The sequence below is a fragment of the Ruegeria sp. CDSC002 genome (assembly GCF_059610905.1).
On the sequence record NZ_JBXWOM010000012.1, the window covers coordinates 1 to 53,609 of the forward strand.

General features: G+C 55.1%; 65 protein-coding genes and 2 tRNA genes (1 of these 67 running past the window's edge). 37 read left to right on the forward strand and 30 right to left on the reverse strand.

What is annotated here, in order from left to right:
* Positions 1-141: 141 nt before the first annotated feature.
* Complete coding sequence (locus tag AC2FJE_RS19130; RefSeq protein WP_108862404.1) at positions 142-516, reverse strand: hypothetical protein; 375 nt, start codon at positions 514-516, stop codon at positions 142-144.
* A gap of 92 nt (positions 517-608) precedes the next feature.
* Between AC2FJE_RS19130 and AC2FJE_RS19135 the strand changes: the two genes are divergently transcribed.
* Positions 609-1,367: an alpha/beta fold hydrolase gene (locus tag AC2FJE_RS19135; RefSeq protein WP_282119955.1), complete on the forward strand. Its 759-nt coding sequence runs from the start codon at positions 609-611 to the stop codon at positions 1,365-1,367.
* Here AC2FJE_RS19135 and AC2FJE_RS19140 read toward each other — a convergent pair whose 3' ends face one another.
* The 6 genes from AC2FJE_RS19140 to AC2FJE_RS19165 form a co-directional block, all read right to left on the reverse strand.
* Positions 1,368-1,556, reverse strand: a complete 189-nt coding sequence (locus tag AC2FJE_RS19140; RefSeq protein ID WP_282119956.1) for a hypothetical protein — start codon at positions 1,554-1,556, stop codon at positions 1,368-1,370.
* Positions 1,557-1,656: 100 nt separating this feature from the next.
* Positions 1,657-2,028 carry a rhodanese-like domain-containing protein gene (locus AC2FJE_RS19145; protein WP_282119957.1) on the reverse strand — a complete coding sequence of 124 codons (372 nt, stop codon included), beginning with the start codon at positions 2,026-2,028 and terminating at the stop codon, positions 1,657-1,659.
* A 72-nt stretch (positions 2,029-2,100) separates the two neighbouring features.
* The gene (locus AC2FJE_RS19150) at positions 2,101-3,453 is read right to left on the reverse strand and encodes an HlyD family type I secretion periplasmic adaptor subunit (protein WP_496699759.1); all 1,353 of its coding nucleotides are present in this window, start codon (positions 3,451-3,453) and stop codon (positions 2,101-2,103) included.
* Positions 3,450-5,528, reverse strand: coding sequence for a type I secretion system permease/ATPase (locus tag AC2FJE_RS19155; protein ID WP_496761320.1), 2,079 nt, complete (start codon positions 5,526-5,528; stop codon positions 3,450-3,452). The genes AC2FJE_RS19150 and AC2FJE_RS19155 overlap by 4 nt, the downstream gene beginning before the upstream one ends.
* Positions 5,529-5,779: 251 nt before the next feature.
* On the reverse strand, positions 5,780-7,723 hold the full coding sequence (locus tag AC2FJE_RS19160; RefSeq protein ID WP_496761321.1) for a type I secretion protein: 1,944 nt from the start codon (positions 7,721-7,723) through the stop codon (positions 5,780-5,782).
* Positions 7,724-7,851: 128 nt separating this feature from the next.
* Positions 7,852-10,503 carry a hypothetical protein gene (locus AC2FJE_RS19165; protein WP_496699762.1) on the reverse strand — a complete coding sequence of 884 codons (2,652 nt, stop codon included), beginning with the start codon at positions 10,501-10,503 and terminating at the stop codon, positions 7,852-7,854.
* Between the two features lie 601 nt (positions 10,504-11,104).
* Between AC2FJE_RS19165 and AC2FJE_RS19170 the strand changes: the two genes are divergently transcribed.
* Both AC2FJE_RS19170 and AC2FJE_RS19175 read left to right on the forward strand, forming a co-directional pair.
* On the forward strand, positions 11,105-11,854 hold the full coding sequence (locus tag AC2FJE_RS19170) for a helix-turn-helix transcriptional regulator (protein ID WP_496707096.1): 750 nt from the start codon (positions 11,105-11,107) through the stop codon (positions 11,852-11,854).
* On the forward strand, positions 11,847-12,344 hold the full coding sequence (locus tag AC2FJE_RS19175) for a hypothetical protein (RefSeq protein WP_058272340.1): 498 nt from the start codon (positions 11,847-11,849) through the stop codon (positions 12,342-12,344). The genes AC2FJE_RS19170 and AC2FJE_RS19175 overlap by 8 nt, the downstream gene beginning before the upstream one ends.
* Positions 12,345-12,352: 8 nt before the next feature.
* Here AC2FJE_RS19175 and AC2FJE_RS19180 read toward each other — a convergent pair.
* A tRNA-Leu gene (locus tag AC2FJE_RS19180) sits at positions 12,353-12,438 on the reverse strand.
* A gap of 236 nt (positions 12,439-12,674) precedes the next feature.
* Between AC2FJE_RS19180 and AC2FJE_RS19185 the strand changes: the two genes are divergently transcribed.
* The 11 genes from AC2FJE_RS19185 (at position 12,675) to AC2FJE_RS19235 (ending at position 18,933) form a co-directional block, all read left to right on the forward strand.
* On the forward strand, positions 12,675-13,157 hold the full coding sequence (locus AC2FJE_RS19185) for a hypothetical protein (protein WP_282119964.1): 483 nt from the start codon (positions 12,675-12,677) through the stop codon (positions 13,155-13,157).
* 477 nt (positions 13,158-13,634) lie between these two features.
* Entirely contained in the window at positions 13,635-14,798 is a 1,164-nt protein-coding gene (locus AC2FJE_RS19190) for a tyrosine-type recombinase/integrase (RefSeq protein WP_496761323.1), read from the forward strand.
* 24 nt (positions 14,799-14,822) lie between these two features.
* Positions 14,823-15,428: a hypothetical protein gene (locus AC2FJE_RS19195; RefSeq protein WP_496761325.1), complete on the forward strand. Its 606-nt coding sequence runs from the start codon at positions 14,823-14,825 to the stop codon at positions 15,426-15,428.
* A 94-nt stretch (positions 15,429-15,522) separates the two neighbouring features.
* Entirely contained in the window at positions 15,523-15,693 is a 171-nt protein-coding gene (locus AC2FJE_RS19200; RefSeq protein ID WP_496761326.1) for an AlpA family phage regulatory protein, read from the forward strand.
* Positions 15,694-15,852: 159 nt separating this feature from the next.
* Positions 15,853-16,767 (forward strand): hypothetical protein, encoded by a 915-nt coding sequence (locus AC2FJE_RS19205; protein WP_496761327.1) that lies wholly within the window; start codon positions 15,853-15,855, stop codon positions 16,765-16,767.
* A 49-nt stretch (positions 16,768-16,816) separates the two neighbouring features.
* Positions 16,817-17,032 (forward strand): hypothetical protein, encoded by a 216-nt coding sequence (locus AC2FJE_RS19210; RefSeq protein ID WP_496761329.1) that lies wholly within the window; start codon positions 16,817-16,819, stop codon positions 17,030-17,032.
* Positions 17,032-17,670 (forward strand): AAA family ATPase, encoded by a 639-nt coding sequence (locus AC2FJE_RS19215; protein ID WP_496761330.1) that lies wholly within the window; start codon positions 17,032-17,034, stop codon positions 17,668-17,670. Before AC2FJE_RS19210 ends, AC2FJE_RS19215 begins: the two co-directional genes overlap by 1 nt.
* 29 nt (positions 17,671-17,699) lie before the next feature.
* Positions 17,700-17,999: a hypothetical protein gene (locus AC2FJE_RS19220; protein WP_496761332.1), complete on the forward strand. Its 300-nt coding sequence runs from the start codon at positions 17,700-17,702 to the stop codon at positions 17,997-17,999.
* On the forward strand, positions 17,996-18,193 hold the full coding sequence (locus tag AC2FJE_RS19225; RefSeq protein ID WP_496761333.1) for a hypothetical protein: 198 nt from the start codon (positions 17,996-17,998) through the stop codon (positions 18,191-18,193). Before AC2FJE_RS19220 ends, AC2FJE_RS19225 begins: the two co-directional genes overlap by 4 nt.
* A gap of 22 nt (positions 18,194-18,215) precedes the next feature.
* Positions 18,216-18,452: a hypothetical protein gene (locus AC2FJE_RS19230; protein WP_496761334.1), complete on the forward strand. Its 237-nt coding sequence runs from the start codon at positions 18,216-18,218 to the stop codon at positions 18,450-18,452.
* Between the two features lie 265 nt (positions 18,453-18,717).
* Entirely contained in the window at positions 18,718-18,933 is a 216-nt protein-coding gene (locus AC2FJE_RS19235; RefSeq protein ID WP_496761336.1) for a hypothetical protein, read from the forward strand.
* Here AC2FJE_RS19235 and AC2FJE_RS19240 read toward each other — a convergent pair whose 3' ends face one another.
* The 3 genes from AC2FJE_RS19240 to AC2FJE_RS19250 form a co-directional block, all read right to left on the reverse strand.
* Positions 18,934-19,149 carry a hypothetical protein gene (locus AC2FJE_RS19240; RefSeq protein ID WP_496761337.1) on the reverse strand — a complete coding sequence of 72 codons (216 nt, stop codon included), beginning with the start codon at positions 19,147-19,149 and terminating at the stop codon, positions 18,934-18,936.
* A complete protein-coding gene (locus tag AC2FJE_RS19245) occupies positions 19,146-19,328 on the reverse strand; it encodes a hypothetical protein (RefSeq protein ID WP_496761338.1) in 183 nt (60 codons plus the stop codon). The genes AC2FJE_RS19240 and AC2FJE_RS19245 overlap by 4 nt, the downstream gene beginning before the upstream one ends.
* Positions 19,329-19,410: 82 nt before the next feature.
* Positions 19,411-19,662, reverse strand: coding sequence for a hypothetical protein (locus AC2FJE_RS19250; protein ID WP_496761339.1), 252 nt, complete (start codon positions 19,660-19,662; stop codon positions 19,411-19,413).
* Positions 19,663-19,889: 227 nt separating this feature from the next.
* On the opposite strand from AC2FJE_RS19250, the gene AC2FJE_RS19255 reads away from it, so the two are divergent.
* From AC2FJE_RS19255 to AC2FJE_RS19280, 6 genes are all read left to right on the forward strand, one after another.
* Positions 19,890-20,279, forward strand: coding sequence for a plasmid mobilization protein (locus AC2FJE_RS19255; protein WP_496761341.1), 390 nt, complete (start codon positions 19,890-19,892; stop codon positions 20,277-20,279).
* A complete protein-coding gene (locus AC2FJE_RS19260) occupies positions 20,276-21,520 on the forward strand; it encodes a hypothetical protein (RefSeq protein WP_496761342.1) in 1,245 nt (414 codons plus the stop codon). The genes AC2FJE_RS19255 and AC2FJE_RS19260 overlap by 4 nt, the downstream gene beginning before the upstream one ends.
* Positions 21,521-22,101: 581 nt before the next feature.
* Positions 22,102-22,926 carry an SIR2 family protein gene (locus AC2FJE_RS19265; RefSeq protein WP_496761343.1) on the forward strand — a complete coding sequence of 275 codons (825 nt, stop codon included), beginning with the start codon at positions 22,102-22,104 and terminating at the stop codon, positions 22,924-22,926.
* Positions 22,919-23,944, forward strand: coding sequence for a GmrSD restriction endonuclease domain-containing protein (locus AC2FJE_RS19270; protein ID WP_496761345.1), 1,026 nt, complete (start codon positions 22,919-22,921; stop codon positions 23,942-23,944). Before AC2FJE_RS19265 ends, AC2FJE_RS19270 begins: the two co-directional genes overlap by 8 nt.
* Positions 23,945-24,189: 245 nt before the next feature.
* On the forward strand, positions 24,190-25,161 hold the full coding sequence (locus AC2FJE_RS19275; RefSeq protein ID WP_496761347.1) for a DNA cytosine methyltransferase: 972 nt from the start codon (positions 24,190-24,192) through the stop codon (positions 25,159-25,161).
* On the forward strand, positions 25,161-26,000 hold the full coding sequence (locus tag AC2FJE_RS19280) for an NgoMIV family type II restriction endonuclease (RefSeq protein WP_496761349.1): 840 nt from the start codon (positions 25,161-25,163) through the stop codon (positions 25,998-26,000). The genes AC2FJE_RS19275 and AC2FJE_RS19280 overlap by 1 nt, the downstream gene beginning before the upstream one ends.
* A 256-nt stretch (positions 26,001-26,256) precedes the next feature.
* On the opposite strand, the gene AC2FJE_RS19285 is transcribed toward AC2FJE_RS19280, so the two are convergent.
* A tRNA-Thr gene (locus AC2FJE_RS19285) sits at positions 26,257-26,332 on the reverse strand.
* 185 nt (positions 26,333-26,517) lie between these two features.
* Between AC2FJE_RS19285 and AC2FJE_RS19290 the strand changes: the two genes are divergently transcribed.
* Positions 26,518-27,393 (forward strand): hypothetical protein, encoded by an 876-nt coding sequence (locus AC2FJE_RS19290; protein WP_496761350.1) that lies wholly within the window; start codon positions 26,518-26,520, stop codon positions 27,391-27,393.
* Between the two features lie 13 nt (positions 27,394-27,406).
* On the opposite strand, the gene AC2FJE_RS19295 is transcribed toward AC2FJE_RS19290, so the two are convergent.
* Positions 27,407-27,673: a DUF2312 domain-containing protein gene (locus AC2FJE_RS19295; RefSeq protein WP_058272185.1), complete on the reverse strand. Its 267-nt coding sequence runs from the start codon at positions 27,671-27,673 to the stop codon at positions 27,407-27,409.
* Positions 27,674-27,834: 161 nt separating this feature from the next.
* Here AC2FJE_RS19295 and AC2FJE_RS19300 point away from each other — a divergent pair, with 161 nt between their 5' ends.
* Positions 27,835-28,053, forward strand: coding sequence for a hypothetical protein (locus AC2FJE_RS19300; RefSeq protein WP_109313464.1), 219 nt, complete (start codon positions 27,835-27,837; stop codon positions 28,051-28,053).
* 9 nt (positions 28,054-28,062) lie between these two features.
* Here the strand turns inward: AC2FJE_RS19300 and AC2FJE_RS19305 are convergent, their stop codons facing one another.
* The gene (locus AC2FJE_RS19305; protein ID WP_058277021.1) at positions 28,063-28,278 is read right to left on the reverse strand and encodes a hypothetical protein; all 216 of its coding nucleotides are present in this window, start codon (positions 28,276-28,278) and stop codon (positions 28,063-28,065) included.
* Positions 28,279-28,523: 245 nt separating this feature from the next.
* On the opposite strand from AC2FJE_RS19305, the gene AC2FJE_RS19310 reads away from it, so the two are divergent.
* The 4 genes from AC2FJE_RS19310 to AC2FJE_RS19325 are packed head-to-tail and all read left to right on the forward strand — an operon-like array spanning position 28,524 to position 30,714.
* On the forward strand, positions 28,524-29,387 hold the full coding sequence (locus AC2FJE_RS19310) for an MBL fold metallo-hydrolase (protein ID WP_108861820.1): 864 nt from the start codon (positions 28,524-28,526) through the stop codon (positions 29,385-29,387).
* 32 nt (positions 29,388-29,419) lie between these two features.
* Positions 29,420-29,842 (forward strand): YeeE/YedE family protein, encoded by a 423-nt coding sequence (locus AC2FJE_RS19315; RefSeq protein WP_496757881.1) that lies wholly within the window; start codon positions 29,420-29,422, stop codon positions 29,840-29,842.
* Positions 29,842-30,273, forward strand: coding sequence for a DUF6691 family protein (locus tag AC2FJE_RS19320; protein WP_496757879.1), 432 nt, complete (start codon positions 29,842-29,844; stop codon positions 30,271-30,273). The genes AC2FJE_RS19315 and AC2FJE_RS19320 overlap by 1 nt, the downstream gene beginning before the upstream one ends.
* A gap of 9 nt (positions 30,274-30,282) precedes the next feature.
* Positions 30,283-30,714, forward strand: a complete 432-nt coding sequence (locus AC2FJE_RS19325) for a protein tyrosine phosphatase family protein (protein ID WP_108861797.1) — start codon at positions 30,283-30,285, stop codon at positions 30,712-30,714.
* A gap of 18 nt (positions 30,715-30,732) precedes the next feature.
* Here the strand turns inward: AC2FJE_RS19325 and AC2FJE_RS19330 are convergent, their stop codons facing one another.
* From AC2FJE_RS19330 to AC2FJE_RS19350, 5 genes are all read right to left on the reverse strand, one after another.
* Positions 30,733-31,839 carry a FliM/FliN family flagellar motor C-terminal domain-containing protein gene (locus AC2FJE_RS19330; protein ID WP_496761351.1) on the reverse strand — a complete coding sequence of 369 codons (1,107 nt, stop codon included), beginning with the start codon at positions 31,837-31,839 and terminating at the stop codon, positions 30,733-30,735.
* Positions 31,840-31,916: 77 nt separating this feature from the next.
* On the reverse strand, positions 31,917-34,595 hold the full coding sequence (locus tag AC2FJE_RS19335; RefSeq protein WP_496757872.1) for an ATP-binding protein: 2,679 nt from the start codon (positions 34,593-34,595) through the stop codon (positions 31,917-31,919).
* The gene (locus AC2FJE_RS19340; protein WP_496757870.1) at positions 34,595-34,897 is read right to left on the reverse strand and encodes a hypothetical protein; all 303 of its coding nucleotides are present in this window, start codon (positions 34,895-34,897) and stop codon (positions 34,595-34,597) included. Before AC2FJE_RS19340 ends, AC2FJE_RS19335 begins: the two co-directional genes overlap by 1 nt.
* Positions 34,894-35,274, reverse strand: a complete 381-nt coding sequence (locus tag AC2FJE_RS19345; RefSeq protein ID WP_113788253.1) for a response regulator transcription factor — start codon at positions 35,272-35,274, stop codon at positions 34,894-34,896. Before AC2FJE_RS19345 ends, AC2FJE_RS19340 begins: the two co-directional genes overlap by 4 nt.
* A 76-nt stretch (positions 35,275-35,350) precedes the next feature.
* Positions 35,351-36,646 (reverse strand): short-chain fatty acyl-CoA regulator family protein, encoded by a 1,296-nt coding sequence (locus AC2FJE_RS19350; protein ID WP_496757867.1) that lies wholly within the window; start codon positions 36,644-36,646, stop codon positions 35,351-35,353.
* Between the two features lie 204 nt (positions 36,647-36,850).
* On the opposite strand from AC2FJE_RS19350, the gene AC2FJE_RS19355 reads away from it, so the two are divergent.
* The 4 genes from AC2FJE_RS19355 (at position 36,851) to aat (ending at position 40,068) form a co-directional block, all read left to right on the forward strand.
* Positions 36,851-37,387: a LuxR C-terminal-related transcriptional regulator gene (locus tag AC2FJE_RS19355; protein WP_058272193.1), complete on the forward strand. Its 537-nt coding sequence runs from the start codon at positions 36,851-36,853 to the stop codon at positions 37,385-37,387.
* A gap of 149 nt (positions 37,388-37,536) precedes the next feature.
* Entirely contained in the window at positions 37,537-38,028 is a 492-nt protein-coding gene (gene accB, locus AC2FJE_RS19360; protein WP_058272194.1) for an acetyl-CoA carboxylase biotin carboxyl carrier protein, read from the forward strand.
* A 9-nt stretch (positions 38,029-38,037) separates the two neighbouring features.
* Positions 38,038-39,387 carry an acetyl-CoA carboxylase biotin carboxylase subunit gene (gene accC, locus AC2FJE_RS19365; RefSeq protein WP_282153492.1) on the forward strand — a complete coding sequence of 450 codons (1,350 nt, stop codon included), beginning with the start codon at positions 38,038-38,040 and terminating at the stop codon, positions 39,385-39,387.
* A 48-nt stretch (positions 39,388-39,435) separates the two neighbouring features.
* Positions 39,436-40,068 carry a leucyl/phenylalanyl-tRNA--protein transferase gene (gene aat, locus AC2FJE_RS19370; RefSeq protein WP_058277012.1) on the forward strand — a complete coding sequence of 211 codons (633 nt, stop codon included), beginning with the start codon at positions 39,436-39,438 and terminating at the stop codon, positions 40,066-40,068.
* Here the strand turns inward: aat and AC2FJE_RS19375 are convergent.
* The 6 genes from AC2FJE_RS19375 to AC2FJE_RS19400 all read right to left on the reverse strand — a co-directional run bounded on the left by AC2FJE_RS19375 (position 40,023) and on the right by AC2FJE_RS19400 (position 43,787).
* Entirely contained in the window at positions 40,023-40,391 is a 369-nt protein-coding gene (locus tag AC2FJE_RS19375; RefSeq protein WP_282169164.1) for a DUF2155 domain-containing protein, read from the reverse strand. The genes aat and AC2FJE_RS19375 overlap by 46 nt on opposite strands.
* Positions 40,388-40,840 carry an outer membrane lipid asymmetry maintenance protein MlaD gene (mlaD, locus tag AC2FJE_RS19380; protein WP_058272198.1) on the reverse strand — a complete coding sequence of 151 codons (453 nt, stop codon included), beginning with the start codon at positions 40,838-40,840 and terminating at the stop codon, positions 40,388-40,390. The genes AC2FJE_RS19375 and mlaD overlap by 4 nt, the downstream gene beginning before the upstream one ends.
* A gap of 13 nt (positions 40,841-40,853) precedes the next feature.
* Entirely contained in the window at positions 40,854-41,237 is a 384-nt protein-coding gene (locus tag AC2FJE_RS19385) for an NADH:ubiquinone oxidoreductase subunit NDUFA12 (protein ID WP_058272199.1), read from the reverse strand.
* Positions 41,238-41,316: 79 nt separating this feature from the next.
* Positions 41,317-41,691 (reverse strand): RidA family protein, encoded by a 375-nt coding sequence (locus AC2FJE_RS19390; RefSeq protein WP_496757864.1) that lies wholly within the window; start codon positions 41,689-41,691, stop codon positions 41,317-41,319.
* 63 nt (positions 41,692-41,754) lie between these two features.
* On the reverse strand, positions 41,755-43,020 hold the full coding sequence (gene clpX / locus AC2FJE_RS19395; protein WP_058272201.1) for an ATP-dependent Clp protease ATP-binding subunit ClpX: 1,266 nt from the start codon (positions 43,018-43,020) through the stop codon (positions 41,755-41,757).
* Between the two features lie 134 nt (positions 43,021-43,154).
* Positions 43,155-43,787, reverse strand: coding sequence for an ATP-dependent Clp protease proteolytic subunit (locus AC2FJE_RS19400; RefSeq protein WP_108861785.1), 633 nt, complete (start codon positions 43,785-43,787; stop codon positions 43,155-43,157).
* A gap of 344 nt (positions 43,788-44,131) precedes the next feature.
* Between AC2FJE_RS19400 and AC2FJE_RS19405 the strand changes: the two genes are divergently transcribed.
* Complete coding sequence (locus AC2FJE_RS19405) at positions 44,132-44,473, forward strand: ArsR/SmtB family transcription factor (RefSeq protein ID WP_109313386.1); 342 nt, start codon at positions 44,132-44,134, stop codon at positions 44,471-44,473.
* A 214-nt stretch (positions 44,474-44,687) separates the two neighbouring features.
* Positions 44,688-44,825, forward strand: coding sequence for an entericidin A/B family lipoprotein (locus AC2FJE_RS19410; protein WP_186437378.1), 138 nt, complete (start codon positions 44,688-44,690; stop codon positions 44,823-44,825).
* Positions 44,826-45,914: 1,089 nt separating this feature from the next.
* Here AC2FJE_RS19410 and AC2FJE_RS19415 read toward each other — a convergent pair.
* The 3 genes from AC2FJE_RS19415 to AC2FJE_RS19425 form a co-directional block, all read right to left on the reverse strand.
* Positions 45,915-46,367, reverse strand: coding sequence for a hypothetical protein (locus AC2FJE_RS19415; RefSeq protein ID WP_261307800.1), 453 nt, complete (start codon positions 46,365-46,367; stop codon positions 45,915-45,917).
* 110 nt (positions 46,368-46,477) lie between these two features.
* Complete coding sequence (locus AC2FJE_RS19420; protein WP_058277004.1) at positions 46,478-46,798, reverse strand: hypothetical protein; 321 nt, start codon at positions 46,796-46,798, stop codon at positions 46,478-46,480.
* A 113-nt stretch (positions 46,799-46,911) separates the two neighbouring features.
* Positions 46,912-47,133 carry a hypothetical protein gene (locus AC2FJE_RS19425; RefSeq protein ID WP_282169160.1) on the reverse strand — a complete coding sequence of 74 codons (222 nt, stop codon included), beginning with the start codon at positions 47,131-47,133 and terminating at the stop codon, positions 46,912-46,914.
* 304 nt (positions 47,134-47,437) lie between these two features.
* Here AC2FJE_RS19425 and AC2FJE_RS19430 point away from each other — a divergent pair, with 304 nt between their 5' ends.
* Positions 47,438-48,151 (forward strand): class I SAM-dependent methyltransferase, encoded by a 714-nt coding sequence (locus AC2FJE_RS19430; protein WP_282169159.1) that lies wholly within the window; start codon positions 47,438-47,440, stop codon positions 48,149-48,151.
* 64 nt (positions 48,152-48,215) lie between these two features.
* Here the strand turns inward: AC2FJE_RS19430 and lepA are convergent, their stop codons facing one another.
* Entirely contained in the window at positions 48,216-50,015 is a 1,800-nt protein-coding gene (gene lepA / locus AC2FJE_RS19435; RefSeq protein ID WP_496699775.1) for a translation elongation factor 4, read from the reverse strand.
* Positions 50,016-50,178: 163 nt separating this feature from the next.
* On the opposite strand from lepA, the gene AC2FJE_RS19440 reads away from it, so the two are divergent.
* The 3 genes from AC2FJE_RS19440 (at position 50,179) to AC2FJE_RS19450 (ending at position 52,595) form a co-directional block, all read left to right on the forward strand.
* Positions 50,179-51,279, forward strand: coding sequence for a Hint domain-containing protein (locus tag AC2FJE_RS19440; RefSeq protein WP_496761353.1), 1,101 nt, complete (start codon positions 50,179-50,181; stop codon positions 51,277-51,279).
* A 2-nt stretch (positions 51,280-51,281) separates the two neighbouring features.
* Positions 51,282-51,590 carry a hypothetical protein gene (locus AC2FJE_RS19445; protein WP_496761354.1) on the forward strand — a complete coding sequence of 103 codons (309 nt, stop codon included), beginning with the start codon at positions 51,282-51,284 and terminating at the stop codon, positions 51,588-51,590.
* Positions 51,591-51,653: 63 nt separating this feature from the next.
* A complete protein-coding gene (locus tag AC2FJE_RS19450; RefSeq protein WP_496699777.1) occupies positions 51,654-52,595 on the forward strand; it encodes a LysR family transcriptional regulator in 942 nt (313 codons plus the stop codon).
* Here AC2FJE_RS19450 and AC2FJE_RS19455 read toward each other — a convergent pair.
* Positions 52,592-53,035: a low molecular weight protein-tyrosine-phosphatase gene (locus AC2FJE_RS19455; protein WP_496699778.1), complete on the reverse strand. Its 444-nt coding sequence runs from the start codon at positions 53,033-53,035 to the stop codon at positions 52,592-52,594. The two genes, AC2FJE_RS19450 and AC2FJE_RS19455, sit on opposite strands and share 4 nt — an antisense overlap.
* A gap of 28 nt (positions 53,036-53,063) precedes the next feature.
* Between AC2FJE_RS19455 and AC2FJE_RS19460 the strand changes: the two genes are divergently transcribed.
* A protein-coding gene (locus tag AC2FJE_RS19460) for an NAD-dependent deacylase (protein ID WP_282169155.1) crosses the window boundary here: on the forward strand, positions 53,064-53,609 show its 5' portion. It continues 150 nt past the right edge of the window; 546 of the gene's 696 nt are visible here — the first part of the coding sequence; its start codon is at positions 53,064-53,066; its stop codon lies beyond the right edge, outside the window.

The window sequence follows — 53,609 nt, forward strand, 5'->3', positions numbered from 1 at the left end:
ATGGCGCGGTTGAAGCCAAGGTCAAAGCCGAGGTTGCAGAGCTTTGCGCTAAATTCCCGATCTATCCAAACCTGTAATCCACACAGGGATCACAAATCAGAACGGCGTCCAATGGGCGCCGTTTTTTTGTTGGGAATGCAGTCAGATGTAACCGCGCCAGCGCAGAACAAACACGGCCAAAGCCGCCAGCGCCAGAAATCCCAAAGCAAGAGCCCCCAGAAAGTTCAGAAACCAGCCCCAGCGGCGATCGGCCAGGTTAATACCGCTCAGATGGGTCTGAACCTCTTCCGATGCCTTGGCCAGTTTCGGAGTATCCAAAACTAACCGCAACTTGGGGTGCGAGGCCATCTGCTCGGCCCCGGCCAACATCAAAGCCTGCTTGTATATGCGGCGCGGCAATCGGCGCTTGGCCTTGCGGACAGAAGCCGTCAGCGTCTGGTCCTTCACACCCAGCTTTTCACGCAGCAATTGCACCGTCTGCGCGATCTGGCTTTGGATATCTGTGGTTTGCGACATGACGTGGCCTCCTGCCTGCGCAATCTAACCTCACCCCACAGGGGCGACAATGGGGGCTGGTCGTTTCAAACGCACGCAGGTATCAAACCAGAATGCTGAACACGATCATTCACGGTGAACCGACCTCGAACCCTCCTCTGCTGATCGCGCATGGGCTGTATGGATCAGCCCGAAACTGGGGGGTTATTGCGCGCCGACTATGTGACGAAAGGCAGGTCGTTGCAGTCGATATGCGAAACCACGCCTACAGCGCATGGACCGATCAGCACGGTTATCCCGATTTGGCCGAAGATCTGGCCGAGGTGATCCTGCACCTTGGCGGCAAAGCGGATGTTGTCGGGCATTCGATGGGTGGTAAGGCCGCGATGATGCTGGCGCTGAGTCACGGAGATTTGGTGCGCAAGCTGATTGTGGCGGACATTGCGCCCGTTACTTATACGCACAGCCAAATCCAATTCATCGAAGCCATGCGCGCCGTGGATTTTTTAACGATTGAAAGACGCTCGGACGCCGAGGGACAGTTGGCCGCACAAGGCGTCGAAAAAGCACTGCAGAGCTTTTTCACGCAATCGCTGGACGTAAATGGGAAGCGTTGGCTTCTGAACCTCGACACGCTGGCGGCCGAGATGCCCAAAATCATGGGCTTTCCGGAAACTGATGCGTCCTGGGACGGCCCGGCCCTGTTTTTGTCCGGTGGCGATTCCGATTACGTCCTGCCCGAACATCGCAGCACCATCCGCGCGCATTTTCCCGCCGCACGATTTGCGAAAATCCCCGGCGCAGGCCATTGGCTGCACGCCGAGAAACCTCGTGAGTTTGAAGCCGCGGTCAGGACCTACCTGAACGCCTGATCAGGCTGCGTTCTGGTACAGTTTCTTCGCTACAAACCAAGACACTGGCAAGGCAGCCACACAGCCAGCCGCGGCTGCTGAAACGATTGCAACCGTAGACACCAATCCCGCGGACAGGACGGCAATAACGCCCGACCCGGCCAGAGCGGTTGCGATCAAAGTATAAAGGATAGAGGCAAGGCGTAGCATCGTCAGTTGTCCTTTTGTCAGAAGCCCGATTATCGCTTTAGACAACTGGTATGCTATACGCCTTGATCTGCGTCAGATTTCAACGGACAGAGGTCAGGAATCAGGTCACTTCGCCGCCACCGTTGACCCAGTCCGGCAACCCACCGATGTTGTAAACCTTTTCATACCCCATATCTTTCAACAGCTTGCCCGCCAGTGCCGCACGACCACCAGCCGCGCAATACAGCACGATTGCGCGGTCCTTGCGCAGCTCGGGGTCATGAGATTTCAGGGTGTCGTCAGCGCGGAATTCCAGCATACCGCGCGGGATATGATGTGCGCCTTGCGCACGGCCGGTTTGCTGCAGCTCTACCGCGTCTCGCACGTCCAGCAACAAAGCACCCTGCCCGATCAGTTCCTTTGCTTTGATTGTGTCAATCCGTTCGACGGCAGCGTTTGCTGCCTCCATCATCTGGCCTACGGTCAATGGCATAAAGCGTCCCCTCTGGTGAATCTCACCAGAGGCTAACATGGTAAACTGGGAAAGAGCAGGCCGATAAGGCGATCAATGTTCGCGGAAGGCGCGAGACATGCTGTCGGTCACAGGCTTTGCGATATAGGCCGCAAAGGTGCGTTCCTCCGTCTGAATCATGATCTCGGCGGGCATACCGGGTGTGGGAATGAACCCACGTACACGGTCGATCTCGTCCGGTTCCAGCGAGATACGTGCCAGATAGACCTCTTGTGGAACACCTGCAGAGTCTTCCATCAACGCGTCCGCCGAAACATAGTAAACCTCGCCGCTTAGCACAGGAGTGGTTCGCTGGTTAAGTCCGACCAGTCGGACCGTCGCCAGCTGCCCGGTCACGACACTGTCGATTTCCGTCCGGGGGATCTGCGCCTCAATAATCAGGGGCGCATCCGAAGGCAGGATTTCCGCAATGGGTTCACCCGTTTCGATAACGCCACCAGCCGTGTGATAATGCAATCGCACCACCGTACCCGTGACCGGAGCGCGAACAACCGCACGGTCCAGAATGCTACGGGCCTGCCGGGACTTTTCGCGGACGCTTTCCAGATCAGCGGCAATCACGCCCAATTCGTCCAGAGCAGCCTCGCGATAGGCGGAACGTGTGCGAGATATCTGTTCTTCGTATTTCAGAATCATCTGGTTGATTTCGGCCGTTTCAGCCGTCAACCGCGCCTGTTGGCCCTCGGCCTCGGCCTGCACGCGACGGATCGTGTTGATGTCGCCCTTGCGCACCAGCCCCTTTTCGAACAAGGCCTGTTTAGTTTCAAACTCTTCCTGCAGGATTTCAGAACGCCGGACCATGCTTTCCAACTGCGCCTCAAACCCGCTTGAACGAATTTTCAACGCTTCCATGTTGCGTTGCAGCAAAGCGATATCGTTCAGCAATGTCTTGCGAGAGACATCAAAGCTGATCTTTTGGCCGTCGAGGATAGCCATAACCTCGACATCGTCAGACGCCTCTATCAACTCCGGCGAAAACTCCAGCCGATCACGCTCATTATTTTCAGCCGACAAGCGTTCGGTCATAGCTTGCAGACGAGTCATGCGGATGAACAGTTCGCGTTCGTTTGACTCGGCCGAGGTCTGGTCAAGGGTCATAAGAACCTGCCCCTTGATAACGGACTGACCTTCGATGACCTTGATATCGTCGATAATCCCCCCTTCAAGGTGCTGTACGATCTTGTTCTGCCCTGTCGCCACAAAACTGCCTTGCGCGATCACCGCCGCAGCCAATGGCGCACGGAAAGACCAGATGCCAAACCCGCCAAAGCAGACAACCAGCAAAACGATACCGATTACAACAAAGCGGTGGATCGTGCGCGGAACCTCGGCATACCAAACGGTTGGGTCCTTGGGATCGTTGTTTACGGGTACAAGTTCGTTCATGCCGGTCCCCCCTGCTGCGACTGAATGCCGGGTCTGTTCCCACGCGAGGAGTTCAGCTGTTGCAGCACCTGCTCACGGTGACCAAACAGCGCCACGCGACCATCGGTCAGCAGCATGATCTTGTCGACAACACTAAGCAGCGTCGGTTTCTGCGTGATCACCACGACGGTGATCTTGCTTTCCTTGGCCTGCGCAATCGCCCGCGACAGCGCCTGGTCACCGGCAACATCCAGATTCGAGTTCGGTTCGTCCAGAACCACCATGCGCGGATTGCCAAAGAAAGCGCGCGCCAGTGCGATACGCTGCTTTTGCCCACCCGACAGCGGAGAGCCATCAGCCGCAACCACGGTTTCATATCCTTGCGGCAAAGTGGCGATCATGTTGTGCACATCAGCCAGAACAGCCGCGTCGTGGATTTGTTCATCTGTCGCATCGGCACGCATCCGGCCGATATTGTCCTTGATCGTACCGGGGAACAGTTGAACGTCCTGCGGCAGATACCCGATGCTCTCGCCAAACTGACGGGGGTCCCAGTTGCGGATGTCCATCAGATCCAGACGCACACTGCCGGATGTCGGCAGGATCGACCCAACCAGCGTTTTACCCAACGTGGTCTTGCCGGCGCCGGAATTGCCGATAACGGCCAGCGTTTCACCGGGGTTGAGCGAGAAGCTGATCCCATTCAGGACAACACGTTTGGTGCCGCCTGGGACGTAAAGCAAGCGTTCGACATCCATCCGCCCCTCGGGACGTGGCAGGCGCAGCTTTTCAAACTGAAGGGCTGAATTGGACAGAAGGTTTTTGATCCGACCAAACGCAGCCCGCGTCAGCAGGAATGAGTTCCAGCCTTCAATCGATCCTTCGATAGGCGCAAAGGCGCGCCCGGCGATGATCGAAGCGGCGATAACCATACCGCCTGTCATCTCGCCCTGCAGCGCCAGATAGGCGCCCCAGCCCAGAATGGCGATCTGCGTCAGCAGGCGCACCGCACGAGAGATGGCCGCGAAAATCACGTTCCGGTCCTGCGCCCGCACTTGCCACGTCAGGGACTGAGCCGTGTCGCGGCCCCAGATGCGTACCGCCTCGGGGATCATCGCCAGAGCGTTGATGATCTGGCTGTTACGCGCCATCGAGTCGAGGTGCAGGTTCGCCATCGACTGGGATCTGTTCGCCTCGGCAAATGGCTTGGCGGTCATTTTCTGGTTCACTACCGCGATAATCATCAGCAGTAACGCAGTTACGATAACGATTGATCCAAGCTGCGGATGCACCAGGAAAATCATCAGGATGAACAGCGGCGCAAAAGGTACATCAAGGAACGAAATCAACGTCCCTGACACCAGGAACCCGCGCACTTGCTGCAAATCGCCCAACGTCTGGTATTCGCGGCCGTTGCCGTGCAGCGACGCATGGGCCGCCGCACTCAAAACCGGCGCGCCCAGCCGCGCGGCCACCTCGACCGCAGTTCGCATCAGAATAAAGCGTCGCACCGCATCAAAGGCCGCCTGAAAGATCACTGCCCCCGCAACAATTGCGGTCAGCATGATCAGCGTATCCAAAGACCGGCTAGTCAGCACCCGGTCGCTGATTTGAAACAGGTAAATCGGGATGGCAAGGATCAGAATGTTGGTTGCGCAGGTCAGAACCAGAACAAATGCGAGATTGCGCCAGATCGCCTTTAAAGAGACGCGCAGCGTATTTTGGAAATCCTCTGGCGGCGTGCGTTTGTGAAATGTCTGGGGTGGCCCATTGCCGTCACCTCCGCCCGTTTTTCGGAGTTGCATCGGCTCGTTCGCCTTAGCCTCGATAGTGGCACCTATGTGTTCACCGCCCTTCGAGCGCGTTTGGGGGGTCACCCGCGCTGTCGTTTCCGTGGCGGTGTCAGGATCGGGGCTTTGGGCTTCTTCGGCCACCCCAGCGTCGCGGCCCTGGGCATTCTGATCTTTAGCGGGCTGCGACTGTTCGCGCCGGGGGGAAGCCGCGGCACGAATTGGTGGTTCCGATCTGGGTTTGGTCGCCTGCTTTTTGGGCTTCACAGCTTTAGCGGCGACCGCATCATCCTTTTTCGCAGTCATCTTTGGACTGTCCTTTGGATCTGGCACACGCATTTCTTTGTTCAGGCGCAAACTTTGCGCCTTAGCTGTTTTTGGTTGGGGTCCATCGCTGCCATTTGGCTGCGCGGGAGTACCAACGCCCTCAATATCAAGCGGGCTGGCATCAGGAGAACGACGCGACGAAAAAACAATCGACATTTTAAAACTTTCGGAGCACTCGCAAAAAATACAGTCTTTACGCTAACACGGTTTGACTTAAACGGGTAGAAAATTCACGCCAACATGGTTTGCATCGCATCATCGGTGCTGGCAATTTCAGAAGGCGTAAGGTTCGATTGTGCCTGTGCGATAGCGTTTTCGCCAATCGCTGCAGTCTCTTCCATAAGCACAGCAATGGCTTCATTGGCCAACTCAGAAGCGTCTGGCACTTCGGGTATGTCAAGCAACGAGGCCTGGTGCAACAGCAGTTCCGAATACTCGCCGCCCGCCGCCATAACCGTTGAGTCGACACCGACTTTGGTAACGTTGGCTGCATTTAACAGGGCATTTCCGGCCCCGTTGACTACCGCATCAACGGCAGCGGCAGCATCAACCGAAAGATCGTCCTGATCTTGCAACAATGTGACCTGTTCGACCGAATTGATCTGTACCAGATCGCCTTCGATCTTCAGTACGCGGATCAATTCCATTCCGGCATAATCGGGATTGGATGTCAGCGCGTCTTCAAACGCCTCGCGATCAACCTGCTGCAGCGGCATGGCTTCGGCATGGGCCATGTCCAGCTCTTCAACCGTGTCCTCGCCTGTCGTTGTCAGAGACGCCTGGTTCATGACCAGATTGTCGTCACCTTCTGCCGGCTTGCTACCGTTGCCATAGACGTCATCATCCAGCAACGCGATAGTCTGGTGCAGCATATCGACCGAAATCATGTTCCCGCCGATCATGATCAAGTCATAGAAGTTGCCCAACTGAACGATGTTTGTAACGTTGCTCAAAACGTTTTCGCCCAACGTGAACAAGCTGGTCGAAGCTGAGATTTCCGTGCTGATCTTGTCGATATCGGTGGCGTCAATCACCTGCTTGATAAAGTTCGTGACCCACAAGTCGCCTTGTATCCACGTGACCGAGACGATCGGATCCGCACCTGGTTCTGCAGCATCGTCGTCTTGCCACCACTGTTCGTTGGCTTCGGTCCCGATGTATGACGCCTGAACCACATTCGTGTCGCTTTGCACACCGGGTTCACCCTGGTCGATGTCGGACACGACTGCCACCTGGCTGACAACCGTTAAGCTAACGGACTTACCACCCACTGCGATGACCGGCGCGTCGACCCAGGCTACTGTGATGGCAACCTCGTTGACCGCAAGGTTTCCGCCCGCAATGACCGTATGGCCCTCGCCGAACTCGTCGTCATCCGAGCGGTCCCATTCGGCCGGCAACATGTCCGGCGCATCATTTTCGTCCTCGTCTTCTTCAGTCTGATGGTGTGCCGGAAGAAGATCGTTCCAATCCGGGATTTCCTCGACCACTTCGCCATTCACGATAACACCCAGCGCGTCTTCGCCGTGGAACTGATGGATGGTCACGCCTTCGATTTGCGAAATCATCGGCGACTGCATCTGCTCGGCCAAACTTTCCAGATATTCCAGTGACTTGTAGTCTTCAATATTCAGGGAAGGCGTAGCAATAGCGTGCATCGACAGAGCGACATCCAGCATCTGCTGGCCTTGTGCGATCTGGATTTCGACATCGCGGAAATCGCCATGTCCGACCACGTCGTTGTCGCTCATGACAATTGTCTGGAAGTTATAGGTCACGGCCGAGCCGATGATGAGCGGCGGGACCTGTGGGTCCAAAATCAATGTAGCTGTCTGTGCTTCACCAAACTGAGCATCAGGAATGTATGGGGCGGGTCCAAAAGCCGAACCGGAAAACACTTCGGACATCTCCACCGGCCCGTCGGGCATCGGCGGCAAAGGTAGGTCGGAAGGGGGCGGCAGAAGCATATAAGGGAGCGCATCATAGTCGCCCGGATCGAGTTTCAGATCTGCTTTGACCCGGATGGACATCGGGTCTTCGAGTTCGTCCAAGTCGTTCTTGCGCCGAAGCGCGGTAAATTCTTCGTACTGCTCCCGCAGGCGGGATTGTTCAATGGTAAGCTGAAAGGTTCCAACAAAATGCGCAATCGTTTCTGTAATACTGTCGAGAGACATATCGGTTTCCTTTTCCCCGCCCCGGCCTAAAATTTCCGCTTTGGGTTTGTTGTGCCGAGGCCACCTGTCGCGGCCTCGGCAGTTTCATCAGATGGTCGGGGCCCGATAATTCGGGCCCTGACTGCGACTTATACGTCGTTGTCGTCGCTGTTGTGGGTCGCGGTCATCGAACCACCAACCATGGTCGTATCGACTGAGTTGCCAAGAACGTTGGCACCCATGACGATCGACTGGTTGAACGCCGATGTGTCGACCACGGCAGCTGCCGAAGCGTAGGACTCGCCGTTGACGATTCCGTCGCCCTGGTTGCCCGTGCCCCAGGATCCAGCGTTGCCGCCGGTTCCGCCAGCACCCGAGTATGCACCCGAAGCAGCGCCACCATCGACGTCAGCACCGTAGGTTTCACCACCGTTAGCCGTGCCTGCTGCACTGCCAGAGGTTCCACCGTATCCGGCACCGGCACCGCCGCCGCCACCTACACCTGATTGTGCTGCACCAGTGGCGCTGCCCATTCCGGTCGAGGTTGCGTCGTTGTCGGACATCGCGTCGCCGCCATACCCGGCAATGGCCTCTGCCATGCTGTCAGCCGAACCATCAGTGTCAGCCTCCGAGAAGACGTCGGACATTCCACCGTCGCCGGCAGTGTTCACCGCATCTGCAGAACCGGCACCAGTGCCCGAGGACATCGCGTCCTGCTGGACAGCACCGCCGCCGCCACCGACACCGTCAGCGGTCGCAGTACCGGTACCATTGGACTGTGCCCAACCATCGACATCGTTGGTTCCACCGTCACCGGCATTGTTTTCCGCACTCTGGTTGTTGTCGGCTTCACCGTTGGCGTCGCCTGGCGATTGCGTAACGACCGGACCTTTGGCGTCCTGATCACCTACGCCCTGAGCATCGGCTTGCGAGTCAGCTTCACCGCCGTCTGCACCAGCATCGCCTCCGGCACCACCGACACCAGCTGCGCCTGTGCCGTCGCCACCGTCGCCGTTGCCGCCGTCAGCTGCACCGCCGACACCTGTAGCACCGGCACCGCCGACACCAGTACCACCGGTACCCGTACCGCCTGGGCCGTTGCCACCATGGGCATCACCGCCAACGCCAGTAGCACCGTCACCACCGTCGCCGTCGCCGCCATCACCACCAGGGCCGTTGCCGCCGTCACCAGCACCACCAACACCAGGGTTGCCACCGTTGGTGTCACCACCGCCGTTGCTTGCGCCAGCTGCGCCATTGTTCTGACCAATCAGGCCGTTTTGCTGGTTCAGAGCTGCAAGCGCACCGTCGACTTGACCGGATGTTCCTCCAGTACCGTCGCCGCCGTCACCGTCGCCGCCGTCACCGTCGCCGCCTTCGTCGCCGTCGCCGCCGTCGCCGTCGCCGCCATCGCCTTCACCGGCAGTTACTTCACCAGCGTCGCCGTCGCCACCTGGGCCGTTGCCGCCGTCACCGTCGCCGCCGTTGCCGCCGTCACCGTTGCCGCTGTCGGCATCACCGCCGTCACCGCCCTCGCCGTCGCCGTCACCGCCGTCGCCGTCACCGCCGTCAGCGTCACCACCGTCAGCATCTGCATCTGCTTCCGAACCTGCACCCGCAAGGCCAAGACCGATGTTACCACCAGATGTGGAGTCACCGTTTTCGGCTTCGGTTTCGCTTTCGTTCAAAGCACCGCCAAGGTTGCCAGCCAGACCGCTTCCGCCGTTTGCGTCATCGGCTTCCGATTCATTGTCAGCTTCGGAATCGACTTCAGTGTCGGCTTCAGAGTCATTGTCTCCGCCTTCCGATTCTCCGTCGTTGCTGGCCCCGGAGAGGCCCAGTCCAACACCAAGTCCAATCGAACCAGCGTTGCCACCGTCGCCACCATCGCTTTCGATGTCGACTTCGGTTTCGCTTTCATTTTCGGCATCCGATTCAGCGTCTGCGTCGCCACCTTCACCGCCGGTGCTGTCACCATCCGCATCTGCTGCAGAATGTCCGACTCCCAGACCGAAGTTCAGTGCGTCACCGGAGTCACCACCGTTGCCGCCATCGCCGTCACCGTCGGCATCACCGCTATGACCACCAAAGGCCGCTGTGTGCCCGCCATAGGTTTCGCCATAAGCGTCACCCGCAGTGGTCTCGCCACCATCGCCAGAGTTTCCGCCATCAGCACCTGCGCTGATGCCGTCGCCAGAAGATGCGTCGCCGCCTTTGGCATCGCCCATCTGCTTGAAGGTACCGTCGTTGTTCACTTCGGCGTTTTCCAGAGTATCGTCATCGCTCAGGTTGGCATACTGGCTGTTGATCGCCGACATTGCAGTGGTCGTACCGCTCATGTCGATGTCCAAGTTCAGATCATCGCCGGGATCATAGTCAATGTCGCCACCAGCGGTGATCACATCACCAAATTCTGAACCGTTAGCGTCGATGTCAACGACATCATCATCGCTCGGCATACCTTCTTCGCCGAAATCGATGTGAACCCAATTTGAGTTGTCATTTTCATTGTCACCGTTGGTCTGACCTTGACCCTGGTGCTGGCCTTGATCCTGGCCTTGGCCCTGTTCCTGGTCTTGACCCTGACCTTGCTCATTTTCGACCTTCGTCTTCTGAGCTTGCTCTTGATCCTGACCTTGACCCTGTTCGTTGTCGACTTTGGTCTTCTGTTCGGTGTTTTCAAGTTCGATGTCAGCTTCTTCTACATCGACATCGGCATAAATCGGAACATAGACATCGCCGGTGTTAATTTCTTCGACGTCTACAACGTTATTATGATTTTGATTACGTCCACGTGACATATTATTTTCCACTTATAAAGCGCACGGGCCATCATTCATCTACAAAACGGCTACTGGCGCGGTTGAAACTAGGAAAAACACTCAGGCGCAAAACGCGCATGTGTGCGGTCTCGTTCAGTGAAGTATCTCCCACCCTCCTTTCTCGGCTTAGCCGACTTCGTGTCTGCGGTTATGACTCGCGGAAATGCGCGATTCGCCGACACATCAGGAATTAAGACTTCAAAATAGAAGCAGACTCATGGTTACAGGCCGAGGGCGAACTGCATAGCTACCCTAAAGCACTAGAACGCTCAGTGCCTTGTTTTCATTGCTCTAAAACTATGGTTGGTAAAAATGCCCGCTTTGTCCGCCTGCGTGACAAGATTGAAACCAGCAGTTTAGGAAAGCCAACGATTTCTTCTACTTAAGCGGGAAGTGGTATAGGTAACCTAGCCGAAAGTATTAGAACTGTTTTTTGTAAACCTGCCATCAGCGTTGATGAAACTTGTACTTTCCGCTATAGTGCAGCTCTATACAGTAAATCACTTCAAATTCTGCACTACGAGTACTGGTTACAATTTCGCCGCATTTTTCGCGGTGTGGGTTAATTAAGGGGGGAATAATGGGCATTCCGTTTCAGGATAGTGCTATTCCAAACAATTCTAATCCCGAAGACTTCTCGATCAATTTCGTCGGCAAAGAACTCTTCTATTCAGACCAAACGATCCATGGTGTTCAAACCGAATTTGGCGTGGTCACGCGCCGGATCGAAACAATTGACGTGCTGCCTGCGCCAAGCCGCTTGGACGTTGGAGCAGGAAAGGTGGTCGTCGTCGACCAGATGATGCTGGACGATCTGTTGAACCGACCGCAGACCTATATGGAAATCGCGGGATCAGGCAGCTTGGCCTTTGCTTATCGCAAGGAAGAAGCTGCCCGGCTCGCATTCGAAAAGTGGGATCGCGGCAAATTCGGCGACATCGGATACCTGCCGATGAACGTCGCGCCGGATGTATGGCGGTCTATTTTACGCCTGCTGTTACATGAAGAGCTGTACCTGCCGTGTTTTCTTGCGGATTGCGTGGCGCATGCACCGACGTCGTCAAACCGCGCGCCGGTAGCGACATCAAGACCCAGCGGTCTCCACCCGACATACTCAAAGCTGACGCGCCGGGAAAAGCAGGTGCTCAAACTGGTGTCAAAAGGTCAAAGCAACAAGATCATCGCATCGAACCTGGGTATCACCGAACACACGGTCAAACTTCATATGCACAACGTGGCGGGCAAGATCGGTGTCAGTAACCGGACCGCAGCTGCGCAGTTTTATTTCGAGGTTGCGCCGGACGAAACGCGAGAGCTGCCCGTTGACTGACGATTTCGAAGCCCGGTTTGACCGCCTGATCCTGCTAGTCGGAAAGTTGAACTACATGTGGACCAACACGGAAAGCCTGTTGATTCACCTGATCGCCGGGTTGACCCGCACCAACAAGGATATCTCGGTCATCATCTTTCTGACGCTGAACACGACCCGCGCCAGAATTGATCTGGTCGAGCGGCTGGCCAAGATGGAAGGCCGTCCGCCAGACATTCGTGACCCAATCCTTAAGCACACGCAGCGTCTCAGCAAGCTTTCGGGAATTCGGAACAGATACAACCATTGCATCTATTCCTTCGATCCCGACAGCGGCAATCCGAAGACAATCCTGATGCGCATTGCGGACCGGAAGACGGACATCAAACTGGGCCGCCAGGATACGGTTGATGAGGGTGCGATGAAAGAAATCGAAAAGGTGGTCGACCAGCTTTCTGTGGCGAATCGGGATTTGTGGAAACTGATTAACGATCTTGGGTTTCCGGCTTAGAAATGCGCTGGTGCGGGCGGTGGGACTCGAACCCACACGGGCGTACGCCCTTCAGATTTTAAGTCTGATATGTCTACCATTCCATCACGCCCGCTCAGCGTGCCAAGCCTCTGTTGGGCCTCAGGAACTCAGTAAGGCCAACAGATCACGAATTCAATGCGTTTCACCTGAGAAACTTCGGCGTCAAAACGTCCGGGTATCCCCTTCATTACCCATGCCGTTCCATCACCGCGATGCATCAATCACTTTCTCTTGGGTTGCATGACTCTTGCTTAACCTCCACTTGGAGTTAGGCTACGCTGCAAAGCAGAAAAGCAATTGAGTTACATCGTGAGCACCGAGCAAAAATCCTTTGATGATCGTATCGCGCAGATAAATAAACGCACAAAAGAAACGGCAAGTAGGAATCCCAAACCCAATACTGATAACATATGGAAACGCCTCGCCTATCCAGGCGCGTTCATTGGGGCTTTTGTGCTTGGCTCCATGGTGGTTTTCCTGACCCGTTTTATTCAGTTTCAAATGGTAGGTGTGCCGGAAGCTGGCAAAGTAAACACACAGGATTTTATCGGTATCGCGATGGCCAGTATGGCGGGTATGGTCATTTCGATGTTTCTCAGGGACAAGCAAAAGGAGTTCGCAAGCGCCAGTACAGTTGGCGTCTTGTTAACTACTTTCACGTTCCACAATCTGGTTTGGGCCTATCCCGTTCAATTCGAACGGATGTATAGTGAGGACTGGGTTGAGTTCATGCAAAAGATTACCGAGCCCTCCAGCCTTTACGTCTTTGGCATCACTATCGGCTTAACCTGAACATCAAGCGCCGATAAGGTCGCCATTTTTTTGGCGAACTGCTCCTGCAGGAACTCAAAGCTAAATACATTTACTTTGATGCCGCGCGTCCATCGTTATCTTGGGAGGTTTGGTGAACCCGGAAAACCTAAGTACCGCGGGTCGACGGATCGATGCTAACTTCTGTGGCTAAGCGTGTCGCGCCATTCGAAGTGGAATTTTGTTTCACAGTATCAACCGCCAACAAGAAACTAGGGCATTCGCGCTGACGGCACCCCAGTCCGAATGGGACAGATTCAATCTGTTCACACGGTCGTTCCGGCAAGCTATAGAGATTTAGTGGTGCCCCCACACGACAACGAATTAGTGTCCATAGCTGATCGAACTTAACAAATAAGAGCCACTTTATGCTTAATTTCATACACTTAAGTATACATAACTGTCTTGCCTTGTTCATCCCTATCCAATACAAAAGGGTGGATAAAAAGGGGGATAGGAATGGCGGGCAAACATCGGCTTTCCGCGGTATTTGTCAAGTCAGCTCCAGTCGGCAAACATTGCGACGGAGGTGGACTGTGGCTACACAAGAGAGATGATGGCGGTGCCCAATGGATACTCCGTGTTGCAATCCATGGCAGGCGAAGAGAAATGGGTCTTGGAGGAACACGGGACGTTTCACTGAAGATGGCGCGAGAGCTCGCAGATCATTGGCGTACTCTTGCCAGAACCGGTGTCGATCCAATCAAGGAAAGAGAGCGTCAGGCACGAGAAGCAAACCGTGCAGATACCACATTTATAAATATTGCGTATGAAGCCTTTGAGGCCAAGAAGGCTGAACTAAAAAACGATGGCAAAGCGGGTCGTTGGTTCTCGCCACTCGAAAACCATGTGCTACCAAAACTGGGTAAAGTCCCTATTGAAGACATCGATCAAATTGACCTCAGAGACACGCTAAAGCCTATCTGGCACTCAAAGGCTGAGACGGCCCGAAAGGCAATAAACCGAGTTGGTATTGTTCTAAGGTATGCAGCGGCGCTCGACTTGAACGTTGATCTTCAGGCTACTGAAAAGGCAAAAGCTCTTCTTGGACAATCTCGGCATATACCAAAAAACATTGCAGCTATGCGCTGGGCTGACGTTCCTGATTTCTACAAATCTCTTGCGGAACCCACGATTACGCACCTCGCGCTTCGTTTGCTTATTCTGACAGGTGTTAGATCCGGCCCCCTGCGGCACATTCGTCTAGACCAAATCTCCGATGAAATCTGGACGATACCCGGAGAGGCAATGAAGGGACGTAAGGGGAAAACGGATGACTTCCGTGTTCCTCTTTCAGAAGAAGCACTGAACACAATTCACGAAGCTCTTTTGTTTGAACGCAACGGCTACCTTTTTCCAAATACAAAAAATGGAGTTATCTCCGACGCAACCATGGCCCGGCTAATGGAGCGGCGGGGTATCGCAGAACGACCGCACGGTTTCAGGTCCAGTTTGAGAACTTGGTTGGCTGAAGAAACTGACGCGCCGAACGAGGTCGCAGAAACCGTTTTAGCGCATGTATCGGGTACATCGGTCGAGCGTGCATACAAAAGAACCGACTTCCTTGACCAGCGTAAAATTCTTATGGAGCGCTGGGGCAACTATGTCTCCGGCACTGTGTAGATAACCCCCTAAAGGACAGTCGCGATGTCAAAAAAACAACTCCCAGAAGTCAATGTTGAAGCACTTATTAATTTTGATGAGGAGCGTAACCATTACATTGAAAACCTGCGTAATCGGTTGGAACGAAACGAAATCTCTATGTATAGCGGCGAGTGGCCAGTAGCATACACCGCCTTTGAAGCACTCAATGAACTGATCAAAGGTAGGCACGAAGGGTACACGGACGCCGAGTTAGCCGAGGCATGGCCAAGCAGGTGGGAGGGACATGTGATCGCTGTTCCGCACCTCGTATTACAGGCTTTGATTGTACACTGGCAACATTACCAAGACGCGCCGCAAGGTACTTCAATGAGTGAAGCGTTTTTCATTGAAGGCGGTGGACAGGGCAAAGCTAAAGTCAAAAACAAACATAAAACGCGAGACAAGCACTATTCCTTGGCGCTTCACACTGAAGCTCACTACCTGCTTTTCAAGGTACTTCCCAAAGAGGATCGGCTTTCGTTGGATGCATGTTTAGGAAAGACTGCCGATGAGTTTGAAGTCAGCGTTGAGACTGCCAAGCAGGCACATAGAAAGCACAGGCAACAGGTAAGATCACACTTAAAGTTACTCGGACTTCTGCGTAACTAGTTTTCGGGTAAAGACTTCGCGAAGTTCCTAGACTGAAAAAGAAACTCATCATGAATTAACTTGGGACCAATCGAAACAACATCGGATGGTCCTTATGCGATACATTAACTTCTCCGAGCTGCGCTCTAAATTAGGCGGTCGTTCGCGTTCAGCTATTTACCTGGATATTGAATTCGGGCGGCTGCCAAAACCAACTAAACTCGGCGGGCGCCTCTACTGGCTTGAAAGCCAGATTGACGAGGCGATGGTAAACTGCACCCCATAGTGCAGTTCTAAGCTCGATCCGCTCAACCTACCCACGGTAGCCGCCTGCAATAGCGGGGGCGGTCTCTATGAGGCGTCCCACTGAGCGTTTTCACCTTATCCGAAATCTACAGCTATGCTCGCCCGATTTGGGCGGCTGGCTTCTTGCTGCGAAATGAAAATGGATACTACCCAACAACCTGAGACAGTACAGTCCAATCCCAGTTCAACTGAACAAAGCTACCAGCGTGGAAGCGTTGGAAATGGCACATCCGACGAAAATGCCGATTTCCGAACACCCCCCCTATATATAGAAGATCACGCGCTTCATTGGACGTACAACCGCTGTTTGGAATCCGTTCCCAATAAAGGGAAAACTTGTAGCTCGAAGAATTTGAATTCTAGCTCAATTGTTCGGCCTAAGGTTTCCAACTCTCTTGAAGTTGGCACTCAAGACAAGCTGATGGATGCAGCTTGGATCGGCTTTAAAAAAGGCCACGAAATAAACACGCTAGCAACCATTCGTGCTTCAACTCTCAAATACGGAAACTGCCCGCTTATTTTTCCGGGTGGTTACGAAGGAGTCAAACTATTCATCGGTCAACTAAGACGCTGGTTAAAACGACCAGTTCGTCGAATTCCCCCTGCTTACTTCTGGACCCGAGAAAGTACCGATGCGGAAGGCGAGCACCTTCACATTGGCCTTCACCTTCCCAAACAATATCTAGGTGGATTTCTTGCTTTTCTTGAACGGACAACTGGAGAGATAACAAAAAAAGGTGGTCGCTCCTGCCACAAGAAAACAAGAGGAGAGATCGCCGTTGGTGAGCTTGAATCTTGGCATGTTGCCGTCGATGACGGCAAGGGGAACGCCCCTTTCCCCGGTTATTGGATAGCCGCGTACTGCGGAAAATCCGAGCCTTCCCAGAGAGTTTTTCGGGGCCAGCTTGTGGACAACGTTCGAAAGCCCGAGAGAGGGCGGGAATTCGGCGGTCGCCTTGCACGCGGAACCTACGATGCCCCCCAAGGCACAATCGAAGGCAATCACGCACGCAAGGGCAGATTCACAATCTCCCGCAGCCTTAGCAGAAACTAGAAAACCATCGCGTGCAGCACGCATCATTCCCACAGAACCAGGAACCAATATGTCTGACTATCAATACGATTTACTCGACCTCGACAATATCGACGACGAGATTGCCAAGGCATCCGATGCCGCCGAGGAAGCCTCTGGATGGACTGAACTGTATTACTGTGAGCGCCATTTACGCTTTCTGTATGCCAAGAAATGCAGCCTTCTAGAGCCGTTGGCTGACGGGTCCGAGCACTACGATCATACTTTCAAAATGAAGGGTATGTGATGCCTTATGTTATGTCGTTCGTCTCTCAAAAAGGGGGCGTCGGTAAGACGTCCCTTGCGGTATCACTGTCCGTTGAACTGGCCCGTGATGGCTTAAAAACACTGCTTGCCGATCTCGACCGACAGCAAGGCAGCGCAACCTTATGGGCAGAACGCCGAGAGCTGGCCGAACTGAATCCAGGTATCGACCACACGTCGCCCAAAAGCATCGCTGAGGCCATTAAGCTGGGCAACAAGTACGATGCCCTTGTGATCGACGGGAAGCCCTACGCATCTGCCCAGACAGCCGAGGCAACAGGGCAATCTCACCTGACGATCATCCCAACATCTGCCAGCATTCTGGACCTTGAACCAGCAGTCACGCTTGCGCACGAGCTGGTAGCAAACGGCCTGCACCCAGAACGCATTGCATTTGTGCTCAATCACGTCAGCACGGATTCAGAAGCCCGCGCAGGCCGCGAATATCTGGACACCAGCGGATACTACACGCTGCCCGGCCATCTACTCTACAAGCCGAGCTGGACCAAAGTTGCTGAGGACGGGATTGCACTTACCGAGACGAGATTCCGAACGGTAAACGACACGGCCAAGGAAATGATTGCCGCGATCACAGACCGCATCGCCGAGGCAACCAAATAAACAATTAAACAAATAAACAGGAAACCGACATGGCTAAGCTAGGAAAAGGCGCACCGCCAAAAGCCCCAGAAACACCGAAAAAATCAGCGACATCAACGCCTATGGCGACCAATGACCGCGACGAGAAGAAGCCTCAAGGCCGCCCACGCGAAAGCACAGAGGCCCGCCGCCATTATCATTTCCAGATCGAAGAAAGCATTGCTGAGCGATTTGACGATCTTATCGACACCTATCTGGAAAAGACCGAAGGCCGGAAGCACGGAGCTGCAAAGCGGCTGCTTATCCACCTGATCCAAACCCACCCACTTAACAAGGAAGTAAAGAAGTGAAGAACGACCCCCGCATAGAGCTAACCTCGAAACTGACAGAGGATGATCCTGATTACCAACCGATCATGACTGCATTGCATGACGCTATCCAGAATGGCGACAGCGTAACCACAAAGGCAAAGCATCTCGAATTGGAGCAGCTTATCGAGAAAAACGGCAAGCTCGCTGTCAGCATCCTGAACGCCAGACTTTAAATAAACAAACAGGAAACTACCAATGACCACAAATACGACGGCGACCGTTTTTGCCAAAATGTTCGAAGAAATGGAGAAAATCGACTTCTACGAACAACAAGCAGACGAACTAATGTGGTGGCTTGATGAAAATTCACACCGATCCGCCGGACTCGATCTAAGCAGTTTCGAGGGCGAATATCGTTACAAGCTCAATTTATGGGCAGAGGCAAACATGCAGCTTGCCATCTACTACAAATGCCTAGCAAAGATCGAGTGATTACACTGTTTAATTTAACAATAAAACAGGAAACACCCCCCAGAAAATGACAAACTGGGGGGCATTCCCGAGTCCGGGTCAAGTGTCCTTCTCACCCGGCAATCTGCAAATGCCTGGTTTCTCCCAGAAATCAACCCACCCCCATTCCCGAGCGGAGTGTTCACGGGGAGGCCCGACAGGGCCGGGGGCAGTCAGCCCCCTTTTTTACGGTTCCTTGCATTCGCCCGCGCATTTGCTTGGCGGGTAAAACAAGGAGGCCCGCAAAATGACCTATCAAAAAAGCTTGGCTGAAATCGAAGATTCAATCGCTCATCTAGGCCGCTGTTCCAACAGATGGTGGAAAGCAGCTCAAGCGCTCACTGGTAAGCGCACCGTTGAATTGCTTGAGGAAATGGGCGACCGATGGAATCCCGACGACACCGGGCTAGGCTCAGACGGCATCGACATTGAGCAGATTATCAACGACGCCATGAAACCCTAATCACATCCCCAGACGGCTATAATACGAGATATCACGGTTAGCCCGTGCCATCATCGCCCAAGCCGTCAACAAGCCCAAGGCAGCAGCCCGATTGGCAGCATTGCGGGCCGGTACTTTCCGGCCCCCCATCGCCCCTAGCGCCTCTCTCAGATGATTATTCAGGGTCACTGTCATAGCTAACCCCATGCCCATCAAACCGCGCAACAGCCCCGTCATTTTGCCTTCCCCAGCTTCTCAGAAGCCTGACCAAAAATCGCCAGCAATGCTTTTTGCTGTTTACTGACTGTCACCAGCTCAGCCGCGATCCGCTCTTGCAATGAATTTTGCTCACGAAAATACGTCTCAAACGCGCGCTTAATTTCAAAATATTCCTCGGTCTCAATCGTAGATTTCATTATCATATCCGGCCTCCTATCGCCTGCATTGCAGGTGCGCGACAGGAAGCACGGAACAAGCCCGCATTAATCTTTCCGAAACCTATATGATCCAGCGATAATATTTTTCCTCGTCTATTTCTGGCGCATCAGTGGTGTGCAGTTCGCCATAAACACGCAGCAGCCGCATCATATCAGTTGCAGCAGCCTTGTGTGCCGCCTCTACCTTCTCTTTCTCACCCAGAAGACGTTGAACACGCTGGTACGCCCTATGCGCGCCCTCCATAGCCTCTATCGCTTTCAGGTCATCGAGGCGGCGCAACCCCTCTTGGCCCAACAGCCCCAATAGGGCCAAACCCCTTCTTCCTCAAATTTTGCCATTGGCCCAGCTACCCCACTTACCCCGCTATCACTCTGGGAAATTTGCTTTTTCTGGTTTCACTGCAATTTACAAAATCAGTGCTCGAATGGGTTGAGCAAGTGGGACCATTCACCCCCCGAGGGGTGCGAACGGAAACTTGCAAAGGGGAGGAAACCTCCCCCTTGACCCCCAAGGGCCACATTTGAAAAAAGGATTTTTTAATGGACCCTAAGGCATCCGAGACCCCGCTGGACCCTGTAGACCGCAGACCCCGCCAGTTCAAAATGCGACTGACTGAGGACGAGGCCAACCAGCTCAAGACTACCGCCCACAAGCACGAGCTGACACAGGCTGACTACGTCCGAAAAGTGGTTTTCGGAAAGACCGCCCACGGCCTGCCTGATGCCACCAAGTTACAGGATATTGCCGCGAAGTTGGCCGGGATAGGCAACAACATAAATCAGGCTCAGAATGCCATAAACGAAGCTAGGTCCAATGGCACTCTAAACGGCTCTCAGTTCGATGCCATGTACAAGGCCATAGCTGAAGCTCGCCGCATCTGGCTTGAACCATTGGACGAGCTGAGAGGCCAGCTCGGCAAACTCAAGTGATCATCAAGACCGGCAGCATATCTGCGGGGGATGGCCCCCGCATATGCGCCTATGCCACCCGGCAAGGTGACAACGAGCGAGTCCAGTCATTGCAAGACTCGTCCGCTGAACTTCTGGTTGCTGATGAATTTGCAGAAGTCAAAGGCCGAAAAAACGGCCTTTTACACATCATCATCAGCCCTGATGAAGAACTGACACCCGACGAGCTTGCCGCGACCGTCTCGGCGATCCGCGAGGAATTCGGTTTCAATCCTGATGATCCTGAAACGCTGGTGATGCACGAAAGCAAGCGTGCCGATGGAACGACCCAACAACACTTTCATTTGATCCGTCCCGCCGCAGACAGCCAGACGGGGAAGAACTACAAGCTTTTCAGGTCCAAGTGCAAAGACGAGGCTGTTAGCCGACGCATGGAGCTTGAGCTGGGTCACAAGATCACGTCTGGCGCTCACAACCAGTTTTCAGAAATGCGCCTACGTGAGCAAGGCCGCGACGAGCTGGCCGACAAGCTGACCGCAGCTCTGGCGGAAGACAAACCCCGCGCTGCTTACAGCCAAGACGAACACCAGCAGGCGAAACGCAATGACTTCGATCTTCCCAAGCTGCGCCAAAATATCAAAGAGATTGCTGAGCTGCTGCACGATCAGCAGCCCCGTGCACTGGCCGAACTGATCGACCGCGAAGGCTTGGAGCTATTCGACGCGATCAAAGAAGGCCGAGGGCGCAGCCGAATCATGATTGAGACCCCACAAGGCGTAAAAGATCATAACGCCAACAGGACGTTAAAAATTAAAGCCGCAGCCGTGGCCGAGTTTATTTCTCAGACAAAGGAAATTCTAAATGACCTCAGATCCGACAACACCGCAGAATCCAGGTCCTGCCATTCGGGACCTACTATTGCAGATCATCCAAGGACAGGAACGTATTCAAGAGAGCAACCAAGCCATAATCCAACGCCAGAACGCGCTCCTGAAAGTCTTGGCGGCGATAGCCAAGAGCTGATTGGAGAAGCGGCCGAGCTGGAGGCCGCCGCTGACGATCTGAAATCAGAAGCCAAGCGGTTTGGAGGCAACAGGGGCAGCAATCCAACTGCCGCCGATCTGGATGCGCCGCCCGATATCAATGATCCAAACCTAATGAAGAAGCTCGCGGCGATACTACGGAAGTCTTTAAAGATAGCAGGCGAAGCACAACAGGTTTCACTGCAACCAGCCTCCAGTCTTCCTACAAACCCTTTGTAGCGAAGAGTTACTTCCCTTGAAAAACTAAATCTATTTGCGGAGTCTTTGTTCCGCCAGGGCAAGGCGCCGATAGACCGCGTTAGTTTCCGGATCTCATCGCGCAATGACTTGCCACCAGCTAAACCAAACACGAATAGATACTCATGATGAGCCAACCGAGCCCCTTAGGCATAGTGAAAGCGCGCCATCTCAGTCATTTGGAAGCAAAATGAACTTAGGCCATTCACCTTCGGGGTTGCACAATCATGACTTGTGCGGTTCAAGAGACTCGCATACCTCGTTAGGCCTCGGATGTTTGCGGAAAGATAACTGGGTGGACCAACCACCTTACATCCTGACGGTCGCAGAGCCTTTCGCGAAGAAGGATTTAAATGAAATACTTAATAATTCTAGGTAACGGTTTCTCAATAGACCTACTGAGCCATATCGAGAAGCTGGATGATTACCCTTTGACAAATCTTCTATCGTACGGTGACAAATTACGCTGGCCCGCTAGCGATTCAAACGCATTTATATCCTTCCGCCATACACCCAACCTATGGCTGTTGGGGATTAGATCGAATAGTCCTGCGGAAAAGAATATGCAGATTGTCGAAAACATAATTACGTGCGCCAATGCCATACAAATGAAAAATAAAAAAGACAAACCCTCACCAACAGACAGTGTTGGTGATGTATATCTGAATGCTTACAAAGAACTGGTCGCCTACCTCAAATTTTTGTTTATACAATTTGACCAAGAAATCAGCTTTAAAAAAGATGACCTGTCCGACTGGCACTGGGCAAAACTACTTAAACGCCTCGATGAAGATCAAGAGGTGGAACAGGTCGACATCATAACGTTTAATTACGACCTGTGGATGGAGCGAGCTTTGGAATCCTTGGGTATCGAGTACAAAACAACAATAATTGAAAACGGTGGTGGAGGAAAATTCTCTATCACGAAACCTCATGGCTCTATTTCATTCATTCACTCGTCAAGCAGAGACGTTTCAAGCTTCTATATTAATTACAGCAACGAGATAGAGATACTTGAGGGTGCCGATAGTGAATTTTCTCTAAAAATGAACAACCTAAAAAGACACTCTCCGATTACCCCCTTGATTCCGCCGGCAGGAGACAGCGACAGATTTAAGCTGACATGGGCCGGGAAACTGAAGGCGGAAGCTGAAAGAAAGTCGAGGGAAATTGATGTTGACGACAAAGTAATTCTGTGCGGCTTGTCGTACTGGCACGTTGATCGTAAGGAAATCGATGAGATTCTGTTGAACCTGAACGACCAGTGTGATCTAGCCTATATTAACCCCAACCCACCTGAAGCCCTAGATGCGGTTCTCACTTCGCTGTTTAAAAAATATGAACACTATGTCAGTGCAGAAAGATATGAAGGAGGACAAAATGACTAATTTTCTCCAACGGGAAAGTAACACCATTACGGTCGCGAATTTTTTTGAAGCATATCAGCTTAATAAATATAATTTTGAACCCGATTATCAAAGAAAAAGCATCTGGTCTGATGAGAAGAAGTCCTTTCTAATAAATAGTATCGCCAAAAACTTCCCCATCCCCCCTATTTTCCTTCATCAAAAAATAGACGACGCAACGGGAAAGACAAAATACGACGTCATAGATGGAAAACAAAGGCTAACGGCCATTCTTGAGTTCCTAGAGAATGTCATCCCCATTTCAGATGAGGATGAAGAAAGTAGTTTGTCCGGTCTATACTTTAAAGATTTGGATAAATCCGAATTTTCTGACCTCAAAAAACGGTTTTGGCGATATTCAATATCCATAGAGTACATCGATACTGGTGATGCTGACGTAATTGACTCGATATTTGACAGACTAAATCGCAACGGAGAGCCGTTGACCGGGCAAGAGCTAAGAAACGCAAATTACTACGCTTCCAGCCTTCTGAAAAGTGTGGAGGAAGACGCTCAGGGGCAGTTCTGGAAAGATCGACTAGAAGTTGTCGATAAAGCTCGCATGGAGGACCTGGAGTTCATCAGTGAGCTTTATTTCTTAGTTGCGGAAGGAAAGGAACTGACTGCCAACCCGACGAAAATGGATGAAATGTATATTAAGTATGCAGAAAAAGAAGCGCCCGAAATTAAGGCCATCCAATCCGTAGTTGCCGATGTTACCAAGTTTCTGTCGGATTTAGATTTAAACTATAAAGAGCATCGCGTAGGTGGGGTTAGCCATTTGTACGGTTTATTTGCGTTTTCTAAATATTGCCTAGACAATCAGGTAGCGGCGAACGCGGTAAAAGGGAAACTGGATACGTTCTATCAAAGGTTGCGGGAGCAAGATTTTCAGAATGAGCACATCATGCAGTACAGGGCCAGCATGTCGTCGAGAACTAAGGAAGCTAGTTCACGCGCGAAGCGCAAGGACGCTTTGATTGCATATTGCGACCTCTAGTCACTCAGTAGCGCACGAAGTGAGCGGAATGGCGGCAAAATGCCAAGAGAGAGAGCTACTGCAATTTCGCGCGGGACATTGCCCTGATGTCGCGACGATCAATGGTTGCCGACTCATCTAGGCGAGTGTTGGCAACTTAAGCGATGGCTTTGTGAAAGATTGGTAGCGCCGTGTTTAGCCCTAATTGACTTTTTGGAGCACTACATATTGTATGTTTCGTGCAACAAACCTCAAGGAAATTCCCTATGTTCCCTCTCTCTTCGATAGAACTTTGCGCCGGCGGAGGTGGGCAAGCATTGGGACTCGAAAAGGCGGGTTTTGGTCATCATGCCTTGATCGATAACGATAAATGGGCACGAGAAACACTTAAGCTTAACCGACCTTCTTGGAATGTCTTGGAGGGTGAACAGTGTGATCTAACTAAGTTTGATGCTCGACCATTCAAGGGCGTTGATTTGGTGGCTGGCGGCGTTCCCTGCCCCCCCTTCTCGAAGGCCGGCAAACAGCTTGGCGCCGATGACGAGCGAGACTTATTCCCACACGCGGTTCGAGTAATCGATGAGGTTAGGCCGAAAGCAGTCATGTTAGAAAATGTTCGCGGTTTTCTTGATGCAGTCTTTCACGACTACCGCAATGCATTGAAGTCCCAGCTAAAGAAGCTCGGATATTCGCGGGTCGAATGGCACCTTTATAACGCTTGCGATTTTGGCGTTTCTCAGCTTCGTCCACGGGTCGTAATTGTTGCTATTCACGAGGACTACGCGGGAAACTTTGAATGGCCCGTTGGTGATGCAACGACGCCCCCAACTGTTGGAGAGCTCCTTTATGAGATGATGGCTTCTAATGGATGGCGAGGAGCTGAGAAATGGCGTGACAATGCAGATGAGATCGCACCTACCATTGTTGGCGGTTCAAAGAAGCATGGCGGACCAGACCTAGGCCCAACGCGGGCCAAGCGAGCCTGGGAGGCTCTTGGAGTTAATGGTAAGACGATTGCAGAAGAAGCTCCCGAACGTGACTTCGTGGGATTACCTAGGCTGACGGTACAGATGGCGGCAAGGGTGCAGGGGTTTCCACCAGATTGGAAGTTTGCAGGGCGAAAGACAAATGCCTACCGACAAGTTGGAAATGCATTTCCACCTCCCGTTGCCGAAGCTGTTGCTCAGAATGTAAAATCGGCCATCATGGCAGCCCAGAAAGTCTATGCGGTCGCCTGATGGATGTTTGGTTAAAGCGGGCAAGAAAAAACTTTCATGCCGCCTGCCTTGCAGGGCCAATTTCCATTACCAATTCTGTCCCCAGTATTGCCGATGTTTCGAACAAAGCTAGCAGGGAAATCTCAAAAGCTCTTGTCTCCAAGATCGGCACTACTCAACAGAAGGCGGAAAAACCTGCTGGGCAAACCGCCGGGCACATGTTCGAAAGCGTATGCCAGAGCTTCCTCCAAGAGAGCATGGCTAAGCTCACACACTTGCGCCCCGGTAAGTTCTCAGTAGAACGTGGGAAGGCTATCTCGCTGTTTGAGCAGTACGTTCACTTGGACGAACTGCGCATACTTGCTGACGCTAGCAAGGAACTTAAGACGCACCTTGGTACTGATTACTTAATTAAGCCAGATGTCGTCGTCATACGTGAGCCAGAGACAGACGAAAGTATCAATGCTGAACACCCACTGGTGGACGCAAGCATTGCTCGGCAGACATCGATCCGCCAAGCTAACGGGGCACACGCAACCTTGCACGCGTCAGTCAGTTGCAAATTGACGATCCGCTCTGACAGAGTTCAGAATACACGTTCCGAGGCACTTAATCTGGTCCGTAACAGAAAGGGACGCCTACCCCACATTGCCGCAATTACAGCTGAGCCGGTGCCGTCAAGAATTGCTGCTATTGCTCTCGGTACTGGTGACATTGATTGCGTATACCATTTTGCACTGACTGAGTTGGTGGAAGTACTTAGAGAACAAGAACGAGAAACCCTCGAACTGGTAGAGACAATGATAGATGGGAAGCGCCTCAGAGACATATCCGATTTGGCCCTCGATCTGGTGCTATAGCCCCGCCTCTATCGTGATACAGAATGACACCGCTCCTGGACGGATGCAAAATTCAAATCATATCTAACTATCTTCACGCGTTGGTATCGGGTTGATTCACTTCCGCGTCTCTTTGGCGCGAAAATTGAGTCGCGACCACACCCAACGATGCAATTTCCGACTATCCTTAGATTCTGCGGCAGGTGGACAAAAAGGGGGATACGCGAATCCGAAATCCATGTATATTACTGATTTATATACAATTTTTCAGTTAATATGGTGCCCCCACACGGACTCGAACCGCGGACCTACTGATTACAAATCAGTTGCTCTACCAGCTGAGCTATAGGGGCGCTGGGTGTCGATTACTTTCTCTTTTAACGGACTGCAAGCCTCAATTTTCATCCAAACTTAGGGATTTTGGATTTTCGTTGTGATGCGACCGATCACCTTTAAGTAGGGGCTGTGGATTTGACTGTCCCTGGCACAGCCTGTAACTCGACAGGCAGGTTCAGGAATGCAAGGACAAGAACCAAACATGCAGGTTGCAATCCACGCAGGCGCGGCTTTTACCGATGAGGGGCGACTGCTCAGGTCGTTGCAAGCCAATGGGGACGTACTGGCTCGAAATGGTGCGACTTTCTTTGGTCCTCGTCGTTACCGGCAAGTGTTCAAACCCGCATTTCAGGCCTTGAATACGCGCCCTCCATTACCGGATGAGATTGAGAGTATGCGGGGCAATCTTCCAATCCACCCAGAGGCAAAGCGCGCCATTTTCACCAGCGCCGAATTCATTGGCGAGAAAGACCTGGTTCTTGCCGGTGGGCAATTCTATCCTTCCGCGGGCAAACGCTTATCTGTTCTGGAAGAGTCCTTTAGCGATTGTCAGTTGGAATTGTATCTGGCGCTCAGGAACCCCGGTAGTTTTATCCCAAAACACCTGATGTCATTACCGGAACAGGCGCGCGAGGACGTGATCCGCAACAATGATCTAAGTCACCTCAGCTGGGTTGAGATGATCGAAGATGTTCGCGACTTTGCCCCCGCAGTGCAGATCACCCTGTGGTGCAATGAGGACATCCCGCTGCTGTGGGGGGACGTTGTACGCAGCGTCGGCGGGCTTGCTGCGGACGCCACGATCAAAGATGAGTATGACCTGCTGATCTCTTTGCTGACTGAAGAAGGTCAGTCACAAGCGCAGGCGATTCTGGACCAGGTTTCGACTCTTTCACAGGCTGAAACCCGAGACGTTCTTGCAGACATTCTGGCAAACCATGCTCAGCCGGACAAAATGGAAGAAGAACTGGACCTGCCCGGCTGGAGCGATGAGATCATCGACGCATTTTCCGAACTGTACGAGCAGGATCTGACCAAGTTGGAAACGATGGCCGGGGTGAAGGTTCTGAAACCCTAACCCCAGGCCCGGCTCACATGCCCAACGCTTCCTTATACATTTCAAGTACCGCCTCTTCTTCGGCGATATCGTCCTTGTCGCGTTTGCGCAGCGCGATGACCTTGCGCATCACTTTTGTGTCGTAACCGCGGGCTTTGGCTTCGGCCATGACCTCTTTCTGCTGCTCCGCCAGGTCCTTTTTTTCGGCATCCAGGCGTTCGATCCGTTCTACGAACTGACGCAGCTCGCCCGCTGTTACACGGTAGTTGGCGGCGGCCTGATCTTCGGTCACGTCTTCCATATTCATCTCTCCAAAAGGCTGCGATCTGATGCATTAGCAACGGCAGTTAGCCGGATACCTTGCCGCCGCGTGGGCTGCAAGCATCCAATCCTCGATGGGCTTGTGCGTGGTCGGTCGATCCGCTAAGCGCAAACAGGATTTGCGGAAAAATGTGGGGAACCATGTTCGAATTCATCACCTGGGGCGGTGCCGCCCTGTCACTTGCAGGCCTGCTGGGGCTGGTTTGGTGTATCCTGCGTGTGATGAAAGCGCGCAAATCCGGCCTGTCGGACGATGAATTGCGCGCCGCTGTTCAAAGCGTTCTGCCGTGGAATCTGGCTTCACTTTTTCTTTCGGTGATTGGCCTGATGCTTGTGATCCTGGGAATCTCGTTCGGCTGATACTTCGCCTCAGACCGGCATATTGTCGAACTGCGCCTCTATGGCATCTTCGCACAAAGCCGCATCCAGATGCCGCAGGCGCGACGGCACGTGCATGCCTTCCTGACGCATCCGATCAATCACTTTGGTTACACTGGGCTGAAGCGCAAGCCGGGTCTCAAAACAGGCATTCTGCAGCTTTTGCTCCAGATGTTCGGCTTCGGAATACAAACTTTTTGCAGACATTTTATTCCTCCCAATTTCTATCACTGTCGCCGATATAGGTAACGGTTTTAAGACCCGGTTATCTTGGCGAACAAACGCGCGGAAATCTGCCTGTCGCCCACCCGGTATCGGCAACCTAAGGCAGAATGATTAAATTCTAATCGGATTTGGATTAACTTGCCTTGACACGCATCAAATCAAAGAATGCCGGTTGCATCATATTCTGAAAAACATATATGATAAACTGCGCGCTGACGGAGAGCCAGATGACACCAATTGTGAAAGCGTTTTTCGACCCTGAAACCAATACGGTCTCATACCTTGTGCAGGAACCCGAAGGGACGGCCTGCGCAATCGTCGACAGCGTTCTGGACTTCGATCACGCCTCGGGCCGAACGAAGACCGACTCGGCGGATCAGATCGTCGCTTATGTTCGCGACAATGAGCTAAGGGTCGAGTGGATTCTGGAAAGCCATGTGCATGCTGACCACCTTTCAGCGGCACCCTATCTGCAACAGGAACTGGGCGGAAAGATCGGCATCGGTGAACAGATCGTAACGATCCAGGAAACCTTCGGGAAAATCTTCAATGAAGGAACCGAGTTTCAGCGCGACGGCAGCCAGTTCGATGCTTTGTTCCGCGATGGCGACAGCTTCCATGTTGGACAGATGCGTGGCGATGTTTTCCACACGCCCGGCCATACGCCCGCCTGCATGACATATGTGATCGGAGACGCAGCTTTTGTCGGTGACACGCTGTTCATGCCGGATTTCGGCACTGCGCGATGCGATTTTCCCGGCGGGTCTTCGGAAATGCTGTTCGAGTCTATCCAGAAGATTCTGGCCCTACCGGATGAGACGCGCATCTTTGTTGGCCATGACTACAAAGCGCCGGGGCGCGATGAATTTGCGTGGGAGACAACAGTCGGAGAGCAAAAAGCCCTGAACGTCCATATCGGACAAGGCAAATCAATCGAGGAATTTGTCGAGATGCGTGATGCCCGCGATGCGACCTTGCCTATGCCGCGCCTGATCCTGCCGTCTCTGCAGGTCAATATGCGCGCCGGACAGATGCCGCCTGCGGACGAACAGGGCGACGTATTCCTGAAGGTGCCGATCAACAAGTTGTGACGCAGACCCAACAGGCGAACTGAGGATAACAAATGTACATTGAATGGATTTGGGGGCTTGCCGGTGGCCTGCTGATCGGGCTGGGCGCTGCAGTCTACCTTTTGGGCAACGGGCGCATCATGGGTGCCAGCGGGATTCTGGGCGGGCTGGTTGATGGCAGTGACCGCAACTTGGAACGCTTAAGCTTCATCGCAGGCGTCGTCGCGACGCCGCTTATTTTGAGCCCCCTGCTCTCTTCTGCGCCCATGACCCATCTGACCGACAATTTCGCAGTGATCGTCATCGCAGGCGTTTTGGTTGGCGCAGGAACGCGCATTGCCAATGGATGCACCTCGGGGCACGGGGTATGCGGTATTTCTCGATTCTCTGTCAGGGGCATGATCGCAACGTTGATCTATATAGGCGCAGGAGGGGCAACAATTGCCCTGATGCGCCATGTATGGGGGCTGATTTGATGCGGGTTCTCATATCGATGCTGGCCGGATCTCTGTTTGGTGCCGGCCTTTTGATTTCGGGCATGACCGATACCACCAAGGTTCAGGGGTGGCTGGATGTGTTTGGAAACTGGGATCCCACCCTGGCATTTGTGATGGGCGGCGCGATCCTGCCGATGCTCATCGCCTGGAGAATGACGACCCACCGCAGACCGCTGACCGGTGGTCAGTTTCCTAAGATGAGCCCGCCCGAGCTGGACCGCCGCCTGATCATCGGCTCCGTGATGTTCGGCATGGGCTGGGGCTTGTCCGGGCTTTGTCCCGGACCTGCCATCGCGTCCATCACCTATGGCGGCCTTGGCGGTCTCGTGTTTCTGGCTGCGATGATCACTGGAATGTTTGCGGCGCCCGGGCTTAGTGCACAACTGGACAGATCCGCAAACGCGGCCTAAGCAATTGCCATGGAGATTCGACCAATAACCCCCCGCTATGCCGTCTCGCCCCAAATCACGGTCGAGGACGTCCCAGCCATCGCCGCAGCTGGTTTCGTTAAGGTCATCTGCAACCGTCCCAATACGGAAGTTCCACCAACCATGCAGTCGGATGCAATCGGACAGGCCGTCCGGGCAGCCGGGATGGAATATGAGGTTCTGGAACTGACCCACCAGACCATGACGCCCGGCAATGTTGCCCTGCAACGAGAATTGGCTGAAAGCTGCTCTGGCCCCGTCTTAGCCTATTGCGCGTCGGGCACGCGCTGCTCGGTGGTTTGGGCTTTGGGTCAGTGCGACCACATGAGCGCGGACGAGATCCTCGAGGCCACAACCAAGGCAGGTTACATGCTGGACAACCTGCGCCCCGCGCTGGAGCATATGCGCGGTTCTGACGGCTAAGGACCTTTGGCGCTCAGGTCAGGTTGCATCGGGAACGTCGTCCAATCCCGTCAGACCTGCCAGTTGCGAAATCTCGGCCGCCATCTGATCCGGGCTACCAAAGCCCAGATCGCCCTCCAATTCGTTCAATGCCACTTCATCTATCGGAACGACCTCATGCGCGGGATCGATTGGCATCGGATCTTTCAGAGTGTCCGGAACTGGCGCGCTGCTTCGCGCTTCCAGAAACTCGGGCATTTCAGCTTGCTCCAGCGCCGCAGCCGAAGCACATTCGTTCAACCGTACTGCGCGCATTCCTCCGCATTGTCCCAAACGTCCAATTGCAGCCCGCGTTCGACCAATTGTCAGGATTTCCGCACGATCCAGCCGTGATCCGGTCAACGGAAGGACATCCCCAACTGACAGCCCGGACAGGGTTACCAATGGCACTGACATCCTACCGATCACCGTATTCAATTCGGCCCGGACAACCCCCGACGCTTGCTCAAGCTTTGGGCCGGCAGCAACTTGAATTTCATCATCGGCCCCCTGCTCTGATGGTGTATCGGGCAACAGGACTGTGATCTGCCCCTGTCGTAGCCCGCCGCCAAGTTCTACCGTCAGGTCAAACACGCGATATGCGTCTTCGACCATAGCCAGCGACAATGAACGCAGATCCGCCATCCGCGCCCGGAATTCATAACCGGCAAGACTGGATTGATCGGCGGCTGTATCGACCAGCGCGACGGCCCTGATCAAAGCGTCTTCGACCAGCGGCGCCACCATTGCTGCATCCGTATCTGTGTACTCCCGTGCTGTTGGCGGGTTCGGCATAACTTCACCAATTGTCTGCACTTGCACGATCGCTGACACGACCCCCATATCCACGCAAATCGCAGCGGACATCCCGTCCGCGTTGCCCAGGCGCAGCAGCATCCAGTCCGCATCAATCACCTCAGCCAGCGTGTCCTGAGCTTTGAGAGACTGCCTTGCACCGATCACCGATAGCGGCAGCTGGAACTGATCCCCTGCCGTTCGCGCAAAGGCCAGTCGAAGGGCACGAAGAACGGAACGCGGCTTTTCACCTTGCTCTTCTTTTCCCGCTGAAAGTTTGCGCGCCAAAGCTGTGCTGACAGACTGCGTCATGCCCGATACCGATTTGAGTTTCTGAACCTGGTATCCGGTCTAACCCGAGGCGGGTTACTAATGTCTTTATGCTCGTATCATTGCGCAGCTTGCCGGTGCGCCAGCGGAAGGCGGACCCGAAAGGCCGCGCCGCCCTGGCCGGGAAGATAACTGATCTCGCCGCCCAGACGCTGCATGATCTCGCGGCAGATCGCCAGCCCCAGACCAGCGCCACCCGCCTTGTCCCCACCGACACGGGCAAACTTTTCAAACACCATCGACTGCGCTTCGGGCGGGATGCCACTGCCGTTATCGGTGAAATCAATGACGACCTGCCCCCCGACATCATGGGCCGAGATGGTCAGAACGGGTTCATCCGCGTCGCAATATTTCCGCGCGTTCGAAATCAGATTGATAAAGACCTGCCCCAACCGATCGAGATCAGTGTTCAGCGGAATACGCTCGGACGACCGCGAGCGGCGAATCCTGAGTTTTGGATGTGACCCCGCCAATGCGCTGGAGACCGCCCGATCCAGGATCGAACCAAGGGTATCCCCACCCATATTCAGGCTCACACGACCACTTTCCAGAACGCTCAGGTCCAGCAAATCGTCCAGCAGGCGAGTCAGCCGTAGCGCCTCATCATGGATAATCGCGGCATAGCGCGTTTGCTCTTCGGCACTCAGACCGTCCGTATCGCGCATGATCTCGGAAAAGGCTCGGATTGAGGTCATCGGCGTCCGCAATTCATGGCTGACCTGACTAAGGAACCCGTCTTTTTGTTCCGAGATCTGCGTCAGCTTGGTATTCGCCTCCCGCAATTGGCGCGCGGTACGGCTGAGCTCGGCGGATTTGGCCTCAAGCTGGCTGGAATATTCCAACAGTTCCGCCGACTCGTCAGCCACCGCAAGCAAGTCCTCAACCGAAACGGACGATCCACCGACAATCTGCCCGATCATCGCATGGGCCGTGGCCGCGCCGACCGAGCCGCTGAGTTCACGTTCCAGTCTTTCCAAAAAACCCGGCGTGGGTTCCGGCAAGCTTGTCCGTCCACCCTGTGCTTCGGCCTCGTGCTGAAAGAACTCCTGCGCCGGGCCAGAGCCCAGAATGCGCTGTGTCATGATCATCAGGTCTTCGCTTTGCGCAACCGACCCGGTCCAACCAGCAGGTGAGACCGAGTGGTCAAAAACATTGACGAACTGCGCGCCCTGAAGACGCTCCAACGGGCTGGGAAAGCTCAACAATGACGCGGCGCAGAACGCAGCCGTATTCAATGCCAACGACCACATGACCGAGTGGACCATGGGGTCCATTCCTTCGATCCCGAAAAGGGCCCTTGGGCGCAGCCAGCCCCACCCAAAGGGACCGTTCTGCAACACCGAGTCGGGCATTATTGCCCCGCCCATCCCCGGTAGTAACAAGGTGTAAATCCACAGCACAAAACCAACCGTCAGCCCCACCAACGCCCCGGTTCGCGTGGCCCCGCGCCAGAACAACCCTCCTACCAGCGCTGGCAGGATCTGGGAAATGCCCGCGAAGGCCACCAGCCCGATCGACGCCAGTGCAGCCCCACCGCCCGACAAGCGGTAGTAATAGTAACCCAGCGCCATGATGACCGCGATGGACACGCGCCGCGCCATCAGCACCACGTTGCGCACATCACCCGAGACCGAACCCGCCCCCCCTTGCGTGCTTAGCCAGATCGGCATGACCAGATGGTTCGACACCATGGTCGACAACGCCATTGCCGTCACGATGACCATAGACGTGGCCGAGGAAAACCCGCCGATAAACGACAGCATCGCCAGCCAGTCGTTCCCCTGCGACAAGGGCACCGTCAGCACGAACAGGTCAGGGTTCGAGCCTTCGGGCATCAAATCCAGCCCCACGACGGCGATGGGCACGACAAACAGGCTCATCAACAGCAGATATAACGGGAAAGCCCAAGCAGCGGTTCTCAGATGCCCCTCATCCGCATTTTCAACGACCATCACCTGAAACATCCGCGGTAAACAGATGAAAGCGGCAGCCGAGAGGAAGATGAAGGTCGTCCAACGTCCGGCATCCACATTCCATTGCCCGATTTCTGAGGCATCGATGCGATCCATCATCGGGCCGATCCCACCCGCAACCCCCCAAACCACGAAGACACCAACCGCAAGCAAGGCGAACAGTTTGACGACCGATTCCAACGCAATGGCGGTGACCACGCCGTGGTGACGCTCATTCGCGTCCAGATTTCGAGTGCCAAATAGGATAGCAAATACCGCCAGGCCCGCAGCTACCCAAAACACACTGGAACCTTCTCGGTAGAGGCCCGAGGGATCAGCCTCTGCAAAGATGGAAAAAGACAGTGTAATGGATTGCAGCTGCAACGCGATGTACGGCGTTCCACCCAAAACGGCCAGAATGGTCACGCAAATGGCCAGCGTGTTGGATTTTCCGTATCGCGAGGAAATCAAGTCTGCGATGGATGTTACCCGCTGGGTGCGTCCGACCCGAACGAGCTTGCGCAGACCCCACCACCAGCTGAGCATCACCAGCGTTGGCCCAAGGTAGATCGTAACAAATTCCAACCCGGACCGCGCAGCATTTCCGACCGCGCCGTAAAAGGTCCAAGCCGTGCAATAAATCGACAGCGACAAGGTATAAATCAGCGGAGACCGCAACCACGCCCCTCGGCCAGCGGCCGCCATCCGGTCAGCGGCAAAAGCCACCCCGAACAACAGCACGACATAGCCGAGGCAAACCAGGATCAGAACGTTTAGTGTGGCCATCAATCCGACTCTGCCTCGGCATCGTCACTTACAACCATTCGTCTGGCTGCAAATCCAAAGATCAGACTGATTATGATCAGCAAAGCCCAGCACGTGAAGATATACAGAACTGCTGAAGACAGCGGCACACCATCATCAGATGAGCCTTGGCTTGGCCAGAGCAGCGGAATGGCAACAAGAGCCGCCCCCAGAATGGGCAAAAGACGCGCGGCATCCATCAACCTGCGGCGGCGATAACTTTGACGCTCGAGAAATAGCGAAGGCCGGCCCCCTTGGGGTTTGCGATCTTCGCCCGAGTTCATGACCGCGTTGCCTGCGCGTGCAGGTCTCGCACCGCTGTCAGCACTTCGGCGTTGGAAAACGGTTTGGTCATAAAGCGGCTGACCCCGGCATTTTCAGCCATTTCCCGGTCGCGCGATTGCCCGCGCGCTGTCAGCATCAAAACGGGCAAATGCTGCATGCCCTCAAGCTCGCGCAGGTTGCGCAAAATCTCCATCCCGCTTTTGCCGGGCAGCATAACGTCCAGAATGACCAGATCAGGGTTTGCGCCCTGAATGACTTCTATCGCATCCGACCCTTCTGCGTGCGTTTCAACGTGCCATCCCTCGCGGGTCAGCAAAAATCGAATGGCCTCAGCGATGTTGGGCTCATCCTCAATTAACAGAACCTTACGGCTCATATGTTCCATTCCTCCCCATGACAGGTTCTGTCCGTGAACCTGTCGGCGTCAGCTTAAGCCTTCTGTCAGGAAACTGTCAAAAACCTTCGCTCAAAATCGACGGCTCTCGGCGCGATGCACAGGCGTCATTCGGGCAAACCCGGCAGCTTGGGCCGACCCGGGTCACGGATTGCGCGCTCGGAGCCCCCTCTTCCACCGCTCGGACAAGCATGACTGAATGATAGGCCGGCGCATCGTCATATCCTGAAACCGCCTGCGGCCACGCGTAGGCATAGCAGTCGAACTCGGCCGCCGTTCGCCCCAATTGCACAACACGTTTACGGATCGGAACCAATGGTCTGTTCAGCGCCTGAAAGATGGGCCAGAACGGGCAGGCTTCGCCAAAGCGTGGCATGGCGAAACCCGGCACGGATTTACTGAACAGGATACTGCCGGACGCGTCACAGACCACCAGCCCGGTGGGCCGCCCTAGATATCCTTCGGGCAATGTAGCCAGCCGCCGCAGGACTGTCGGGATATCTACTGAAAACCGTGCCGCCAGAGCCAGCGGATCAGGCTCGGCCTCGGTCAAAGCCTTTTGCACGTCGTCCAGAGGCATGGCTCTGACATCTGCGGCGTAGGTATCCAGATATCCCTTGGTCACAGTCCGCGCTGCCGCCGATTCAATCGCGCTTAGGTCAATGTCCGCACCGATTCCGCCTGCTTCGATCTGCGGGAAATGGTGGCCGTTGGCCTGAAAAAAAGCCTCAGCATCCTCCGAGGGTACACCGCGACGGTCACCGGCCGCCTCAGAATCATCCAAGTATGCCACCAGAGACTTGGAACTGTCAGCCAACCGTTCGGCATCCTGGTGCAGGTTGCGGTGAAACCGATCGCGCCACTCGGGTTCGATTTCCTGCGTGTCGGCCAGAATCGCCGCCGTTGAACGAATGGCAGCGGCCGTTGACAGCACCTCGTGCATCGACGCGGCAAGATGTGGATCATGCGTCAACCGATCGGACAGGGTTTCAACCGTGCGCTCAAGCGAGACGACCCGGCGGTGCATCTGCGCCAGAACTCCGGCCCATCCGGGAAACCGGCCTGCGAACTCTTCAAGCGCGTCCACTTCGGCCTGCTGTCCAACCGCATCTGCAGCAGCCTCGCGCAGCGCCGAAATCAGCGTAGCCTCAATCCCTTGAGTGAGCAGCGAAGGCTCAACAGACAGGGCATGGGCGATGTCCACGAGCAGCTTGCCCCCGATCCGGCGGCGATTGTGTTCGATCAGATTCAAGTAAGACGCCGAGATCCCGACCTGCCGCGCAAGCTCGGCCTGCCGCAGACCTGAGATTTGGCGTCGCTCGCGAATGCGGCTACCCGTCAGCGTGTCGCGCATGTTACATCACCCAATTCGACCCATTCTTTTCAAAACTCCCATTAAATTTCTAAAGCTTAAAGGCCGATTTTCATAGCCCATTTACAGCATTCACAACTGCGATTACGGATGGCCCGTACCTTCCACCCCAGCAATCGGTGCCCAATCTGCCAAATCTGCATCCACCCTCTTCTAATTTTCCCGAATTCCTTGCACGATAGCCGGATGAGCGACCCAGCTTTCGAATATGCCCCCATCGGATTGGTCGAGTTGGAAAACCGCATCATCCGACGCTGCAATCTGCAATTTGCTCGCACCTTTGGCGGCGAGGAAGCAGAGTACCGCAATATGCCTCTGCTGCATCTCTACCCGTCGGTCGCGGACTGGGAGAGGATCGGACAGCGCGGCCTGAAAGCGATGCAGGACACAGGATATTATACCGACGAACGAGTTATGCGCCGTCGCGACGGTGATCTATTTTGGTGCCGTGCACGCGGACGATCCCTGACGCCGGACGACCCGTTTCGCCATGGCATCTGGAGCTTTTCTGATATCTCCGAAGACCGCCCGCTGGTCGAACTGACAACCCGCGAACGCGAAGTTGCAATCATGTCCTGCCGTGGTCTGTCCGCCAAGGAAATCGGCGTCGAGTTGGGGCTGAGCTATCGCACAATCGAGGCTTACCGCGCCCGTTTGCTAGAGAAGTTCGGCGCGCGCAAACTACCGGAACTTGTGGCAAAACTCTCAGGCATGCCCCTTTAATCCGTTTCCCCCCGAAATATTGGGCAAAACCCCCATCTGACATGCCGAGACTGCGCTTTTCATGACCGTCCGCATAGCTTATAACGCTGCGTAATCAGACCAAAGCCCGCGAGAACAGACGGGCCAAAGGGGAACCGTCGAGGACACTCATGACAGATACCAAACACGAAGCGGACGTGGCATTCATCAAGGCACTGGCCGAACTGCTGCGCGAAAATGACCTGACCGAACTGGAAGTCATGCGCGAATATGGTGATGACGACAGCTTGAATGTCCGCGTCAGCCGTATGTCGCAGGTCGCGCCCGCCCCTGTTCAGATGGCCGTACCGGCAGCGGCACCAGCACCCGTAGCAGCAGCCGCTGCACCTGTCGAAGCTCCGGCGGCACAGGAAGATCCGGCCAGCCACCCGGGCGCTGTCACCTCGCCCATGGTAGGAACCGTTTATATGCAGCCCGAACCGGGCGCACCTTCCTTCATCAGCGTCGGCGCATCGGTGTCCGAAGGCGACACTCTGCTGATTGTCGAAGCGATGAAAACCATGAACCACATTCACGCGCCCAAATCCGGAACCATCAAACGCATTCTGGTCGGTGACGGTGATGCGGTGGAATTCGGCACCCCTCTGGTCATCGTTGAGTAAGGCGGTCCCATGTTCGACAAGATCCTGATTGCCAACCGAGGCGAGATCGCCCTGCGGGTCATCCGCGCTGCCCGCGAGATGGGGATTAAGACGGTTGCCGTCCACTCCACCGCCGATAGCGACGCGATGCATGTGCGCATGGCGGACGAATCGGTCTGCATCGGCCCTCCGCCCAGCCCGCAAAGCTACTTGTCGGTGCCCGCGATCATCTCGGCGTGTGAAATCACTGGCGCGCAGGCGATCCACCCCGGCTATGGCTTCCTGTCCGAGAATGCCGAATTCGTGCAGATCGTCGAAGACCACGGCATCACCTTTATCGGCCCCACTGCCGAGCACATCCGCGTCATGGGCGACAAGATCACCGCCAAGGACACGATGAAGGCGCTGGGTGTGCCTTGTGTTCCGGGTTCGGACGGCGGCGTGCCCGATCTGGAGACGGCCAAGAAAATCGGTGAGGAATTTGGTTACCCCGTCATCATCAAAGCCACCGCTGGCGGTGGCGGTCGCGGTATGAAAGTCGCGATGAGCGCGGATGAGATGGAAAGCGCATTTATGACCGCACGTGCCGAAGGCAAAGCCGCCTTTGGCAATGACGAGGTCTATATCGAGAAATACCTGACCACGCCCCGCCATATCGAGATCCAGGTCTTTGGTGACGGCAAGGGCAAGGCTGTGCATCTGGGCGAACGCGACTGCTCGCTGCAGCGCCGCCACCAGAAGGTGTTTGAAGAGGCACCCGGCCCCAGCATCAGCCCGGAAGAGCGCGCCAAGATCGGTAAAGTCTGCGCGGACGCCGTGGCCAAGATCAATTATATTGGCGCCGGAACCATCGAGTTCTTGTATGAGAACGGTGAGTTCTACTTCATCGAGATGAACACCCGCCTGCAGGTAGAACACCCGGTGACCGAGGGCATCTTTGGCGTCGATCTGGTGCGCGAACAAATTCTCGTCGCAGCTGGCGAACCGATGTCGTTTGGTCAGGACGATCTTGTGATCAACGGCCACGCCATTGAGGTCCGGATCAATGCAGAAAAGCTGCCGAACTTCTCACCCTGCCCGGGCAGGATCTCGGCCTTTCATGCCCCCGGCGGTCTGGGTGTGCGGATGGATTCGGCGCTGTACGATGGGTATTCGATTCCACCATATTACGACTCGCTGATTGCCAAGTTGATCGTACATGGCCGCGACCGAGCCGAGGCGCTGGCACGACTAGATCGCGCATTGGGCGAACTGATCGTGGACGGTATCGATACAACCGTGCCGCTGTTCCATGCGTTGCTGCAAGAGCCGGAAATCCACAACGGTGATTACAACATTCACTGGCTGGAACACTGGCTTGCGGCGAATATGGCCCAATAAAACCAAGGGACCAGAGGGCACTTGCGCTCTGGTCCCCGGGTATCGCGCATGAGCCTGACCCCTGAACTTTTGCTACACGGCTATTCCATTGGAATTTTCCCGATGGCCGAACACCGCGATGACCCGGAACTGTTTTGGGTCGATCCCAAGTTTCGTGGCGTTTTTCCGTTAGATGGCTTTCATATCTCGCGCAGCCTCGCACGCCGCATTCGAAAGTCCGGCTTTTCCATCAGCATCAACCGCGATTTTGCCGGAGTGGTCGATGGCTGCGCTGATCGGGCAGACACCTGGATCAATGCAGAATTGCGCCACCTTTATCAGCAACTCCACCTCGCGGGCCGGGCCCATTCGCTGGAGGTCTGGGATGAGGACGCACTGGTCGGCGGCGTTTATGGCGTTACGCTGGGTGCGGCGTTTTTCGGCGAAAGCATGTTTTCCCGCCGAAAGGATGCCTCGAAAATAGCGCTGGCCTATCTCGTGGATCGCTTGCGCCAAACCGGGTTTCGCTTGTTTGACACCCAGTTTCTGACCGCTCATCTGGCGTCTCTGGGAGCGATCGAGATTCCGCGCACGCAATATCGGAACACGCTTGAAGAGGCGATCAATGCCAGTGCAGATTTCGTGGCAGCAGTGCCTCAGTCGCCCGATGCAGTGATACAGCGCATCACCCAGACGTCATAACGCGCATGGTCCAGCGCGTTCAATGCGGGCGACGTCGCAATCATCCAACCGTCAAACAGTTGATCTGTCCTGCCTTTTTCCCAGATCGTCAGATAGGCAAACGCATCACCGGTTGGGTTGTCCGCTGGATAGCGACAATCGCCCAAGGCCACATCCAACCCAAAAACCGGCAGTGTCTGACCATTCCGCATTTCAACATCGACGGTCTGACCGCTGACCTTGTCCAGACCACGCAGCATTGCGCCAGGACCGGATTGGGCTTTTTGCTGGGCCGTGGGCCCCGTCGCGACCAGCAACGCTGCAATCAGGGCAAATCGCTTCATTCGCTTCCGTCCCCGGCGACAAACTTGACCAGCAGGGAAATCAGACTGACGGCACCTTGCGTATCTTCGACTTGATCGCCCGCTTCAAAGTAGAAAGGCGAACCACCCGGCATAACCTCGACAAAGTTGCCGCCCAGCAGCCCTTCGGATGAGATGACAATCGCACTGTCGTCCGGCACCAGAATTCCGTCAGAGATCGAGAAGGTGGTATCGGCGCGATAGGTTTCGGGATTCAGGTCTACACCGGTTACGGTGCCGATCTTGACACCAGCAAGGCGTACGTCGGTGCCGACGCCTACCCCTTCCAAGGAACGGAAAGAGGCGCCCAGTTCATAGCCGCCACTGCTTTGCGACAGGCCGGTGGATTGGCTGGCGTAAACGCCAAATGCGACGGCACAGGCTAAGACGACCCCACCGACCAGAACTTCGGTTGCATTATAACTCGACATTGCTCGCCTCGTGTTATTCCGGGCTCCAGGCCTCGTAGTCCTTACGCTCGACCGGGTCCGGGCGGCGCAAAGAACCTGCTGGTGCATAAGCCAAAGCAGAGCCTGTCAGATTTTCCTGATGCGGTTTTTCCCAGGATTTGTGTTTCAGCGGTTTGTCCGTCGGCGGCTCATCCCAGGTGCGGTGCAGCCAGCCATGCCAATCCGGATCAACCCGGCTCGCCTCAGCCTCACCATTGAAAATCACCCAACGTCTGCTGTCGTCAGCATTGTGGTAAAACACGTTGCCTTCGTCGTCTTCACCGACCTTGATACCTTTACGCGATGTGTAAATCTGCGTGTTCAATGTGGATCCGTTCCACCAGGTCACGGCCCGCAAAAGACTGTTTAGGATTCCCATCAGCTGCCTCCGGCATTTCTGTACCCGCAGATATGGACCAAAGCCTCACTAAGGTCCAGTGTCACAAGGATCGCAGACCCTATTTCGGCAGAACCGCGGTCACTTCAATCTCGATACGGTCTTTTGGGGTTATGAGATTGCATTCGACAACCGTCGCTGCAGGCGGGTTGTCACCAAATGCTTCTACCAACAACGGCCAGCAAAGTTCAAACTCATTCATGTCCGGCAAATAGTAATTGACCCGAACCACGTCCGCAAAACCGGCTCCAGCCTCGGCCAGCGCTTTTCCAATCGCCTCCAAGGACGACTTGCACTGCCCTACAATGTCCTCCGGCACGTTGTCACCTTGGGCGCAAGTCCCGGCGACAAAGACGAAACCATTTGCAACCACAGCACGACAATAGCCAACTTTGGCCTCGAATTCTCCGCCAGATGAAATGCGCCTGATTTTCATGCTTCCCTCCAAATGAAAACGGCGCGGTCAATGCCACGCCGTCTTGGTAATTTTTGTTGTGCCTTATCCTGCCGAAGCTGATTCCGCGGCATCCGCGTAGATGATCAGGGGCTGCTTGTCAGACGACACCGCCTCTTCGTTCACCACCACTTCGGTTACGTTCTTCATGCCCGGAAGTTCGAACATGGTGTCCAGAAGGATATCTTCGAGGATCGAGCGCAACCCGCGTGCACCGGTCTTGCGTTCAATGGCCTTCTTGGCGATCGACTTGAGCGCATCATCGGTAAAGGCCAGCTCGGCATCTTCCAGTTCGAACAGGCGCTGGTACTGCTTGACCAGAGCGTTCTTGGGCTTGGTCAGGATGGTCACCAGTGCGTCTTCGTCCAGATCTTCCAGCGTTGCCAAAACCGGCAGACGACCAACGAATTCCGGGATCAGGCCGAACCGCAGCAGATCCTCGGGCTCGAGATCCTTGAAAATCTCACCTACGCCGCGTTCATCATTGTCTCGCACGTCCGCGCCAAAGCCCATGGCCGAGCCTTTGCCGCGTTGCGCGATGATCTTATCCAGACCTGCAAAAGCACCACCGCAGATGAACAAAATGTTCGTGGTGTCCACTTGCAGGAATTCCTGCTGCGGATGCTTGCGTCCGCCCTGCGGCGGCACACTTGCCACCGTGCCTTCCATCAGCTTCAGCAGCGCCTGCTGCACCCCCTCACCCGATACATCGCGCGTGATGGACGGGTTTTCGGATTTGCGCGTGATCTTGTCGACCTCGTCGATATAGACGATGCCGCGTTGCGCGCGTTCGACATTGTATTCGCTGGACTGGAGCAGCTTAAGGATGATGTTTTCAACATCCTCACCCACATACCCGGCTTCGGTCAGTGTAGTTGCGTCTGCCATGGTGAACGGCACGTCCAGAATACGCGCCAGCGTCTGCGCCAGCAGTGTCTTACCGCAGCCGGTTGGGCCGATCAGCAGAATGTTGGACTTGGCCAGCTCAATATCGCTGCCGGCCTTTTGGGCGTGGTTCAGACGCTTGTAGTGGTTGTGCACAGCAACCGACAGAACCCGCTTGGCGGTGGCCTGACCGATAACGTAATCGTCCAGCACCTCACAAATGTCTTTGGGCGTCGGAACGCCATCGCTGGACTTCAGGCCGCTGGCCTTCGTCTCTTCGCGGATGATGTCCATACACAGTTCGACGCATTCATCGCAGATGAAAACGGTCGGGCCGGCAATCAACTTGCGCACCTCATGCTGGCTCTTGCCGCAGAAGCTGCAGTAGAGCGTGTTTTTGCCGTCACCGCCTGAATTCGTCGCCATGTTCTACCTTTCGGGCTTCGTCCCTGCGGTCCGTGTCGGACCGCGCATGCCACATGTTGGTGCAGCTTAGGCCACCACCGGGGCGGCTACAATCTCAAAAATGGCCCCCACGCCTGGGACGTGGGGAGATATTCTTAGGCCTCGTCACCGTCCATTTTGGCGCGATTTTCGACGATTTCGTCGATGTGACCCCAGTCTTTCGCCTCTTCCGGGCTCATGAAATTGTCACGGTCCAGCGCTTTTTCAACCGCCTTTTTGGTCTGACCTGTATGACGCACGTATATGTCATAAAGGCGATCCTTCAGCTTTTGCGTCTCGGCCGCGTGAATCATGATGTCGCTGGCCTGGCCCTGATAGCCACCGCTGGGCTGGTGCACCATGATCCGGCTGTTGGGCAGCGAGAAACGCATTCCCTTCTCGCCACCGGCCAGCAAAACCGACCCCATCGAGGCTGCCTGACCGATTACCAATGTCGAACATTTGGGCTTGATATACTGCATTGTATCGTAAATCGACAAACCGCTGGTAACCACGCCGCCAGGCGAATTGATGTAGATCGAGATTTCTTTGTTTGGATTTTCGGCCTCGAGGTGCAGCAATTGCGCGACGATCAGGTGGCTCATCCCGTCGTGGATCGGACCGTTGATGAAAATGATCCGCTCTTTCAGAAGGCGCGAGAAAATATCATACGCGCGTTCACCCCGGCTGGTCTGCTCGACGACCATGGGAACGAGCGTATTCATATAGGTGTCAACGGGATCGAACATGAGAACCTGCCTGTTTTGCTATGGATCGGGACATTACCCGAAGAAACGTTACCCGAGTCTTAGTGTCGCCACGGGGGGGCTGCAAGGGGGGCTCAACAGATCGCACTCCAACCGTCCAAAATAGGTGGATAGTATGATGTCGAACGTACCGAAGTCGCCGATGTCAATGCGCGGTTTGATGCTCTAAACAATAAGTTCCCCTTTTCCCATCACGGCATTTTGATCCATGCATATGGAAATTCATGCACAGAACGTGTAGCAATGCGAACCGCTTTAGCGAACCACTCACAAAAGTGCCCACTCACAAAAGTGCCCCCACACCAGGGCCCAAAAGGAAAACAGCAATGGCATTGCCTCAGATTTCACAGAATATGACGTCTGACGATTTCGACCGGATGGCGGGAAATGCGACCCGCGCATCGAATTTCCTCAAGGCGATCAGTCACGAAGGCCGATTGATGATCTTGTGCCATCTAGTCTCTGGCGAAAAATCCGTGACCGAGCTTGAGGATCTACTGTCCGCACGACAGGCTGCTGTTTCGCAGCAGCTGTCCCGCCTTCGTCTGGAAGGCCTTGTGATTCCCCGACGCGAAGGCAAAGCAATTTACTACCGTCTTGCTGATGACAGACCGCGCCGTATGCTTGAAGTGGTGTACGAGCTGTTCTGCGCGGGCGATAAGGACTGATTTCGTTCATCTTTCCACCGCACCCGACGCGTAAGTCCAATCTTTTCGATCGGAACGATCCGTCGTCGGTGCGGCCACACCCCACCTTCACAATCCATGCGGTCAATTGGCTCGGCAGCTTCGTGTTTCTACGCCCGTTGCAAGCACGGTAAAATACTGGTTCCAGCAAATAAAAGCTGCTACGCCATGTATAGAAAATCAAATGGAGGTACTGATGATCCGAGCAATTCTAGTAGGGCTGGCAGTGTTTACCCTTGCAGCGTGCGAGACGACAAAGGGTGCAGGCAAAGATATCGAAAAAGCAGGCGATGCCATCCAAGAAGCCGCGACTGACGTTCAGCAAAATATCTGACGCAATTCAGGATGTTGTGAAGGCGCAACTTCCACATACAAGATATGGTTGAAGATTGCAGCCAACCAAGGTACACTCCTTGGCACAGGTGCATAGACGCGGCATTGCATATCTGACACTTCGGGGTTCTTGTGCATCCACAAGAACCCCGTTCCCGTTTTGCGGGGGGTGACAGAGTGGTAGCCTGGATAGACCTGAGAAAAGGAAAAGGCGTCAGGTGCGCAGACGCGGTCCATGCATGTACCCTCACGGATACTCCTGACGCCTTACCGGGTCGATGCGCCCGAGGGACGCCCCGATCCAGTTGCCCCGACCCTGTTACAGGCCACGGCCGCTGCACGGCACCCTAAGATGCTTAACAGCACGCATCGACCTTCTGAGAGTCTGATCATCTGACCCGGGTCTGACACCCAATTCAGCTGACCATCCACCGGTAAGCCTTTGCATAAAAAGCTAATCCTAAGACTTGCCTTTATTGCCTCGACCCCCTTTGGCCTTTGCGTCCGACCCTGGTTCCTAAGAACCGTTGCGGTAATAGAACTGTTACATCCGGGCCATGTTCCGACAAGGAAATAGCACTGCAGCATGAAAATTAGACGGGGATAAAGTGTTGATATCCGCTGGGAGAAAATTGTGGATAACTCCGGAAATTGAAACGCCGTGCGGTCTTGGCAATGGAAAACGCTGAATTCGACGAAATGACCCGATTTTCCCCGCTTTCTGCACCTGCAAAAGCCATTTTGCTGCCAATTGTGGATATTCACAGCCTCAGAGCATCGAATCAGACGTATCTTGTGTTGCCCAGCCAGAGATAACCAGAGAATCCGGGGCCGGACGGCCCTCAGACCACAAGCAAAGCCGCGCTGAAGGTTCGCGAGAGCCTAAACCACAGGTGCCAGGGAACGCCGCAATCCGGCACCGTGTGTTCAGGACCCTGTCACTTGCAGCCAAGATGCCGCCCGACCCGTCCCCCCTGAGGAGACGCTGTGTCCGTTTATGAGAAGCGTTCCGACCCGACCGAGATTACCTACTACGCGCTGCAACACGGTGCAGCCAGTACCCCCTACGGCCGGCCGGGCCGGATACGCTTCAGTTCACCTGACGTTCGAGTACAACGCTGTACGTTGTCCCGCGACGCAGGCTACGGAAATCCGCGTAAATCTTGCCGTCCTGATAGCGCGCATCCACCAGCGCATTCACACCCACCTGCGGATCGGCCGAGCTTTCGACGATGCCGATGGTGCCCGACCCATCCAGACTGATGGTGCCGGTGGCGTCAAACACGCGCCAATCTGTGCCAGCATCCGGTCGCCACATGCTGGGCCCCCAGAACAGGTTGTCCTGCTGCTGCTGAATATCCAGAAGCCACTCTCCCTGATGAAAGCGCGGTGCATCGCCGGTGGTCACCCGAGACGGCGAAACTTTGGTATAGGTGCCTGTCCAGGCACCGCGCAGATCAGGTGTGGTCTCGGCCATCGAGGCCGTTGCAAGGGTTAGGCTCGTGGCCAGAGCGGCTGCTCCGGCAGTCATATATCTGGTCATGGGCTCTCCTCCAAAGTTCAGGGCCGTTGCTGGCCTGTTGAACAGATTGGTGGGGAATGCGCCGGTTGCAACTTACCTAAGGGAAACTTCATAAACCGGTAATGTTTGCGTCAGGCCCAGGCCAGCGCGGTGCCGAGGATGACCAGACCAATACCTGCCGCCTCGCGATACGAGAAGTTCTCGCCGAACAGAAAGAATGAGGCGATGGCGATCAGAACAACCTCGGCCCCCAGAATGCCGGTATAGATGATGCCCAGCCGTTCCTCGCGCAGCGCGGCGAGTTCAAGCGTCGCCCCAGCCAGCAGGGTCGCAACGATCAGCAGGCCAAGACCCACGCCGGGGAGTTTCCACCAGAACTTCATCGCGATCATGGCCACGGAATAGAGACCCGCCGACCCGAGGGCGATGATGGGGATCATGGATGTGGACATCTGCGCCTCCTGCCGAGGGTTCCGTTGGGTTAAGAGTAGCAGGAGGGTACAGTTTGGGCTGTGAGGTGGGTCACAGGTGTTAGGTGGACGACCGGTAAATCACTGATACGATCCTATTTAAACGTTCGAATTAGATAAAATGCTATGTGAAACATGCTGTAGAATCCCCAGCCACCAACAATGAGAAACAGTACCCAACCGGGGTTAAATTCCTGCTGATCAAAGGCGCGGAAAGTGTGGTCCGCAATGCTTTGCAAAACAAAGTAGGAAAGAAACGTCAGGCCAATCGTCGCGACGGGCCAACGCTCCAAAATAGTTCGATAGTTCATTGTCATAGCGACAACCTAATGAGGTGATTTGTCAGCGGCTAGTCAAAGATATCCAAGTGATGATGGTCGCCACCGACCCGAGGGGAGGCCCAACGCGCCGCCCGGTTTTTCGAAGGCGAACCCTGAGGTTAACGCAGGAAGATCATCCCAAAGGCAGGCACTCGTGTTTTTACGTCACTGACGGAACTCACTTTAGGCCCACAAAACGAGAACACTTGTTTTTCGCTTCAAAGGTTTACTTTCCATCGCTTCAACAGTTTAACGAAAACTTCGCGTGTAATGTAACTAAAGGGTTTCGAGGAAAAGTACTGTGCCTTCCAACTTCCATCCTTCAGATTATGACGATCTCTTGTCCTCAGCACAGTGGAACGAAAACCTGCGCGATCTCAATCAATATGTCGCACATTCGCTTGAACAAGTGGGTGAACCACCTGCGCTGAATGGCAATCTGTTCTACGAAGACCGCGCGACGGGTTTTCAAACACAGCCATTTATTGAAAGATTCGAACCCAAACGAAGAAATTTCGTTGAGTTGGCTCGACGATCAACATGTCTGTTCGAAATTGGCGTGAATGCGGGCCACAGCATGTTGTTGGCGCTCATGGCCAACCCTGAACTCAAATGCGTCGGCGTGGATGTTTGCCAGAGATTGAACCGCCGGTGGGCCCGCGTGGACATTTACGTGCCGGCAGCATTCAACTGGCTAAGATACAAGTTTCCTGACCGGGTTGAGCTGATAAAAGGAAACTCTCTGATCGAAGCTCCGGCATACGCCCTGAGGCACCCTGATGCGAAAATCGATTTCCTGCACCTAGACGGGGCCAAGGACACGCACCTCAGAGAGGTTCTGGCTCTCCACGCTCTAATGCCGTCCGGTGCATTCATCGTGCATGACGATTCCAACCTCAGACCGGTTCGAATTGCAGACAGACAGTTGAGGCGCCTGAACTTTTCCAAGCCGATTGACTACAGCGAATTCGGCCTGACGGACTGCGAATTCCATTTGGTTCGAGCCGCCACCTGATCAGGTGGCATCAAGCTCGAACCCAAAAAGCAAGCCTGTCAGTGACTGTTCAAAACGGACAGCCTTAGCTGTCCATCTTCAACGCTGAAATAAACGCTTCCTGCGGGATATCGACCTTCCCGAACTGGCGCATCTTTTTCTTACCCGCCTTCTGCTTGTCCAGCAGTTTGCGTTTCCGCGTGGCGTCGCCTCCGTAGCACTTGGCTGTCACGTCCTTGCGTAGGGCAGAGAGGGTCTCGCGGGCGATGACCTTGCCTCCGATGGCGGCCTGGATCGGGATTTTGAACATGTGGCGCGGGATCAGGTCCTTGAGCTTTTCGCACATCGCCCGGCCCCGCATCTCGGCCCGGTCGCGGTGAACCATGGTCGACAGCGCATCTACCGGCTCGTCATTCACCAGCACCGACATCTTGACCAGCGCGTCCTCGGTATAGCCGGTCATCTGATAGTCAAACGAGGCATAGCCCTTGGTCACCGATTTCAGGCGGTCGTAGAAGTCAAAGACAACCTCGTTCAGCGGCAGGTCATAGACGACCATGGCGCGGCTACCCGCATAGGTCAGATCCATCTGGATACCGCGGCGGTCCTGGCAGAGTTTCAGCACGTCGCCGAGGAATTCGTCCGGAACCAAGATGGTCGCCTTGATGCGCGGCTCCTCGATATGGTCGACCTTGGACGGGTCGGGCATGTCGGCGGGGTTGTGCAGCTCGATCATCTCGCCGTCTTTCATGTAGACGTGATAGATCACCGAGGGCGCGGTGGTGATGAGCTCGATATCATATTCGCGTTCGATGCGGTCGCGGATGACCTCAAGGTGCAAAAGGCCAAGGAAGCCGCAGCGGAAGCCAAACCCAAGTGCGGCCGAGGTTTCCATTTCAAAGCTAAAGCTGGCGTCGTTCAGGGCCAGCTTGTCGATCGCATCGCGCAGGTCCTCGAATTCGGAACTGTCGACGGGGAACAGGCCACAAAACACCACCGGCTGCGCGGGTTTGAAGCCTGTCAAAGCCTCTTCGGTGCCGTTGCGGTCATTGGTGATGGTGTCACCGACGCGGGTATCGCGGACCTGTTTGATCGAGGCGGTCAGAAAGCCGATCTCACCGGGGCCGAGGCTGTCGACCATCTCCATCTCAGGCCGGAAAACGCCGACGCGGTCGACATGGTGCAGGGTGTTGTTCGACATGAACTTGACCCGCATTCCCTTTTTCAGCGTGCCGTCCATGATGCGGACCAGCACGATGACGCCGAGATAGGCGTCGTACCAACTGTCGACCAGCATCGCCTTGAGCGGCGCGTCGAGCGTGCCTTTAGGCGCAGGCAGATGGGTGACGATGGACTCCAGTGTCTCGTGGATGCCCTGTCCGGTTTTGGCCGAAACCTGAATCGCCTCGGACGCGTCGATGCCGATCACATCCTCGATCTGTTCGGCGACCCGGTCACAGTCAGACGCCGGCAGGTCGATCTTGTTGAGCACCGGCACGATCTCATGATCGGCGTCAATGGCCTGATACACATTCGCCAGCGTCTGCGCCTCGACACCCTGCGTCGAGTCCACAACCAGCAGCGATCCTTCGACCGCGCGCATCGACCGCGAGACCTCATAGGCAAAGTCCACGTGGCCCGGGGTGTCGATCAGGTTCAGCACATACTGCTCGCCGTTGTCAGCGGTATAGTCGATTCGGACTGTGTTGGCCTTGATGGTGATGCCACGCTCGCGCTCGATATCCATGCTGTCGAGCAGCTGTTCCTTCATGTCACGATCCTTGACTGTCCCGGTCTCTTGGATGAGCCGGTCAGCAAGGGTGGATTTGCCATGGTCGATATGCGCGACGATGGAGAAATTGCGGATATGAGCGAGGTCTGTCATGGGTTGGGATATGTCCGGAGATTGGGGCCTCGTCAAGCCGTGAAGCGTTGCAGAAAAGGCTGCTATGGTGTCTTTCTGCTCTGACGCATTTACCCAAAATCAGCCAGTGGGTAGGATAGTGGCGCTGAATGGCCGGCGCACCAACAAGAAAGCAGAGTAGTCTTTGGCCAATTATTCGATATTCGTGCTGGGTGAGAGCCAGCTTTCCATCTCTGTTTCGCAGGGGTTGGATGGTTTGGACCAGGGCACAGGTATACACCTTATCGGACAGACCATCACGATTGACACGCGAACCGCTACCGAGGTCTTCATCAGCGATGGCGGTAGCGACACGAATTTTGCCGACAATGACACCAATCAGCTCCTTGACGGTGATCAAACTATCGACGGCGTCAACTTCAACGACGGTACTCGGGTTGAGGCTGAATACGGCATTACGCTGACGGATGGTACAAACACGTGGCAGGCCATTGCGTTCAACGTGAACAACTCGTCCCCATCCTATGCGACGGTGGAGGGGATCGCCTTCATCGGTGGCCCGGGGGAGTTTCCGCCAGCAGGCGTTACGCTGACGGTTGTTGACACCCAGGAAGGTCCAAGCTTTGCGGTTGCGGACTACGTCACGCCGATCTGTTATGGCAGTGGCACATTGATAGAAACCCAAAATGGCTACGCCCGTGTCGAAACATTGCGTCCGGGCGACAAGGTTTGGACGCAGGACAATGGCTATCAATCGGTGAAATGGGTCGGATCGCAGGATGTCATAGCGGCAGGCCGTTTCAGATTGGTCGAGGTTCCGACCGGAATAATATTTAACTTCTCGCCGCTAAAGGTTTCGCAACAGCACAGGTTGGTAATCGCGCATCCAGTAGCGGAACTGTTGTTTGCAGCACCCGAGGTGTTTGTGCCAGCGATCAGTTTCGTAGATGCAGGCGTTGCGACCCTGTCCAACGAGAAAACTGCCTGTTATCACCACGTACTGCTGGACAACCATAATATTATCCGCGCCAATGGCGCCGCATCCGAGAGCCTTCTGTCAACGCCAACGACCCAATGTGATGACCCCGACAGTTTGTTCTTTCGTGACCTCGCGGGATGCGCGGCAGGCCCAATGGAAACCGCCCGACCGGCTTTGACCCGAACCGAGGCGGCGCTGTTGCTGCGAAATATCTTGGCCATTGATCACAAATTCAGTTTGATTCATACTCCGCCGCAGACCGAGAGGGGCATCAGACCCGTCCGGGCAGGCAAATACGAGGCATGAGCATGAAAAAGTTCCTCTTAATCGCATTCTGTGCCACGTCGATTGTGGCGGTGGCTCCGGTTGTGGACGCGGCGCAGATCAAACGGGCGTGTCTGGCTTCTGACCGCTCGGCGGCAACGCGGGATCGGTGCAGCTGCATTCAGCGAGTGGCCAATCAGGCGTTGACCCGCAGCGATCAGAAGACCGTTGCCAAGTGGTTCCGCGACCCGCATCAGGCGCAGGAACTCAAGATGTCGAAGACCCAGCGCGACGATGCGCTGTGGGATCGGTATCGGAACTTTGGTCAGATGGCGCAGGCGATCTGCAACTAGGCTGATCAATCCTTGACCTGACCCGAACTGCGCCCCAGAAAGGCGCAGCGAAAGGGATATCTGATGGTTATGAAAGGGCTGACCCTGCGCGGCCTCGAAGTGTTCGAGGCATTGGCGCGGACCGGATCGGTGGCGCAGGCCGCCGAGATCACGGGGCTCAGCCAGCCGTCAGTGTCACAACAGTTGCGCAATCTGGAAAAGGCTGTGGGCACCGATTTGGTGGATCACGCACGACGTCCGATGCGCCTGACCCAGGCTGGGCGCAGCTTTCTGGCCCGCGCGCAGGCGGTTCTGGCCGAACTGCAGATGGCCCAAAGCGAGCTGACTGTGATGGACCTGGGTCACCTTGCAACCCTGTCTGTCGGCCTGATTGACGATTTCGACAATGACCTGACCCCGCGGCTAGCCACTTTGTTGGCTGAAAGTTTGACGCGGTCAAAGTTCAAACTGATCACACTGCCCAGTCTTGACCTGTTCGAAGAACTTGAGGCGCAGCGCCTTCAGCTTGTGGTGTCAGCCCATAGCGGCGAGGTGCTGGAAGGCGTGGTCGAGTACCCGCTGGTGCGCGATCCCTTCATTCTGGTGACGCCCAAAGGGGTCGAAAACGCCATGCAGGATCTGCCCTTCCTACGCTATGCCCGCGAGCAGTTAATCAGCCGCCAGATTGAGGCCCATCTGGCGCGCCAGCAGCTGGAATTTGAAGAACGGTTCGAAATCGGTTCGCATTTGGCGTTGATGGCAATGGTCGCGCGCGGCCTCGGCTGGGCGATCACGACGCCGCTGGGCTACATGCGGGCGGCGCGATTCCATGACGGGCTTGAGGCACACCCTGCCCCGATCGGAGATGTGTCGCGGACGATTTCCTTGTTCACCCGCACCGACTGGTCAGGTCAGGTTCCGCAAGAAGTCGCAGGCATGATGCGCCGCCTAATGGGCAGCCAGATTGTTGACCCGGCCCTTGCGCAATTGCCATGGCTGAACAACCGCCTAAAGTTGATGAACTAGCCGCGCAGATGCGCGTCGAGACCTTCGACAGCTGCCTCGATTAGATCCAATGCTCCATCGAAGTCACGGGTATAGTATGGGTCCGGGACGTGGTCTGTGCCGATATGAGGCGCAAAATCCGTCAGCAGACGCACTGGGGTTTCGTTCCCGGCTGGCCTCAATGCCTCAATATCCGCGAGGTTTTCGGCATCCATCCCGATAATCAGATCGAACCTGTCGAAATCCGCGGGCACAAATTGGCGCGCCCGCAAATCATCCAGTTTTATGCCACGCGACAGAGCTGCCATTTGCATCGGTCCATAAGGTGGGTCGCCAATGTGCCAGCCAGAAGTCCCGGCACTATCGGTAGCGTGATGCGGCGCACGGGCGCGAAAGGCGCCCTCGGCGGCGGGAGAACGGCAGATATTGCCCAGACAGACGAACAAGATACGGTGGGTCATGAACCACGGTGTAACGCGAAGGGCCAAGATGGAAAAGATCGTCATTCTGACAGGGGCCGGGATTTCCGCCGAAAGCGGTTTGGGCACGTTCCGCGACGAGGGCGGTTTGTGGGCCCAACACCGGATCGAGGACGTTGCCACGCCCGAAGGGTTCGCGCGTGATCCCGCGCTGGTGCACGGGTTTTACAATGCCCGCCGCGTACAGGCCGCCGAGGCGCAACCTAACGCGGCCCACGATGCACTTGCCCGACTACAGCAGGACTGGCCCGGCGAGGTTGTGATCGTCACACAAAACGTCGACAGCCTGCACGAGGCCGGTGGCGCGCAAAACGTGATCCACATGCACGGCACGCTGGCCGGAGCGCTTTGCGCGGCCTGCGGCCACCGCTGGACGGCACCACCGGAGATGGCCGTGGGCGAGCCCTGCCCTGCCTGCGCAGCCCCCACCGCACGCCCGGATGTGGTGTGGTTTGGTGAGATGCCTTATCACATGGGCGCCATCTATGATCATCTGGCAGGCGCAAGCATCTTCGCCGCCATTGGCACTTCGGGTCAGGTCTATCCCGCCGCGGCT

Excerpts from the sequence above, each read along its gene's own strand:
- AC2FJE_RS19130 (WP_108862404.1), bottom strand. The coding sequence starts at position 516 with ATGTCGCAAACCACAGATATCCAAAGCCAGATCGCGCAGACGGTGCAA.
- AC2FJE_RS19135 (WP_282119955.1), top strand. The coding sequence starts at position 609 with ATGCTGAACACGATCATTCACGGTGAACCGACCTCGAACCCTCCTCTG.
- AC2FJE_RS19140 (WP_282119956.1), bottom strand. The coding sequence starts at position 1,556 with ATGCTACGCCTTGCCTCTATCCTTTATACTTTGATCGCAACCGCTCTG.
- AC2FJE_RS19145 (WP_282119957.1), bottom strand. The coding sequence starts at position 2,028 with ATGCCATTGACCGTAGGCCAGATGATGGAGGCAGCAAACGCTGCCGTC.
- AC2FJE_RS19150 (WP_496699759.1), bottom strand. The coding sequence starts at position 3,453 with ATGAACGAACTTGTACCCGTAAACAACGATCCCAAGGACCCAACCGTT.
- AC2FJE_RS19155 (WP_496761320.1), bottom strand. The coding sequence starts at position 5,528 with ATGACTGCGAAAAAGGATGATGCGGTCGCCGCTAAAGCTGTGAAGCCC.
- AC2FJE_RS19160 (WP_496761321.1), bottom strand. The coding sequence starts at position 7,723 with ATGTCTCTCGACAGTATTACAGAAACGATTGCGCATTTTGTTGGAACC.
- AC2FJE_RS19165 (WP_496699762.1), bottom strand. The coding sequence starts at position 10,503 with ATGTCACGTGGACGTAATCAAAATCATAATAACGTTGTAGACGTCGAA.
- AC2FJE_RS19170 (WP_496707096.1), top strand. The coding sequence starts at position 11,105 with ATGGGCATTCCGTTTCAGGATAGTGCTATTCCAAACAATTCTAATCCC.
- AC2FJE_RS19190 (WP_496761323.1), top strand. The coding sequence starts at position 13,635 with ATGGCGGGCAAACATCGGCTTTCCGCGGTATTTGTCAAGTCAGCTCCA.
- AC2FJE_RS19195 (WP_496761325.1), top strand. The coding sequence starts at position 14,823 with ATGTCAAAAAAACAACTCCCAGAAGTCAATGTTGAAGCACTTATTAAT.
- AC2FJE_RS19200 (WP_496761326.1), top strand. The coding sequence starts at position 15,523 with ATGCGATACATTAACTTCTCCGAGCTGCGCTCTAAATTAGGCGGTCGT.
- AC2FJE_RS19205 (WP_496761327.1), top strand. The coding sequence starts at position 15,853 with ATGGATACTACCCAACAACCTGAGACAGTACAGTCCAATCCCAGTTCA.
- AC2FJE_RS19210 (WP_496761329.1), top strand. The coding sequence starts at position 16,817 with ATGTCTGACTATCAATACGATTTACTCGACCTCGACAATATCGACGAC.
- AC2FJE_RS19215 (WP_496761330.1), top strand. The coding sequence starts at position 17,032 with ATGCCTTATGTTATGTCGTTCGTCTCTCAAAAAGGGGGCGTCGGTAAG.
- AC2FJE_RS19220 (WP_496761332.1), top strand. The coding sequence starts at position 17,700 with ATGGCTAAGCTAGGAAAAGGCGCACCGCCAAAAGCCCCAGAAACACCG.
- AC2FJE_RS19230 (WP_496761334.1), top strand. The coding sequence starts at position 18,216 with ATGACCACAAATACGACGGCGACCGTTTTTGCCAAAATGTTCGAAGAA.
- AC2FJE_RS19235 (WP_496761336.1), top strand. The coding sequence starts at position 18,718 with ATGACCTATCAAAAAAGCTTGGCTGAAATCGAAGATTCAATCGCTCAT.
- AC2FJE_RS19240 (WP_496761337.1), bottom strand. The coding sequence starts at position 19,149 with ATGACGGGGCTGTTGCGCGGTTTGATGGGCATGGGGTTAGCTATGACA.
- AC2FJE_RS19245 (WP_496761338.1), bottom strand. The coding sequence starts at position 19,328 with ATGAAATCTACGATTGAGACCGAGGAATATTTTGAAATTAAGCGCGCG.
- AC2FJE_RS19255 (WP_496761341.1), top strand. The coding sequence starts at position 19,890 with ATGGACCCTAAGGCATCCGAGACCCCGCTGGACCCTGTAGACCGCAGA.
- AC2FJE_RS19265 (WP_496761343.1), top strand. The coding sequence starts at position 22,102 with ATGCAGATTGTCGAAAACATAATTACGTGCGCCAATGCCATACAAATG.
- AC2FJE_RS19270 (WP_496761345.1), top strand. The coding sequence starts at position 22,919 with ATGACTAATTTTCTCCAACGGGAAAGTAACACCATTACGGTCGCGAAT.
- AC2FJE_RS19275 (WP_496761347.1), top strand. The coding sequence starts at position 24,190 with ATGTTCCCTCTCTCTTCGATAGAACTTTGCGCCGGCGGAGGTGGGCAA.
- AC2FJE_RS19280 (WP_496761349.1), top strand. The coding sequence starts at position 25,161 with ATGGATGTTTGGTTAAAGCGGGCAAGAAAAAACTTTCATGCCGCCTGC.
- AC2FJE_RS19290 (WP_496761350.1), top strand. The coding sequence starts at position 26,518 with ATGCAGGTTGCAATCCACGCAGGCGCGGCTTTTACCGATGAGGGGCGA.
- AC2FJE_RS19295 (WP_058272185.1), bottom strand. The coding sequence starts at position 27,673 with ATGGAAGACGTGACCGAAGATCAGGCCGCCGCCAACTACCGTGTAACA.
- AC2FJE_RS19300 (WP_109313464.1), top strand. The coding sequence starts at position 27,835 with ATGTTCGAATTCATCACCTGGGGCGGTGCCGCCCTGTCACTTGCAGGC.
- AC2FJE_RS19305 (WP_058277021.1), bottom strand. The coding sequence starts at position 28,278 with ATGTCTGCAAAAAGTTTGTATTCCGAAGCCGAACATCTGGAGCAAAAG.
- AC2FJE_RS19310 (WP_108861820.1), top strand. The coding sequence starts at position 28,524 with ATGACACCAATTGTGAAAGCGTTTTTCGACCCTGAAACCAATACGGTC.
- AC2FJE_RS19315 (WP_496757881.1), top strand. The coding sequence starts at position 29,420 with ATGTACATTGAATGGATTTGGGGGCTTGCCGGTGGCCTGCTGATCGGG.
- AC2FJE_RS19320 (WP_496757879.1), top strand. The coding sequence starts at position 29,842 with ATGCGGGTTCTCATATCGATGCTGGCCGGATCTCTGTTTGGTGCCGGC.
- AC2FJE_RS19325 (WP_108861797.1), top strand. The coding sequence starts at position 30,283 with ATGGAGATTCGACCAATAACCCCCCGCTATGCCGTCTCGCCCCAAATC.
- AC2FJE_RS19330 (WP_496761351.1), bottom strand. The coding sequence starts at position 31,839 with ATGACGCAGTCTGTCAGCACAGCTTTGGCGCGCAAACTTTCAGCGGGA.
- AC2FJE_RS19335 (WP_496757872.1), bottom strand. The coding sequence starts at position 34,595 with ATGGCCACACTAAACGTTCTGATCCTGGTTTGCCTCGGCTATGTCGTG.
- AC2FJE_RS19340 (WP_496757870.1), bottom strand. The coding sequence starts at position 34,897 with ATGAACTCGGGCGAAGATCGCAAACCCCAAGGGGGCCGGCCTTCGCTA.
- AC2FJE_RS19345 (WP_113788253.1), bottom strand. The coding sequence starts at position 35,274 with ATGAGCCGTAAGGTTCTGTTAATTGAGGATGAGCCCAACATCGCTGAG.
- AC2FJE_RS19350 (WP_496757867.1), bottom strand. The coding sequence starts at position 36,646 with ATGCGCGACACGCTGACGGGTAGCCGCATTCGCGAGCGACGCCAAATC.
- AC2FJE_RS19355 (WP_058272193.1), top strand. The coding sequence starts at position 36,851 with ATGAGCGACCCAGCTTTCGAATATGCCCCCATCGGATTGGTCGAGTTG.
- accB (WP_058272194.1), top strand. The coding sequence starts at position 37,537 with ATGACAGATACCAAACACGAAGCGGACGTGGCATTCATCAAGGCACTG.
- accC (WP_282153492.1), top strand. The coding sequence starts at position 38,038 with ATGTTCGACAAGATCCTGATTGCCAACCGAGGCGAGATCGCCCTGCGG.
- aat (WP_058277012.1), top strand. The coding sequence starts at position 39,436 with ATGAGCCTGACCCCTGAACTTTTGCTACACGGCTATTCCATTGGAATT.
- AC2FJE_RS19375 (WP_282169164.1), bottom strand. The coding sequence starts at position 40,391 with ATGAAGCGATTTGCCCTGATTGCAGCGTTGCTGGTCGCGACGGGGCCC.
- mlaD (WP_058272198.1), bottom strand. The coding sequence starts at position 40,840 with ATGTCGAGTTATAATGCAACCGAAGTTCTGGTCGGTGGGGTCGTCTTA.
- AC2FJE_RS19385 (WP_058272199.1), bottom strand. The coding sequence starts at position 41,237 with ATGGGAATCCTAAACAGTCTTTTGCGGGCCGTGACCTGGTGGAACGGA.
- AC2FJE_RS19390 (WP_496757864.1), bottom strand. The coding sequence starts at position 41,691 with ATGAAAATCAGGCGCATTTCATCTGGCGGAGAATTCGAGGCCAAAGTT.
- clpX (WP_058272201.1), bottom strand. The coding sequence starts at position 43,020 with ATGGCGACGAATTCAGGCGGTGACGGCAAAAACACGCTCTACTGCAGC.
- AC2FJE_RS19400 (WP_108861785.1), bottom strand. The coding sequence starts at position 43,787 with ATGTTCGATCCCGTTGACACCTATATGAATACGCTCGTTCCCATGGTC.
- AC2FJE_RS19405 (WP_109313386.1), top strand. The coding sequence starts at position 44,132 with ATGGCATTGCCTCAGATTTCACAGAATATGACGTCTGACGATTTCGAC.
- AC2FJE_RS19410 (WP_186437378.1), top strand. The coding sequence starts at position 44,688 with ATGATCCGAGCAATTCTAGTAGGGCTGGCAGTGTTTACCCTTGCAGCG.
- AC2FJE_RS19415 (WP_261307800.1), bottom strand. The coding sequence starts at position 46,367 with ATGACCAGATATATGACTGCCGGAGCAGCCGCTCTGGCCACGAGCCTA.
- AC2FJE_RS19420 (WP_058277004.1), bottom strand. The coding sequence starts at position 46,798 with ATGTCCACATCCATGATCCCCATCATCGCCCTCGGGTCGGCGGGTCTC.
- AC2FJE_RS19425 (WP_282169160.1), bottom strand. The coding sequence starts at position 47,133 with ATGACAATGAACTATCGAACTATTTTGGAGCGTTGGCCCGTCGCGACG.
- lepA (WP_496699775.1), bottom strand. The coding sequence starts at position 50,015 with ATGACAGACCTCGCTCATATCCGCAATTTCTCCATCGTCGCGCATATC.
- AC2FJE_RS19445 (WP_496761354.1), top strand. The coding sequence starts at position 51,282 with ATGAAAAAGTTCCTCTTAATCGCATTCTGTGCCACGTCGATTGTGGCG.
- AC2FJE_RS19450 (WP_496699777.1), top strand. The coding sequence starts at position 51,654 with ATGGTTATGAAAGGGCTGACCCTGCGCGGCCTCGAAGTGTTCGAGGCA.
- AC2FJE_RS19455 (WP_496699778.1), bottom strand. The coding sequence starts at position 53,035 with ATGACCCACCGTATCTTGTTCGTCTGTCTGGGCAATATCTGCCGTTCT.